We start from the raw sequence: 50,402 nt of genomic DNA on the forward strand, positions 1-50,402 counted from the left end.
TCTATAAATTCCTTGCAATTAACAAGTTTGCAGGGATTTTTTTGCGCCAAAAATATAAGAAATAATAAATTCTTTTTATTTCATTGACAATGTAATTATTTAATGATATTCTATGCAATATGATAATGACTATTATGAAATAATTGAAACGAGGGATATGTTTGAGCAATACGTTGTCTATTCCAGAGCTTTTTAAAAAATATAAAATAAAAGCGACTCCTCAGAGAATAGCTATCTATGAAATGTTGAGGGGCACGAAACAACATCCAAGCGCAGAAATGATCTATAAAACTCTGGAGAATGATTATCCTACCATGAGCCTGGCTACCGTTTATAAAACTATAGACATACTGAAAGACGCAGGTTTGATTCAGGAATTAAAAGATATGACGTCTACCGGCAGATATGATGCCAATACAACACCGCATCCGCATATAATATGTATAAAATGTAATAGAGTAGATGACCTTGATCTGGACATAGCATTTGACGATGAGTTGCTGAACAAAGTGAAAGAAGTAAGCGGCTATGATGTATTGTACAGTCAGGTATACTTTTATGGTTACTGCCCTGATTGTCGTATACAGGCATAGCACAGATATAGGATCTGTGCTATGCCTGCCGTTATTGTGCCATTTCCATGCTGTCATCGTCATCTTGGTTATCATCATCAAAATTAAGCTCCTGTGATCTGGACATCATTTCCGCAAGCATCATGAATTTATCCAGCGATTCTTGCTGTTTTTCATCCATAAGCGGTTTTATAACATTAATCACAGCCTGCATTTGTTGCTCTTTTGATTGGCTATCATCGCTTATGTTATCGATACTGTTTATAGCCTCGAAAAGTTTGAGCTTTTTTAAGAGATTGTTTATCTGATTTTGTTTATCCTCCGCCATTAACGGTTTCACAGCATCAACAGCACGCCAGATTTTATCTTTATAATCCGCGGTTTCGACAGCAGATGGTTGAAAAATATCATTTATCTGCTTTACAGCTTCATGGAGTTTAACTATGTCATCCAATATCTTTTTCCCATTGTCGTCGACATGCTTTTTAAATTCTTCCAATATGGCTCTTTGACGCTCATACAATGTCATAGAGGATGTGGATGGTTCTAAGGTAGAATCATCCGATTTGCCAATATTGGTAAAATTATCGATATCCTCTACAAACCTGGCTATACAGCAAAAACTGTCTATAGGTTTATGAACATCTTTAGGCATATAGGGTTTTATCCCGCTAAGCAATCCGGATAGATCGGTCATGTTTTTTTTAAGTACGGTTAAATCCAACGGTTTATTTCCTTCCCCATCTTCCGGAGGAGGAAGTTCAGGGATGTTGACATCATCATCCTGACCATCCTGTGGTGTCTCAATTTGTGTCCACTCGGTATATTCATCTGCAGGTTTTGTACTTTTAGTATGTACGGCTTTTAACAATAGCAGTAAAATTATAAAATACTGAAACATAAACAATCCCCCTCTGGTTTTTTATGTATAGGCAGGCCATAAATCGGCCTGCTTTTGAAATATGTCAGGCTGTCTTGCCAAAAGCGCCACCCTGGTATATCAGCACCAACAATAGGAAGAAGAAAAGTAAGCTCTCATCATCTCCAAATGCACCCGCCGCGGCTACATCATCCTTCTTGCCGAAGCCCCCGAGGAAGAAAAGCAGTATTATAATCCATAGCCACTTGCCTCCAAAAAATCCACTTTCACTCGGCATAGCGTTTACCCTCCTTTCCACTTTAAAGCATCGCCCTAATATAAGGCTTTGCTTATGTAATAATAAAGGGACGTCGATTTACAGCCTCTAAAACCAAGAAGAAAAACAACAGCTCATCATCGTCAAATCGCACATCGGCTATAACCGTCAGCAGTATGAAAAAGAATAATAAAGAGCTCCCGCTCATCGCCTTTATACCCTACTTTTCTATTTTTACATGCTGCAAACATACAGCTTGCAGCATGTATCATATAGGCCCTAGATCTTATTTGACCGTGCCGCAGCCGCACTGATAAAATAAAACCAATAACAGGAAGAAGAATAATAAGCTTTCATCGCCACTTCCGTATCCGGATGCACCCTCGACCTTCTTCCCAAAACCACCCGCTCCGAACAATATAACCAGCAGCAAGAAGAAGAACAGTAAGCTTTCGTCATCACCGAATATTCCGGCCATAAGAATACCTCCTAAAAAAATAATGTTGCAAGCTTGCGCTCTACTCTATATTACGCTGCAAATATAAAATGTGTTACTTATAACATTTAGCGTGCTTATGACATAAGATGAACTATAATGAAGGGAGGTACAATAATGAGCCTTTGGTCCAATATTCTGATACAGCGTAAGGTAGATCCTGATATTCTCATGCATATGATGCGGACAGATAGTATGGAGCAAACCGTATCGGTCATAATATTTGCAAAAGATTTAGCAGATAAAGTTACCGAAGAAGCTATATATAAAGCCAATGGCAGGATAAAATACAAGCTTCCACTGATAAAAGCCTATGCGGTGGAGCTTTCTTATAAGTATATAAAAGACCTAGCTTTATTGAAAGATGTCGTATATATCTCCAATGATGCAAACGTTAAGTGTTTTTTGGATATTGCACGGCCTGAGGTTAAAGCGCCCCAGTGTCATAGAGCAGGTTATACCGGCAGCGGTGTGACCATAGCCATACTGGATACCGGAATATATCCTCATCCTGATTTGATACAGCCCAAAAATAGAATAATAGGGTTTAAAGACCTGATAAACGGTATTAACAAGCCATATGATGATAACGGTCACGGTACTCATGTAGCCGGAGATGCTGCTTCCAACGGTATCTCTTCCAACGGCAAGTATAAAGGCATAGCTCCTGAGAGTAATCTGGTCGGCATAAAGGTACTAGATGAAAATGGCAGCGGAAATGTATCCGATATAGTGGCCGGTATGCAGTGGGCAACCGATAACAAGGATAAATACGGGATAAGGATAATGTCCATGTCTTTAGGCAGCAATAAGGTATTTACCGGCATAGATCCGATGATGCTGGCGGTCAAAGCCGTATGGGACAGCGGCATCGTAGTGGTAGCCGCGGCAGGCAACAGTGGCCCTAAAGATAATACCATAGCTTCACCCGGTATCAGTCCCGTTATAATAACTGTAGGGGCTGCCGACGACAAAGGCACCACGACAATCGATGACGACATCGTCGCCCCATTTTCCAGCCGCGGCACATCTCGAGGATGCCGCAGGGTCGATAAGCCGGATATAGTAGCGCCAGGGGTAAACATAACCTCTCTGGCGGCCGATGTCGATTACCATCCCGATAACATTGCGGGCAACAGCCATAGGCTGAGCGATGCTATCGCCGCCGGGACATACAAAAAGGGCACTGCTATAGACCCCGCCAAATATAAAACCATGTCCGGCACGTCTTTTGCCACCCCAATAGTATCCGGAGCCATAAGCCTGCTCCTGCAAAAAAATCCGTCGCTTACACCCGACGAGGTAAAAAAGATCATATTATCATCAGGAAATCCGCTTAAAGGTCAACCCAGGAATGCACAAGGCAATGGAATGATAGATATGGAAAAAATGCTGGCTCAAGCAGCGCCTTAAGCCAAGCATTCGGATAATAAATCATAGAGGTTTTTGTCAATTTTCTTTACGTTTACAGGTTTCATATTCTTGTTTACAAAGGCATGTACAGTATAGCCCTCGGCTATCAAAACCTGCTCTGGTTGCTTGAGAACCCGATAGCCGAAGGTTATCCTGACGCCTTTTATTTCTTTTACGTATGTACGTATTATAAGCCGATCCTCATAATAAGCCGGTTTTTTATAAACACAGTGACTTTCCAGCAACGGCATCAAAAGCCCGTCTTTCTCCATCTGCCCGTAGCTTCTGCCCAATGAAGCCAGAAAATCCGTCCGCCCCTCTTCGAACCATGGATAATAGTTCGAGTGATGCACTATGCCCATTTGATCGGTTTCCTTATAACGCACCTTTATATGCGTGTCATAAGAATTCAACGTTATGCCCCCAGTCTACATCGACAGGATCTGAGCCAATTGATACAGGTTCTGATTGAATGAACGTTTCATAGACAATGCTTCTTCTATTTCAAAGTCCACTATATGATTATCCCTTATCCCCACTACTCGATTGCCTATGCCTTGTTTTAACAATTCCACTGCTCTTGCCCCCATGCTGCTGGCCAGTATTCTATCAAAGGCCGTAGGGCTGCCGCCGCGCTGTATATGGCCTAATATAGTGACTTTAACCTCCAAACCGGTTTTAGCCTCTATTTCCTTACCTACCTCGATAGTACCGCTTATCTCTTTGTTTAATACCACTCCTTCGGCCAACACTATGATGTTGTGCTGCTTACCCCTGTTTCTACCTTGTATTATGCGCTTGCATATCTCATCCACATCAAATGGCAGCTCGGGAACTATAATGCTCTCCGCACCTCCGGCTATACCGGAATAAAGCGCTATATCGCCGGCATTGCGGCCCATCACCTCAACGATGCTTATGCGATCATGCGAGGAAGCGGTATCCCTTAATTTGTTTATGGCATCGATGACGGTATTAACAGCCGTGCTGAAGCCTATAGTATAGTCCGTACAAGCTATGTCATTGTCTATAGTACCCGGCAGCCCTACGGTAGGCACGCCCAACCTGGTCAAATCCCTGGCTCCTCTGAATGAGCCGTCGCCACCTATCACGACTATTCCCTCTATACCATGCTTTTTTATAACCCCAATAGCCTTTTGCATACCGGCTTCGGTTTTAAATTCCTCGCTGCGAGCAGTTCTTAAGATGGTGCCGCCCCTATGCAATATATCGCCTACGGCCGACATATCCAACTCTTGAATCTCATCGCGAATAAGGCCATGAAATCCTCTCATTATACCTAAAGTCCTTATATCGTTGTATGCGCCGGTGCGTACTACCGCCCTTATGGCCGCATTCATGCCCGGTGCATCTCCGCCGCTGGTTAAAACGCCTATCGTCTTCATATGTACCTCCACTTTATGATATTATGTTTAAGTTTATCTAAAATTTCTTATTACGTCAAGCATCAGTCACTGCTAAGCTCGCCCATCTTTGTAAGTATTGTGGCTTTACCTCTGATTTTTATGGCAGCAGTATTTTCGGTAAATTGGGCTATCATTACCTCTCCCTTGTCCAGTTTCTCGGTATGATGAAATTTCGTATCCCGTCCTCTGGTCAACCCTATAATGGTTACGCCGTCTTCCAATGCTTTAATGCATATATAATCTCCTAATATTTCATCCAATTTATCCTGTTCCATTTTTAAGTTCTCCTTAATTCTCAGTATGTCGTTGTTAAAACCCAGCAACATTATATCACTTTCACACACTCGCTGCCCAAAAGTTTTTCGAGCCTATTTAACAGTTCCGGCGTGAGTTCTATCCAAAGTTTCTTATCAGCCATGAAACGATGTTTAGATGCTTCATCATATAAATAAACGGGCACTTTGCCGCTGTAACATTCCAACAGAGGCTTTATATCCTCTGTGATGCTCACATTCTTTCCTTTACCTATAATAAGATATAGACGATGGGCTTTATTCGATTGCGGTAAAGGATTGACCTCATCGCATATAAGCTTCGGCTCTTCACCTTCGCGCGCGCTTATACGGCCGCGTATCAGTACGATGTTATCCGGTTTTAGCATGGACAAATAACGGTTGTATACCGTAGGGAATACCAATACTTCTATAGCTCCGTAAAGGTCTTCTAGCGTCATAAAAGCCATCAAGCTATCGTTTTTTGTAGTTTTTGTCTTTATAGCGGTTATTATACCGCCCATTACGACGTTATCGCCGTCTTTGACCGACATACCATCTTCTAAAATATCTTCGTCGTTCTCATCTATTTTCAATGCCTTTATATGCGCCGTGTTAGCGGTACAGCAGCTTTCGAGGATATCGCTGTGTTCTGCAAGTGGATGCCCGCTAACATATATGCCCAGCGTTTCTTTCTCCATTGTCAGTATATCTTTAACAGGATATTCGGGTATATCGGGTAATTCGTCGCTTTCACTTGAGACTTGCAGTGTTGCGGCCTTATCAAAAATCGATACCTGTCCATCCAGATTCTCTTTCTTGTTGCGCCACGTACTTTCCATAATACGCTCGTAAACCTTCAGCAGCGCCGAGCGCTTTATACCCAATGAATCAAATGCTCCGCATTTTATGAGGCTTTCCATCATCTTTTTATTTATAGCACGCATATCAACTTTGCGGCACATATCGGTGAAGCTGGTAAACATGCCTTCGCTTTCTCGGGCATTTATTATGGCATTTATGGCCTCTTTGCCTACGTTTTTTACGGCGGCCAGCCCAAATCTTATAGTATCGCTCTCAACGCTGAATTTAGCATTACTACGGTTTATATCCGGAGGTAATATTCTTATGCCTATGCGCTTGGCTGCCTGTATATAATAAGCTATTTTATCGGTGTTATCCATAAAGCTGTTCATCATAGCCGCCATAAATTCAATAGGGTAGTGGCACTTAAGCCATGCTGTCTGATACGCTATAACTGCATAGGCGGCAGCATGGCACTTGTTAAAGGCATAATTCGCAAATTCCTCCATCTCATCAAAAATCGCGCTGGCACTGGCTTCATCTATGCCATTGCGCACAGCACCGGGCACTACTATATTGCCTTCCCCATCCACTACGCCGTATATGAAGCTTTGGCGTTCTTTTTCCATTACGTCAGCTTTCTTTTTGGCCATGGCTCGGCGTACAAGATCAGCTCTGCCCATGGAATAACCGGCAATATCCCTGACTATCTGCATAACCTGCTCCTGATAAACCATACACCCGTAGGTCACCTCTAAAATAGGACGAAGGCACGGATGTGTATACGATATGTGCTGAGGATCTTTTTTGCCTGCCAAGTATCTCGGTATTTGTTCCATAGGACCTGGCCTGTATAACGATATACCCGCGATTATATCCTCAAGGCAAGATGGCTTTAACTCCTTCATAAACTGTTTCATTCCCGCACTTTCCAGCTGAAACACGCCATCGGTATCTCCCCGCCCTATCATATCATACACTGCGGCATCATCAAACGACAAGCTGTCCAAATCCACATCGATATGCCTGTTGGATCGCACCATATCCACAGCATCTCGTATAACCGTCAGCGTTCTCAAGCCCAGAAAGTCCATCTTAAGCAGGCCTAATTCTTCCAGCGTTCCCATGGTAAACTGTGTGGTTATCACATCGTCATTGCGTTGAAGTGGCACATATTCCGTTAACGGCTTTTCTGATATAACTACTCCCGCAGCATGCGTCGAAGCATGTCGCGGTAACCCTTCCAAGGCTTTAGCCGTATCTATCAGGCGCTTTATGCGCGCATCCTGATATGCCTCGCGCAATTCGCCGCTTATGCTTAAAGCTTTATCAATGGTCATGCCCAATTGAAACGGTATCATCTTGGCTACGGCATCCACTTCGGCATAACTCATATTAAGGGCGCGCCCAACATCGCGTATGGCCGCCCGAGCCGCCATGGTCCCGAATGTGATTATCTGCGCCACGCGGTCATAACCGTACTTATGAAATACATAATCTATAACCTCCTGGCGGCGCTCGAAACAGAAGTCGACATCTATATCCGGCATGCTAACCCGTTCAGGATTAAGCAAGCGCTCAAAAAGCAGACCGAACTGCAGCGGGTCGACATTTGTTATGTTCAATGCATATGCGACAAGGCTGCCTACGCCGCTGCCACGACCAGGACCCACCATTATACCGTTGTCTTTTGCATATTTAACAAAATCCCATACTATGAGAAAATAGTCAACATATCCCATCTGGCATATAACGCTCAATTCATACTCCAGCCTGTCCCTTACCTGCGGCGTTATATCGCTGTAACGCCGTTTAATGCCCTCCTCACACAATTGCCTGAGATACTGTTCTGATGTAAAGCCCGATGGTACATCGTACTTTGGCAAATAACGTTTGCTAAAGTCAAAGGTTACATTACAGCGATCAGCTATCGCAACACTGTTGCTTATAGCCTCCGGTATATAATCAAAGGATTCATACATCTCCAATGGCGACTTGAGATAAAATTGATCTGTTTGAAAACGCATTCTATCAGGGGTATCTATAGTCTTACCAGTTTGTATGCACAACAGGACATCATGAGCATCGGCATCGGCCTTGTCCACATAATGGACATCGTTGGTGGCTACCAGCGGGATGCCGGTACGCCGCGATATCCTTATCAGCTCCTGAATCACACGCTGTTCATCATCTATGCCGTGATCCTGCAGTTCGAGGTAAAAATTACCGTCGCCAAATATATCGTTAAACTTCAACGCCATCTGTTCGGCTTCTTCATAACGCTGCTCGAGTATGAGCACAGGTATGCTCCCCGCAAGGCAGCCGCTTAAAGCTATAAGACCTTCATGATATTGCTGCAGCAGCTGCATATCCACCCTCGGCTTGTAATAAAACCCATCTATAAATCCTGTCGATACCAGTTTTATAAGGTTCTTATAACCGCCATTATCCTTGGCCAATAACGTCAAATGCGCATACGAATCATCTATATGAGGCTCTTTATCGGACAAAGAGCGTGGAGCGACATATACTTCACAACCGATAATCGGCTTTATACCCGCTGCACTGGCCTCTTTATAAAAATGAACCACACCGTACATGTTGCCATGGTCGGTAATGGCTATGCTGCCCATACCCAATTCTTGGCACCGTTTTATCAGATCCTTTACACGTCCTGCACCGTCCAATAAGCTGTATTCTGTATGCACATGTAAATGACTAAATCTAGGCATATATCACTCACCCAGCGCCGTCTCTTCATTTGTATGTTTATCCTGCCCCTGATGAGGTTGCGGATGCTCTTCACGCCAACGTTTCATTTCTTCGGGATCATTATGATTAGGCATAGCTTCCAGCATCTTAGCATACGCCGATGCATCAAAAGGCTTACACAGAAAATCTGCCAAATACTTAAAAGCCTCTTGTTCATCATCGCCTGATACCGTAAGCTCCACTGTACTGCCATCATAAACGCCCATAGCCATCAAGCCCAGTATGCTTTTGCCATCTACCTTTTTGTTGCTGATCTCCAGCCATACATAGGCTCTAAATTTGTTGGCTATTTGGACAAAGGTGGCCGCAGCTCTGGATTGAAGACCGATCCCGTTGGTAACCTTAATCTTTTCTTGTATCATTCTGTATCGCTCCTTTCCGCTCTTTTAAATCTTCCGCCAGCTGCTCTATCTTCTTCAACCTATGATTCACGCCCGATTTGCTTAGCGGGGGATCCAACATTTCGCCCAGTTCTTTTAGGTTGGCTTCTTTATTCTCCATACGCAATTGCGCCAGTTGTCTTAATTGCCGCGGCAAAATATTTAATCCGACCGTATCCTTTATATATTGTATATCGCTAAGCTGCCGCCAAGCAGCGTCGACAGTTTTAGTCAAATTCGCCGTTTCACAATTTACCAGTCTGTTTATATTATTACGCATATCTTTATATACCTTTACATTTTCTATTTCCAGCAATGAATTTGTAGCCTGAATTATATTTAGAAAACGAATTATCTGCTCGCTTTCTTTTAAATATACCACATAACTGTTCTTGCGTTCAATATATTTGGCATTTATATCAAAATGATGTATCAGTTCGACCAAACTTCGGGCATAGGTTTCATCGCCGGCTACCAATTCTAGATGATAGTCTTTTTCAGGGTCTGTTATTGAACCTATGCCTAAAAATGCCGCACGTAAATATGATTTCTTACAACAACGTTTTTTTATCACATTTTGATCTATATTATAATTTAAAATATTATTCGCTTCCGCATCATCATACAGCACGCCGGTATCTCTCATAATATGAGCGGCATCCGCGCTATCGGTGACGGTCAAAGTATAACCGTGTGCTTTTTGAAAGCGTTCATTGCGGTATACGGTAAGCTCAGGCACTATATTATAAAGGCTTTTTATCAATTCATATATCCGACGCGCTATAGCTGCATTTTCAGTATGAAATTTAATGCTTATATTATTATTCCCTTTTATGTTTACAATTCCTATCGTTTGTAAAAAAGCCGCCACCTCAGCCCTTTGGCAGCAAGCGTTTTTTACCTTTCGTCGGCAAAGTTCGTCTTTAACGTTATGGGAAAAAGACAATGGCTCACCTTCTCTCGTTTATATCTCTATGATCTACCATTACTTTATATCCTTGAGCCATTAAATATTCCTTTATAACCTCCGCTATGGTCACCGAGCGGTGCATGCCTCCTGTACATCCTATGGCTATAACCAGCTCGTTTTTGCCTTCTTTTATATAACCAGGTATCAAGAAACTCAGCAAATCCTTCAACTTGGATATAAAAACAGGGGTCTCGGGCTGTTTGAGCACATATTCGCGCACGCTTTTCTCTAAACCTGTATGCTCTTTAAGACTGGGCACATAAAACGGATTTGGTAAAAATCTTACGTCAAATACGAGGTCGGCATCCAAAGGAAGCCCATACTTGTACCCGAAAGATATTATAGATATAGACATGCCTTCGTATCGCTCGTTCTCAACGAATAGATGATGTAATTGTTCTTTAAGCTGTTTGGGCAATAAATCGCTGGTATCTACTATATAAGTAGCCTTCTCTTTTATATATTGAAGGCGACTGCGCTCTTCGGCTATGGCGTAAGCTACCCTTCCCTCACTAGCTAATGGATGGCGGCGTCTGGTTTCTTTAAATCGTTTTATCAGTGCCTGATCCGAGGCTTCCAGAAATAATATTTCGTATGGGTAACCCTGTTGTTTCAGCACTGATAAACATTCGGCCATATCGTTGAAGAATTGGCCTCCACGTATATCGGTAACCACTGCTATTTTATCTATATTACCTCTGGATTGAAAACACAATTCTGCAAATTTCGGGATCAACGATGGCGGCAAATTATCCACGCAAAAAAAACCGAAATCCTCCATAAAATGAAGCGTTTGGCTTTTTCCTGCCCCCGATAAACCTGTAATTATCACAAATCTCATACCGTACATCCCTTCAAATGCATTTAATGTATCACGATCCGCCTCTCTGCTAGCCTATAGCCTAACTATTAATCATATTATAAGGCGGATATAAGATCCCTTTCTCTGTTATTATAGCTGAAATATAATCATGTGGGGTAACGTCAAACGCCGGATTGATAACCTTTACGTCATCCGGCATTATCTGCACGCCGTTGACATATATCATTTCCTTTGGGTCCCTTTGCTCTATAGGTATATGACTGCCATCAGGCAGGGTTTTGTCTATAGTAGATACGGGAGCAGCCACATAAAATGGTATCTGATGATGATGCGCCAGCACCGCCACGCTGTAAGTGCCTATTTTATTGGCAGTATCCCCATTGGCGGCTATCCTGTCAGCCCCTACTATTACTTTATCTATTTTACCGCTTCCCATAAGATATCCTGCCATATTATCGGCTATAACCGTCACATCTATGCCGTCTTTGGCTAATTCCCACGCCGTCAAGCGTGCTCCCTGTAAAAACGGCCTCGTTTCATCGGCATAAACCGATATCCTTTTGCCGTGGCCTACCGCCGCGCGTATGACCCCTAACGCCGTACCGTAACCCACCGTGGCAAGAGCACCGGCATTACAATGCGTAAGCACTCTATCGCCGTCATTTAACAAAACCTGTCCAAATTCTCCCATGGCTTTATTGGCCTCTATATCGTCTTTAGCCATTTGATCGGCTTCTAGCTGCATGGCTCTTTTTATGTCCTCAACAATGCCGGTTTTAGAGGTTTGCCGAGCCACTGTAAGCATCCTGTCCACAGCCCAAAACAGATTAACGGCCGTAGGTCTGGTAGCTTTTATGACGTCTGCTATATGATTTAGGCGTTGCATAAAAGCCTCGGCATCGGATGTTTCTATTCCCATAGCGCCCAACACCATGCCGTATGCCGCCGTAACGCCTATGGCCGGCGCCCCGCGGACCTTCATGGTTTTTATGGCATCGGCCACATCCTCATAACTGCGGCATTCTATTATTCTCTCTTTCAACGGCAACACGGTCTGGTCTATAAGCTTCAGGCTGTTGCCGGTCCATTCCAGCGTATTCGTCATTTATACACCGCCTTTGAGTATTTTCAAATAAAGGTTCATAAGCGCCGTTTGCTCTACCAGCTCGGTAAGGTTATAAGCGGCATATAGGTCTTGGCCCAAAGCCACTATACCATGGCGCGCCAATATAAGGGCATTGGCATTCACCGCCGCCTGCCCCGCCGCATCAGCCAGCTCAACGCTGCCAAACGGATAATAAGGCACCGTTACCATGTTGGAAAGATACTGCATGCTTTCCGGATTAATCGGTATTATCGGTTCCCCTGTATAGGCGAATGCGGTAGTAGCCGCAGGATGCGTATGCACTATACCGTTTATATCCTCCCTGACCTTGTATATCTCAAGGTGAAGATGCGTCTCAGACGATGGCTCATGCACGCCAAAAAGCACATTACCGTCCAGGTCTATAACCACAAGGTCATCCTCTCCCAATTCGGCCAATGCGAATTTCGTCGGGGTTATAATAACCTTGTTGCCAATACGCATGCTCACATTGCCACCGTATGCGGTGATCAGGTTACGTTGGTTCAACTTCTGACATATGTGTATAATAGTGCTGTTAGGAGCAGTTTTTTTCATAATATTAAATATAACATTCCCTTCTATTGCGCGGCATCATGGCAGCTGCAATGAGCGCTTACGTCCATGCGCTCTATCATATTATATATAAGTTGTTTTACCTTGTCATTGTTTTGATCAAACACGCGCAGAACCTCCTGTTCGGTCACCGGTTTTATATCGTCACGGCCTTCTAATCCGGCATCATAGTCGGTTATAAGCGATATGTTCACATAACATATGCCAAGCTCTCTGGCCAGCATGCATTCAGGATATTGAGTCATATTTATAACATGCCACCCCATCTTATGAAACCACTCGCTCTCCGCCCTTGTGGAAAAACGAGGGCCTTGTATTATAACTATAGTGCCGGTCTCATGTACCGTTATGCCCATATCCTTTGCCGCATCTATGGCCAATCGGCGCAATTGTGGGCAATATGGGTCGGCCGAACTTATATGTCGAGTTACCGGACCGTCATAATAGGTATCCTTCCTGCCCCATGTCCTGTCCACAAATTGATCGCATACCACAAAATCCCCCGGTTTTATATCGGGTTGCAGGCTGCCTGAAGCTGTGGGCGCTATAATCCGCTTAACACCCAACTGTTTCATGGCGTATAAGTTAGCTCTGTACGGTATCATATGCGGCGGATAACGATGGTCTTTGCCGTGTCGCGGCAAAAATGCCACCTTTTTGCCGTTCACCTCCGTTATAGCTATAGCATCGCTGGGACGCCCATAAGGCGTATCGGGCTCTACTTCCTCAACGTTATCTAAAAATGTATAGAAACCCGAACCGCCAAACACGCCTATATCAGCTTTAGGTTCCATATCGCAATCATATCCTTTCTAAATCTCCATAGATTCGTCTTATTCTATTATAGCAAAAACTGCAGCATATACAATAGCTCTCACATATGCCCCGAGCGCAATATATCGATCAGCAACCATATACCGGCTACACCGGCCGCTATAAATCCTACGGTGCCTATAGTGGATAAGGGAACATGGATACTACTGCCCTCCACTCCCACAATAACGGCTGAACCTATTATGACGGCGGAGATGATCAATGCGTTTATAAGCCTGTTTACCATACGGTTAAAGCGCGATACCGCCTTATCCAATCCTTCCAGTTGAAATTTTACTTCGGCTTCTCCTTTGGACAGCTTGTTCAATACATCCAAAGCTACGGGCGATATCTTGAATAAAGAATCCGCGCTATCGTATATTTCATCCAGACGCGCTTTAACAGCCTCCTTCGAAAAGTGCCTCTTGCGCATCATATTGGTTACAAAAGGCCGAGCCAATTCAAATACGTTCACTTCAGGGTATAATTGCTTTGCCACACCCTCTATGGTCATCAACGATTTATCCAATAAAGTAAATTGCGACGGCAGTCCTATGCCATATCGGAATGCCATGCTTACGGTTTCATTTACCAATTCGCCCATATTTATCTCAGCCAATGTTTTTTCGTAATATTTTTCCAGTAATTCCGTGACATCTATGTAAAATCCGCGTAAATCCACATCTTTGGATAATACTCCTATATTAAAAAAAGCTTTTATTATGTTATTTACGTCTCTATTGATTACCGCTGATATAAGATCCACCACATGGTCCTGATCCTCTTTTGTTAATCTCCCCATCATCCCAAAATCTATAAACGCTATACGTCCATCGCGCATTATGAATATATTGCCCGGATGAGGGTCGGCATGAAAAAAACCGTCTTCAAATATCTGTTTCATAATGGCTCTAGCACCATTTTCGGCTATAGTCTTGCGATCCAATCCCATAGCGTCTATCTTTTCTATTTCATTTACTTTCACGCCGTCTATATATTCCATCACGAGCATGTGTTTTGTAGTATATTCCCAAAATACTCTAGGCACATATATTTCGGTGTGCCCTTCAAAATTACGTCTGAAATGATCTATGCTCATACCTTCTCTTACAAAATCCAGTTCGCGGCGTATCGAACGCGATAATTCGTTCACTATGCCCATAGGCTGATAACGCCTGCTTTCAGGCATTCTAGCCTCCATTAAACCGGCTATTTCCTTCAATATAGCCAAATCATCCTCCACTATATCGTCTATTTCCGGGCGCTGTATCTTTATTATAGCCTCGCCGTCATTCTTAAGCACCGCTTTATGCACCTGCGCTATGGAGGCTGCCGCTATAGGCCGAGGATCTATATATGTAAAAACATCATCTATCGATGACCCGATTTCTCTTTCTATAGCTGCTTTTATCATATCAAACGGCAATTCCGGACCTGCATCCTGAAGTTTGCTTAACTCCCGTATATACTCTTGAGGTATAAGATCCGGCCTCACGCTCAGGATTTGTCCAAGCTTCATGAAAAGAGGACCCATTTCTTCCAACATAAGGCGGACTCTTTGCGGCCCGGACAAAGTGCTTACCTTAGCACCCTTAACGCGATTTTGTATATTGAACAATATATTGGTTATACCTATCCTATCGGCTATGAAACCAAAACCATACTTAAACAGCACATTGGCTATTTCCGCATAGCGGTGCCAACGTCTGTATTGCTTCCCCAGCGGATTTTTCATCTTAAAAAATACCCCTTATTTAATAAAGAAAAAAGGGGCGGTCGCAGCCCCATTTAATCTTTTTAATGACACTTATTGAGGATTATTGTTCAGTTTCTGCTCTATAGCGTCCAGCCTGGCCTTTATTTCCTCTAAATCCTTTTTCGTAGCAAGGTTCATCTTATCCAACATTTTGCTCAGTTCCTCTTTGGCCTTGCTGCTTATATCCTGCTGATTAGCCTTGACCTTCTCCTTGTACTGATCGAGTATCTTTTTGCCCTCTTCAGCAGTAACGTCTCCTTTAGCCACCAACTCATCCACCAATTCGTCTATTTTCTCTCCTGTCGCTGCCATGGCACCTATACCGATTAAAAATGCTTTTTTCAGTTTATCTTTCATAGCTATTGCGCCTCCCGTATTTTTTATTGTAACTAACGTTATTATACCATATCTTTTTGCGTTTGATTAGATTTTTATTTAAATTGGAGGGAAATATTATAGTCAGGAGGTGTTAGTATGTCTAAAAAAACCTATAAGATCAAAAAGGACGACTATTTAGAAGATGCTTTGCTAGACAAAAGCGCATACGGCGAATTTATACCTAATTTCAACCACTGGACCGGATTGGAGGGCAATAAAGAGCGCGCGCAATATCTATCTGAAGTAGCCGAAAAAACCGGCGGCAAGGATAAACAACAAGATAATATGCAAGATTATAAAAAAGAAGAGTAAAAGACGGAATAAAGGCGTCTGAAGATTAGGCGCCTTTATTCGCCTTCGTCCATGACAAAGTCTATATTGCGCGTTGAAAGATCCACCTTGGCCACTTTTACCTTGACTTTATCGCCTAAACGATATATCTTCCTGGTATGTTCTCCTATAAAACAGTAGTGTTTTTCATTATATACATAATAGTCGTCATCTAAGGCGCTTACATGTATAAGACCCTCTATGGTGTTTTCCAGCTGCACATACATACCGTAATGGGTGATACCGGATATAATCCCGTCGAAGCTTTGGCCTATCTTGTCCATCATATACTCGGCTTTCTTTAAATCCTCAGTATCCCACTCAACCTGCTGTGCCACTCTTTCCCTCTGTGATGATTGTTGGGCTATAGACGGTAATACTTGAGCAAGATGTTCCACACGTTTATGTGTAAGCCTGCCATGCAACATATCCTTTATTATACGATGGATCATCAGGTCCGGATACCGCCTTATGGGCGATGTAAAATGCGTATAGTAACGTGCGGCTAAACCAAAGTGACCTATATTTTCCGTATCATATCTGGCCCTTTGAAGTGAACGCAATAGCACGCTGTTCACCACCGCTTCCTCCTCGGTGCCCTCCACTTCATTTAAGAGGTCTTGGAGCGTTTTTGGATGTACTTTACCCCCTATGCCTTTTAAATGGTAACCTAAATTGTGTATAAAATCGTTAAACGCCAATATTTTTTCAGGATCGGGCTCTTCATGCACTCGGTATATAAAGGGTACCTGCATCCAAAACATATGCTCAGCCACCGTTTCATTGCACACCAGCATAAATTCTTCTATTATCTCATCGGCTATACCGCGCGAGTGCAGCAAAACATCAGTGGGTTTGCCGCTCAAATCCAGCTTTATCTGCGCCTCATCTATATCAAAATCTATGCTACCCCTTTCCCGACGTCTCCGCTTTAATATATCGTGCAGTTGCTTCATGAGTCTAAAATCGTCCACAAGATAACCATATCTATCGATTAACCCATTGTCCGGATCGGTGAGCAACTTTGTCACATCAGTATAGGTCATCCGCTCGCAGGTCTTGATAACGCTGGTCGTAAATCTATGCTCGACCACTTCACCATTGCTATCTATCTCCATAAACGCCGAAAGCGTCAGACGATCCACACGGGGATTAAGGCTGCATATGCCGTTAGACAGCGCCGGAGGAAGCATAGGTATAACGCGGTCCACTGGGTACACGCTGCATCCTCTGGATAATGCCTCTTTGTCGAGCGCACTGCCTTCCTTTACATAATGGCTGACATCCGCTATGTGAACGCCCAGCAAGAAGTGGCCATTAGGCAGCAGTGATATGGATACGGCATCATCCAGATCTTTTGCGTCTTCTCCGTCTATAGTGACTATATGAAGGCCTCGCAAATCCTCCCTGTCGCGTATATCCTCTTCGGAAACCGTCTGCGGTATGGAAGCGGCCTCCCTCATCACTTCCGGCGGAAATCCCTCCGGCAATTCATATTGGCGTATTATAGATAAGATATCTGTGCCTACGTCGTCTTTGTGACCAAGGACCTCTATAACCCGCCCCTCGGCTCCAACGCGCCCGTGCGGCCACCTTGTCACCTGTACCACCACTTTATAACCGTCATCCGCGCCATTCAACGCATCGTTCGGTATAAGAATGGTCGTATGCAATCTTGGCTCATCAGGGATCAAAACTGCAAAATGTTGGCTTCTTTCTATAGTACCTACTATCCTTTCGTTGGCTCTCTCAAGGATTTGTACTATTTGACCTTCGCGCGAACGGTCGCCATCGCTAAACAATATTTTGGCCATCACACAGTCGCCGTTCATGGCACCGTTTAGATCATCGGACGATACGTATACATCCTTTTGACTACCATCATCGGGTATTATGAAGCCAAAACCCTTGGCATTGGCCTGAAGCTTGCCGGTAACATATCCTAACCTTTTTGGCAGGCCATATTTTTTACTCTTGGTCTTTACTATAAGGCCTTCCCTTTCCATAGTGTCCAAAACAGACAAAAAACTTTTTTTATCGGTTCTGTCCATTTCCATTATATCCATTAATTGAGTTGCTGTCTTGGGCGCATATTCGGGTTGGTCCATAAGCCCCAATAATTTTTCCTTTATATTCATCGTTCACCTCTTATGCGTTAACTATAGCCATCTGCCGCATAGCATCCAGCGATATGTCAATAAATTCGTCCAAAGTGAGACCCAATTGATCGCAACTGTTTATCTGGTCCCTGCTGGCGCCTCTGGCAAATGCTTTATCCTTTAATTTTTTCTTTACCTGTTTTACGGTTACGTCAGCTACATTCTTGCTGGGCAATACCAAAGATACGGCCGTTATAAAGCCGGTCATAGGATCGGCCGCATACAATGCTTTATCCATTAGTGTTACCCTATCTATACCATGGTATTCATTATGGGCCCTAACAGCATGCACTATATCAGCCTCCATGCCCATGCCTTCCAAAAGGTCTGCACCTACCATGCCATGTCTGGCCGGATCCTGATCCACTTCTTCATAATCTATATCATGCAATAGGCCGACCAAGCCCCATTTTTCCTCATCCTGCCCCAGCTTTTTAGCCAATGCCTTCATTATAGCTTCGGTTGCCAACACATGTTTTAAAAGATTTTCTTCTTTAATGTGCTGTTGCACCAGTTCTAAAGCCTCTTGTCTCGTCAAATTTGACACACCCTTTCTGCTTATATATAAAATTAGCCCGGCACTGTTCTATTCGCCGGGCTCTCATATCTTAATCTTATAAATCACTATTGCAACAATACCAATACAAGCGACAGCACTATAAAAACTACAGCAGCATACTTCGTCAGGCTCTTTAGTTTCGCATCATAAGTACGCGCCTTGTTTTTGCCAAAGAACGTTTCCGCTCCGCCTGCGATACTGCCCGATAAACCAGCCGTCTTGCCCGACTGCAGCAGAACTACGACTATCAAAATAATGCTAGCAATTATATACAATGCCATAAGAATATTCCTCAATATATCCATCTAATCTATATCGTCCCTTCATTTCATATTTGTGTAGATGGCACTATTATGCGCCCATTTACCCCGTAAACTATCAACAATGATAATTATAACTCATCCGATCAATCAATGCAACTCGTTATTTCATCCAGCGTCGGAAGCGCGCTTATTGCGCCTTTCCTTGTAACACTTATAGACGCAGCCTTATTAGCAAAATCCAACACCTCATAAGCTGCATCCGGGGTTGTAAAGCATATACCCGCTGGATCCTGCGATATCTTATACAAAAACGCCCCCATAAAAGCATCCCCAGCACCGGTAGTATCGACAACCTCTACCTTTCTGGCAGGAACGGATACATTAATATCTCTTGTATAAAGCTCAGCGCCATGCGCGCCTTTGGTATACATTATAATCTTCACATCGCCTGTAAATAAAGATGCTATAGCCTTTGGCCCTTCGGGTATACCTGTTATAAATTCAAGTTCCTCGTCACTTATCTTTAAAATATCCGCATATGGTATAAAGTCGTTTATAGTTTTTCTGCACAGTTGTGCATCATCCCATAGGGCAAGTCTTACATTAGGGTCAAAGCTTACAAGGCCACCTTTTGATTTAATGCTATTTATAGCTTTTATATGAGCATATTTAACAGGAGCCTCTATAAGGTCAACAGAGCCAAAATGAAGTATATCTTTCCCCGAGAACCATTCGCTATCAATCTCATCTTCGGATAATAACATATCGGCACTTGGATTTCTATAAAACATAAATTCCCTGTCCCCATCGGCCTTGAGACTTACAAAAGCCAGTGCAGTATTGGCTTGATCCGTTCTGCTTACATAGTTTATATTAACGCCAGCATTAATAAGCGTATCCAGAAGAAAATCTCCGAAAGCATCAGCACCAAGCTTGCCTATAAAAGCGCTGGTGCCTCCAAGCCTGCTTACCGCACAAGCGACATTTGCGGGAGCTCCACCCGGCGCCTTCTGAAACGCATTAACCTGCTTAAGCGGCACACCTCTTTCATTCGGTATAAAATCTATAAGCATTTCACCTATTGTAAAAACCGTTGCCGCTTTGCTCACGATGCTTTTTGCCCCTCTACCACCTTGGTCCCTGCCCATACGTCACCGTAGCGCTTACCTTCTGGATCGTTCATAGCCTTAACAATCTCGACTATGTATATTATTGCTCCAATGACACCGCTTATGATCCATCCTATAACCAGTATGGTCATAAACAGACTGGGTATGGCAAATATTATATTTCTTTTGATAGAATCGCCATATGTGACAGCCCCGTGGTCGGTAACCACTCTGATGTCGAGCAGCTTTTTGCCAATGCTTTGCCCGTCTAGCAGACCGTCCCTCAGAAGCATGTAGAAGAAACCGATAACGCCACCTATAAACGGTATCGAGCCCATCAAATAGGTTAATGCGATATCGATTATAAAGGCAAAGGCCCTGCGCACATTATCCGCTTTTTTATACATAACTCATACCTCCCGATCACTATCTAAGATAATTATACCAGTTGCATGCAATAAGCACAAGCAAAAACGATGTTTTCTTTAAGTCATGCCACGCTTGTACCATGCATACTTATATTGTATAATAGGCATAGATTATTGACGCACAGCCGGACAATAATAGCAAATTTATCGAAGGAGAGGAAATAGAACTTTGAAACGTTCAACTATAACATGGATTGTCGTAATAGCTATAATACTGATATTGGCTATTGTATTGATAAGCAGTTACAATAATCTGGTCAATATGGAGGAGAGCGTAAATAGCAGCTGGAGTCAGGTCGATAATATGCTGCAGCGACGAGCTGATTTAATACCTAATCTCGTGGAAACAGTTAAAGGGTATGCTGCCCATGAACAAGCTGTATTTGACAGTGTAAATCAGGCCAGAGAAAGCCTCCTGGCCGCTCAAACCCCAGGTGAAGCGGCTCAAGCCGATGAGGCATTAAACAGCTCTTTAGGGCGATTGCTTGCCATAGCGGAAAACTATCCGGAGCTTAAAGCCAATCAAAATTTTATAGCGCTGCAAGATGAGTTGGCCGGCACAGAAAACCGAATAGCAGTATCGCGCCGCGATTATAACAACGCTGTCCAGCAATATAACGCTGCTATACGCCGTTTCCCTACCAATATAATAGCAAGCCTATTCGGCTTTGAACAGAAAGAATATTTCCAGGCCGAGGAGGGCGCTCAACAAGTTCCCCAAGTGGATTTTTCGGAATAAGAGGAAATGTTAAATGGTAACTTTTAAGCGCATATGGGCATGTTTTTTGGCTTTTATGCTGATATCTGTTGTAGTATCGGCAGCTCCTCCTATACCACCCAAGCCATCCGAATTCGCGTATGTATACGATTATGCCGCTCTTGTCGATGCCGAAGACGAGCAGCGCATCAATGAATCAGGCGCTGCCATAGACAATGCATCCAATGCGCAAATAGTAGTAGTAACCGTAGATAACACGGGAGATTATCCTATAGAAGATTACGCATTGGAGTTACTCCGTGACTGGGGTATAGGCGATAAAGAAAAAAATAACGGCGTTTTGCTGCTGGTAGACAAGCAGCGCCTCATGGACAATCATTCCGGAAAGGTACGCATAGAGGTAGGTTATGGCCTGGAAGGTGCCATACCGGACAGCGTAGCCGGCCGTATACTGGACGAGTATGTCCTCCCGCAATGGGATCAGAAGGCATATTCCGAAGGCATAACAGAAGGCTATATGGCTATAGCAACGCGTGTGGCCGAGGAATACAACATAGATTTGAGCGGCACTGACGGCTATACACCCATAAGCGTTGATACTGACCCCGAAGAGGGAGATTCAAGTGAAACCTCATGGGGCAGTGTAATATTTATATTGATTGTCATGGCGTTTATTTTCTTTAATATCAGAAGCGGCGGGGGCCGACGCGGCCGCTATAACCGTTGGGGTGGCCCGCCGTTCGGAGGCTTCGGCGGTAGCTTTGGTGGCTCATCCGGCGGTGGTGGCTTCGGCGGTGGTGGCTTCGGCGGTGGAGGCGGAGGCTTCGGTGGCGGCTCATCCGGAGGCGGAGGTGCGAGCAGGTAACACATGGAAGGCTTTACCGAATGGCTGAGAGACTGCCATCTATGCCCGCGGCAGTGCCATATAGACCGTTTAAATGGTCAACATGGCACATGTCGCGCCGGCTTATTGCCCAAAGTAGCATTGGCCTCACTGCACCAGTGGGAAGAGCCTTGTATAAGCGGCACCAGAGGGTCCGGTACGGTATTCTTTTCCTACTGCAATTTGAGCTGCCTTTTTTGCCAGAATTATGACATAAGTCAGTCTGATTTCGGCAAAGAGATGGGTATACCCGAGCTGGCTGAGCTGTTCATAAAGCAGCAACAGCGGGGTTCCCATAACATAAACCTGGTTTCGCCGACATCGTTTATGCCACAAATAACAGAGGCTTTAATAATAGCTAAAGAACATGGTTTAACAATACCGGTAATATATAATTCCAATGCTTATGAATCGGTAGATGCTTTGCGCTATATGGATGGCTTAATCGATGTATATCTGCCGGATTTGAAATACTTTAGCGACGAATATGCCGTAAAATATTCAAAAGCGCCGCATTATTTTGAACATGCGACGGCCGCTATAATGGAAATGTATCGACAAGTCGGCTCACCTCAATTTGATGATGATGGTGTAATAAAAAGCGGCCTCATAATAAGGCATCTTATGCTCCCTGGGTTAATCGAGGATTCCAAGCGGATATTGTTATGGATAAGAAACAATCTCCCCACAGAGGTTTATGTAAGCCTCATGGCGCAATACACACCTATGTATAAGGCCAAAGAGCATAAGGAACTAAACCGGCGTATAAGTCGACGTCAATACGAGGCTATCATAGACTATTTCTTTGATATAGGATTGGAAAACGGCTATATCCAAGAGCGTTCTTCGGCTAAGAGCATATATACGCCTGATTTTGATTTAAGCGGGCTATAGGTGGATATTATTAGGCGGGAACCATATATAGCAAAGGTTTTAAAATAAAAGAGCCACATTTCTGTGACTCTTTTGATTGAAAATGTATACCAATCATCTCTTCGAAAATTGGGGCGCGCGCCTGGCAGCCTTCAAACCATATTTTTTGCGCTCTTTCATTCTTGAATCCCGCGTAAGCATGCCTGCTTTCTTAAGCGGCTCGCGAAGCTCCGGATCTACTAATTGCAGCGCGCGAGCTATACCATGGCGCACCGCTCCCGCCTGGCCTGTAAAGCCACCGCCGTTTACTTTCACCACCACATCGAATTTGTCAGTCATATTGGTTAACTCAAGTGGTTGGCGAACCTGGATTCTTAAAGTTTCTACATTAAAATATTCGTCGACATTTTTGCCATTTACGGTGATATTTCCTTTACCACCCGGTATTAATCTCACTCTGGCTACTGAGGTTTTACGCCTTCCTGTAGCATAATAATGTACTGCCAAGAATTACCCTCCTCATATATTTAATTCCAAAACTTCAGGTTGCTGGGCCTCATGTTTATGCTCGGCGCCTTTATAAATCTTTAACTTCTTTATCATATGGCGGCCCAAGCTATTGTGCGGCAGCATACCCTCTACGGCCTCATAGATGGCTTTCTCCGGCCTTTGTGCCAAAAACTTGCGGTACGGCGTCTCTTTCATGCCGCCCGGATACAAACTGTGATGTCTATACATCTTCTGATCCAATTTTTTACCGGTCAATATTACATTCTGCGCATTTATTATAACTACATAATCCCCTGTATCCACATGAGGGGTGTATATAGGTTTATTTTTGCCGCGCAATATTTTAGCCACTTCGCTGGCCAAACGGCCTAACGGCTTGCCTGTAGCATCTATCACATACCATTTGCGCTCTATTTCATAGGGCTTTGCTACAAATGTATCCAATCCTTTCCCTCCTCATAAGATTGCGTTTTTGCTTTATTGAAAAATCACAATAATCGATATTGTTTTACGTCAATGTCCGGGACTTCCACAATATACTGTATTATTCTAACCCATCAATATTCGGCTGTCAATAGCCAAATGCAAATTCACAGTATCAGCATTGCGTCGCCGAAACTGAAAAAACGATAACGTTTTTCAACCGCTTCCTTATAAACGCGCAATATCTCTTCCCTGCCCGCAAAAGCGCTTATGAGCATGAGCAACGTGGATTTTGGTAAATGAAAGTTGGTTATCAATGCGTCTATAGCCTTAAACCGATAACCCGGATAAATGAATATATCGGTCCAACCATCGCCCGCATGGGTTATACCTTTTTCATCGGTTACGGTCTCCAACGTGCGCACGCAGGTGGTACCGACCGCAAATACCCTATGCCCGCCTTTATGCGTATCATTTATAACATCGGCCGCCTGCCGGCTTACCTGATAATACTCCGAGTGCATTTGATGCTTGGTTATATCATCTTCTTTAACAGGACGGAATGTACCCAATCCTACATGAAGGGTTATATGCACTATATTTACGCCTTTATCCTCTATGCGCTGCAGCAATTCATCGGTAAAATGCAGCCCGGCAGTAGGTGCGGCCGCTGAACCTTCATTCTTGGCATATACCGTCTGATAACGCTCTTTATCGTCCAGTTTTTCTTTTATATACGGCGGTAGAGGCATCTGACCCAATTTATCCAGTATTTCTTCGAATATGCCGTCATACATAAATTCCACTATACGCCCGCCCTGCGATGTTTTTTCCAATATGCGCGCCTTTAGCTCCCCATTCCCGAAAACAAACACAGTTCCTATCTTGGCCCGGTGGCCCGGACGCTCTATTATCTCCCATTTATCGGCCTCCAAGCGCCTGAGCAACAGAAACTCTATCTTGCCACCGGTATCTTCCCTATACCCTATCAGGCGCGCTGGTATGACTTTGGTATCGTTTATCACCAAAGTATCTCCTGCTTGCAAGTACTCCACTATATCTTTAAATATCCTATGATTTATAGATTTTGTCTTTCTATCATATACCAGCAACCTTGACATATCGCGCTGTTCTAAAGGTTTTTGAGCGATCAGCTCCTCTGGCAAATCATAATCGAAATCTTCTAAACGCCACATTATATACAGTATTATCTCCTCTATAAAGCTACTTAAATTTCCCAATTATATAAAAAAGCAGCGACAGCACCGCGCTTATGACCAAACATGTCACTATGGGAAAGTACAGTGTAAAATTGCCGCGCCTTATCACTATATCGCCGGGCAAACGGCGTATACCGGTTCTTCCGATAAGCCATATAAATCCGCCCACAATCAAAAACAGGAGGCCTACGGTTATTATAATCTTTCCCATCTGCTGCAGATTCATTTATAAAGTTCACCCTTTTTCTTGGGTATATACCGCTCCATTTCGCTGTATATACATCCACAATATTGCTGTCTGTACAGTCCCATGGCTTTGGATATCTCAACACCTTCTTTATAGCCTTCCCTGAAGTCCCGGTATAAAAAGGGCACGCCGTATTTCTCGCCGGCCTCGCGGCCTATCTCCTTCACCCATTCATGCTTTTGATGCGGACTGACCAACATAGTGGTGGTAAACGCATCGAAGCCTCCGTTTCTGGCCACGCTGGCCGCTCTTTCCAATCTGGTGGCATAGCACATCCGGCAGCGCATGCTTTCTCTAAATGCCGCATTGCGCAAAAATTCCACCAAGTTATACTCATCTATGGTTATAAGCTTAAGGCCTACGGCATCAGCGAATTGCTGAGCGGTTTCCATACGCTTTTTATATTCCGTATATGGTTGTATATTGGGGTTAAAAAATAACCCGTACAGTTCTATATTATCATCTTGCTGCAATATTTTCGTCGGATATGTGGCACACGGCCCGCAGCACATATGCATTAAAAGTTTCAAATCCTATATCACCTCATCTGTCTTCAAAGGGTATACCCATGTGTTCATAGGCCAAACGCGTAGCTACCCTGCCGCGCGGCGTGCGATCGATGAAACCCAGCTGCAACAGATATGGTTCATATACATCCTCTATTGTATCGGCCTGTTCGTTTACCGCCGCCGACAGCGTATCCAAACCAACCGGTCCGCCTCCGAATTTGTCTATCATTATGCTCAATAGCTTTCTGTCTACCTCGTCCAATCCTAAATCATCTACTTCTAAAAGGTCCAATCCCGCTTTTGCCACAGCATAGTCTATCATGCCGTCGGCCTTTATCTGAGCATAATCCCTGACGCGTTTGAGCAGCCTGTTAGCCACCCTGGGCGTGCCCCTGGCCCGTCTGGCTATCTCACCGGCACCTTGTTCATCTATACCCGTTTTTAAAAGATAAGCCGACCTCATAACTATCTCCTTGAGTTCGTCCACAGTATACATCTCAAGGCGGTTTATAACGCCGAAACGGTCGCGGAGCGGCGGTGTTAAAAGCCCCGCCCTTGTGGTAGCGCCTATAAGCGTAAAATGCGGCAGATCTATCCGCAGCGAACGCGCGCCCGGCCCCTTGCCTATGACTATATCCAACGCGTAATCCTCCATCGCGGGATACAGTATTTCCTCTACCGCCCTGTTGAGCCTATGTATCTCATCTATAAACAGCACATCGTACTCGGCCATATTTGTCAATATAGCCGCCAGATCGCCGGCGCGTTCTATAACAGGGCCCGATGTTATGCGTATGTTCACTCCCATCTCGTTGGCTATTATATTCGCCAATGTGGTCTTGCCCAGACCCGGCGGTCCGTACAGCAATACGTGATCCAATGCCTCATGGCGCTGCTTGGCAGCATCTATAAATATGCGCAGCTTTTCTTTGACGCTGTTCTGCCCTATATATTCGTTCAACGTCCTCGGCCTCAGGGCTGTCTCCAGCTCTATATCGTTTTGTCCAAGCTCCGCTGCTATTATCCTGTCTGGCATCATATCCTCCAATCAAAAACGCCTAAGCGCCTCTTTAATTACCTCCTCCAAGCTCCGGCCGTCAGTAGTCACGCCTTCCAAAGCCCCGGCAGCTTCAGTCGGCGCATAGCCTAATGATATAAGGGCCTCTATGGCTTGTCCGTACATGCTGTCGCTTATCCGTTCAGCCGTATCGCTTGATTTTATTTCCCTGGGCATATGCAGCTTATCCTTGAGCTCCATTATAATGCGCTGTGCCGTTTTAGAGCCTATGCCTTTGGCGCGGCTCAAGCTCTTGTCGTCGCTCTGAACTACGGCAAGCAGTATCTGCTCATAGGAAAGAGCATCCATTAATGCCAGGGCTCCTTTAGGGCCCACGCCCGATACCGATATGAGGTTCTCGAACAGGTCTACCTGTTGCTCCGAGGTAAATCCGAATAATGCCATATTGCCATCCCCTATATGCCAGTGAACATATAACCTCGTCCGGCTTTTGACATCAGGCATATCCGCCAATACTCTTGTGGTAGCATATACCTTAAATCCAATACCGTTTACATCTATTATAACATAATTCGGGCTTTTATGCTCGATAAAACCCTCCAGATATGCTAACATATATCCGCCGCTCCCATTGATTCAGAATAACAACAGCATATGGCCGCGGCTAAAGCATCGGCGGCATCATCCGGCTTTGGTATATCATCCATGCACAGCAACAATCTTACCATGCGCTGCACCTGCAGCTTTTGAGCCATTCCATACCCTGTTATACCCTGCTTTATCTGCAACGGCGTATATTCGTAAACCGGCACGGCATTGTTAGCCGCCGCCAATATAGCCACCCCCCTGGCATGTCCTATGATCAATGCCGTTTTGGTATTTTTATTGAAAAATAACTCTTCTACAGCACACGCACGCGGTCCATAGCGTTCTATCAGCGCCGATACATCATCGTATATGTTTTTGAGCCGCTGTGGCAACGGCATGCCCGCCGGCGTGGTCACAATCCCATAATCGATGAGCTTTAATCTGTTCTTCTCATAATCCACCGCTCCATAGCCCAATGTAGCCAAGCCCGGATCTATTCCTAATACAATCATCTGACATCCTTCTTTACTTATGCTCTGTTTTGGAGTATATTAATTCTGAAAACCTAACGTAGCAGTTGATGCTCTATGAACAATTATAGCAGAATAAAGGCAATTTGTACATTTAACATATTGCATAAATATGCAATATGTTGTATAATTATTGACAACAACGATATGGAGGTAGAGATATGAGCAAGGAAAAAGTCATACTGGCATACTCGGGAGGATTGGATACGTCCATAATAATCCCATGGTTAAAGGAAAACTATGATTACGATGTAATAGCGGTGGCCGTTGATGTAGGCCAGGGCGAGGAATTGGAACCTTTAAATGAAAAGGCTATAAAAACCGGAGCTAGCAAGATATACATAGAGGATCTGAAAAAAGAATTCGTGGAGGACTTCATATTCCCTACGCTGAAAGCCGGCGCAATATATGAGGGCAAATATCTGCTGGGCACATCCATGGCACGTCCTCTCATAGCCAAACGCTTGGTAGAAATAGCCGAGGCTGAGGGCGCTAAGGCCATAGCTCATGGCGCCACAGGTAAAGGCAACGATCAGGTGCGCTTTGAGCTGACCATAAAGGCTCTCAACCCGCACATAAAGATAATAGCGCCATGGCGCATATGGGATATAAAATCCCGTGATGAGGAGATCGAATACGCTCAAAAGCGCGGTATACCCGTACCGGTTACCAAGGAACATCCGTACAGCATGGACCGCAACCTCTGGCATCTCAGCCATGAAGGCGGCGATTTGGAAGACCCGTGGAATGAGCCTAAAGACGACGTATACCTTATAGTGACGCCGCCAAATAAAGCCCCCGACAAACCAACCTATGTGGAGATAGGCTTTGAACAGGGCATACCCAAAACAATAAACGGCCAAGCCTACGATTCGGTCGGACTGATAGAGGAATTAAACCGCTTAGGCGCTCAAAACGGCGTCGGCATAACCGATATGGTGGAAAACCGCTTGGTAGGTATGAAATCGCGCGGCATATATGAAACGCCTGGTGGAACCATACTCTACCTTGCCCACAAGGAATTGGAATCGCTTACCTTGGATCGTCAGACAGCTCATTACAAAGAGATGATAGCGGCAAAATTTGCGGAACTCGTCTATGACGGATGCTGGTATACGCCGCTTCGAGAGGCTTTGTCTGCTTTCGTCGATAGCACTCAGCAGACTGTTACAGGTACTGTGCGCATGAAGCTATACAAGGGCAACTGCTCTCCGGCCGGCGTAAAATCCGATTATTCTCTATACGATGTGGATCTGGCCACTTTTGGTGAGGAGGATGTGTATAATCAGAAGGACGCAGAGGGATTCATAAATTTATTCGGCCTACCGCTTAAGGTCAGGGCACTCATGATGGAAAGGAACAAGAAATCATGAAGCTATGGGGCGGCAGATTCGCCAAAGAAGCCGATCGAGCTATGGAGCGATTCAACGCTTCCATAGCTTTCGACAAACGCCTTTACAGGCAGGATATAGAGGGCAGCATAGCGCATGCCGCTATGCTGGCCAAATGCGGCATAATAAGCGAGCAGGACGGACAAGCCATAATAGAAGGGCTTGAAAGCATATTAAATGATATAGAAAGCGGGCAATTAAAGATATCCGAAGATATCGAGGATATCCATACATTCATAGAGCAACAGCTCACCGATCGCATAGGCGATGCAGGCCGGCGCCTGCACACTGCCCGCAGCCGCAATGATCAGATAGCGCTGGATATGCGCATGTATATGAAAGAAGCTATACGCGAAATACAGCATTCGCTATTATCGCTCATGCAGGTCATAACAGATAAGGCACAGCATCATATCGATGCCATAATGCCAGGCTATACGCATATGCAGAGAGCTCAACCGGTAACGCTCGGGCACCACATGATGGCATACTTTCAAATGTTTAAGCGCGATTATGAGCGTCTGGACGATTGTTATAAGAGGACTGATATAATGCCTCTAGGTTCCGGTGCGCTGGCTACCAGCACCTATCCTGTTGACAGGGAATATGTGGCCCGGCAGCTCGGCTTCGAAGCCATATCGGAGAATAGCATGGATGCCGTATCGGACAGGGACTTTGCCATAGAATTTTGCTGCTGCGCGGCCATGATAGGTATGCACTTGAGCCGCTTTTGCGAAGAACTTGTATTATGGTCATCAGCCGAATTCAACTTCATAGAGATGGACGATGCGTTCAGCACGGGCAGCAGCATTATGCCCCAGAAAAAAAATCCCGACGTAGCCGAACTGATACGCGGCAAAACCGGTCGCTTATACGGAGATTTAACGTCGCTGCTCACCGTCATGAAAGGACTGCCTCTGGCCTATAATAAGGATATGCAAGAGGATAAAGAAGCCGTATTCGACACTGTGGACACATTGACAATATCCATTCCGATATTCAGCGCCATGCTGGATACCGTTTCATTTCACGAAGATGTTATGTTGAAGGCCGCACAAGGCGGATTTACCAATGCCACCGACGCCGCCGACTATCTCGTCAAAAAAGGTATGCCCTTCCGCCAGGCTCATGAAGTGATAGGCCACCTTGTGGTCTATTGCCTGGATAACGGCAAGGACTTATCCAATTTGTCGTTGGAAGAATACAGACGTTTCTCAGACCTTTTTGATGAAGATGTCTTGCAAGCCATAGATTTGAATACCTGCGTGCAAAGCAGAAATGTCTATGGCGGGCCGGCACATCAGAGCCTGACCGCGGCCATAGACCATGCCAAAACATTTATACGCCAACATCAAAATAGCGATAATTGAGCGGTTTCGGGCAATCCTTTAAGGCAGCCGTGACTTTTCATTATATCCACCGCTGTGCGGCTGACCTTAGCCCTTTCTTTTAAATCCTGTATAGATGTGAATTGCGCCTGCTGTCTGGCCGCAACTATATTACGGGCGGCATTCAATCCCACCCCTTGCAGAGCGGTGAAGGGCGGCAGTATACCGTTGTCGGTCACGACGAATTTATCGGCTTGAGATTTCGTTATATCGACTGGCAGCATGCGTATGCCGCGCGCATACATCTCCCGCGCCACTTCCAATATGGTTAACAGATTCTTCTCCTTAGCAGTGGCATTATTGCCCTTACGCTCTATCTCATACAAACTGTCCTGCACAGCATGCGGGCCTTTGGACACGATATCGGCATCAAATTCATCGGCCCTTACTGTAAAATACGCGGCATAAAAGGCCTCCGGATAATACACCTTAAAATACGATATGCGAAAGGCCATTATAACGTAAGCGACGGCATGTGCCTTTGGGAACATATATCTTATCTTTTTACAGGAATCTATAAACCATTGCGGTACACCTGCATCATGCATAAGCTGCTCATCTTCAAGCTTCAAGCCATGACCCTTGCGCACGCTTTCCATGATCCTGAATGCCTGTCCCGGCTCCACTCCCATATGAATGAGAGAAAGCATTATATCATCGCGCGTCGCTATAACCTCCGACAATTTGGCTACACCCTGTTTTATAAGATCTTGAGCGTTATTTAACCACACATCGGTACCATGCGACAGGCCGCTTATTCTTATAAGCTCGGCAAACGTGGTCGGGCGGGTATCCACCAGCATTTGTCGTACAAATCTGGTGCCGAATTCCGGTATCCCTATAGTGCCCACCTCGCTGCCTATCTGTTCCGGCTTAACGCCAAGGGGTTCAGTGGAAGAAAATATCTTCATAATGGTTTTCTCCCCTATCGGTATACCCTTGGCATCTATCCCTGTTATATCCTCCAACATGCGTATAACCGTGGGATCGTCGTGTCCCAGTATATCCAGCTTGACTAATCGGCTACTTATGGAATGATAGTCGAAGTGCGTGGTTATGACGCCGGAATCTTTCTCATCAGCCGGATACTGTATCGGCGTAAAATCCAATATATCCTTGTCTTTAGGTACTACCATGACCCCGCCCGGATGCTGGCCGGTAGTGCGTTTGATACCGGTACAACTTTTTACCAGCCGGTTCACCTCGGCATTGTGAACCACAAGTCCTTTTTCTTCCAAATAATTTTTAACAAAACCATAAGCCGTTTTATCGGCTATAGTAGCTATAGTACCGGCGCGGAATACATGGCCTTCTCCGAAAAGCTCTTCGGTATACTTGTGCGCTTTCGGCTGATATTCTCCCGAAAAGTTAAGGTCTATATCAGGGACCTTGTCCCCGTTAAATCCTAAAAAAACCTCAAACGGCGTATCATAGCCATCCTTTTTAAGCGGTTCGCCGCAAACCGGGCAGTCCTTATCCGGCAGATCCGCCCCACAAGCATACTCATCCACATCTATATCAAAATCGCTGTAATGGCAGCGAGGGCATACATAATGCGGTGGCAGAGGATTAACCTCAGTTATACCGCACATCGTAGCTACAAACGACGAACCCACCGAGCCTCTTGAGCCTACCAGATAACCGTCCTCCAACGATTTTTTAACCAATTTTTGAGCTATAAGGTATAATACCGAAAACCCATTCGTTATGATAGCATTTAACTCCTTATCCAGCCTTTGCTTGACGATAGGCGGCAGAGGATCGCCGTATATAGCCGCAGCATTGCTTAGGGCCATATCCTGTATCTCCTCCTCCGCCCTATCTATATGGGGCGGATAAAATTCATCGGGTATGGGTTTTACGAATTCTATCATCGATGCTATTGCATCGGGATTGTTTATAACCACTTCGCGGCATGCATCATCGCCAAGGTACTTAAACTCTTCAAGCATCTCATCGGTGGTCTTGAAGTACAACGGTGGCTGGTTATCGGCGTCGGAAAATCCCTGACCATGCATGAGTATGCGCCGGAAATACTCATCATGCGGATCCAGAAAATGCACGTCGCCCGTAGCAACGACCGGCTTATCGAATAATTTACCCAGCTCGTATATGCGCTTATTTATATCCATAAGCTGTTGCCTGTCAGCCACCTTGCCTTCTTTTATCAGATGAGCGGCATTATCCAGCGGTTGTATTTCCAGATAGTCATAAAACGCTACTATATCTTTTATAGCCGAATCGGCAGCCGACTTAATGAGCGCCTGATACAATTCCCCCGCATCGCACCCCGAGCCTATAATAAGATTGTCCCTGTATTGTGCCAGAACGCTCTTGGGTATACGCGGTTTTCTGTAAAAGTAATCTATATGCGATACCGATATGAGTTTATATAAATTCTTTAAACCATCTTGATTTTTTACCAGTATAACGGCATGATACAACTCGGAATTATTGGATATGCTGTTGCCAAATACCCTATTCAGGTCGCTTAAGGATCGGCAACCCATTTCAGTCAGCTTATCCATGCATCTGAATAATATCTCCGCTGCCGTACGGGCATCATCCACCGCACGGTGATGATTATTCATATCTATATGCAGATAATGAGCCAACGTATCCAGCTTGTAATGCTTGAGCCCTTTAAATAATTGCCTGGACAATGTTAATGTATCCAAAACCGGATTAGCAAATTTTAAATTATACTTCTGACCATGCTGCCGTATAAAGCCCATATCGAACTGGGCGTTATGCGCTACCAACACGGCCCCCCCTGCGAATTCCATGAAACGTTGCAAAACGTCGGCTTCATCAGGGGCATTGGCCACCATATCATCAGTGATGCCGGTTAGATTGACTATGTTCAGCGGTATGGGCACGTGAGGGTTTATGAAACTGCTAAATTCATCTACATACTTGCCGTCTTTTATTTTGACAGCCCCTATTTCTATTATTTTATCGACACCGGCATTTAACCCAGTGGTCTCTATATCCAGCACCACCATATCGCTGTTTATAGGTCTATCGTCGGCATCCGTAACCATAGCGACGCAGTCGTCGACCACATAGGCTTCCACGCCGTATATGATATTTACGCCGTACTCGCGGCCCGCCTCATAAGCCTCAGGAAAGGCTTGTACTACACCATGATCGGTTATGGCTACAGCTTTATGCTGCCAATAAGCCGCTCTCTTCACCATGTCCGCCGCCTTGCTTACCGCATCCATAGCGCTCATCTGCGTGTGCAGATGCAGTTCCACCCGTTTGTCCGGACATGTATCCCGACGTATCGGCGCAGGTACCTGGATTATATCTATAGCCATCACTACTAAATCCCGCTGATATTTATCGTATTGGCAGTCGCCGCGCACTTTCACGTATAAGCCGGTCTTTAATGCATCCAATAAAGCCATCGCCTTTTGTGTATCGGCAAACAATTTTACAGTAATAGAACCTGTATGATCGGTGATATCGAAGGTTATTATCTTTTTGCCGTTCTTGGTATCCCTTACGCTTATATCTATAACCTCACCCTCTATGGTAACACGTCCGGAGTCTTCGGCCACAGAGCTTATAGGCTGGCTGTCTTTCGAAATAGGCGAGCCGTACAATATACAAGGTTTTTTATTGTTATCTTCCAATAAAGTAGATTTTTCTCTGTCATTGGAGTTCTTTACCATTTCAAGCAGAATTTCATCTTCGAGCTGATCCCTCTCCTGTTCGACCTGAGCGCGCCACGCCGCGGCTTCCATAGCATTATCGTTTATTTCGACGCGCACCTTATTGCCTGTGCGTTGCTCGAATAATTCACTCAACGCCCTATCTATGCCCTTCTTATATAACACAGGCACTATATGCTCATCACCTATATTCAAAGTAAAAACACCCGCTGTCTCATCCAAGTTATATGAGGCAGTCGTAAGCCAGCCCTTGCATAGAGGTTCTATATCTATCATCAGCCGCTGCATCTCATCCCAAATATCGTCTATCGACACTTTCTCGGTAAAAGCCTGCGGTATAATCTTTATATTGACAGTTGTAAGCGACGGCACAACAGACAGCATGGCATTTTCCACATCGCTTATATAAGCTTCAGCTATGCTGTCTTTTGAGAATACCTCTATAGTCCACTGGGATTTCTTTCGATTGACCATTATTTTATTCAGTGTAACACGAGAAAAAAAATCATTCAGTTTTTGTGCTGTATCTTTATCTGGAAACTTATCTAACGGTAATGGCTGTATCATAGGTTCGTCCTCTCCAAGTTAAAGCAAATCTTTTATAGCCTCCATAAGAGCGTCCACCAGTTTATCCTGCGGTACTTTTTCAACTATATTGCCGTTCTTAAATAGCAGGCCCTCGCCTTTACCACCGGCTATGCCCACGTCGGCTGCAGATGCCTCACCCGGGCCATTCACGGCACACCCCATAACGGCTATCTTCAACGGTTTCTTTATATGCTGGGTGCGCCGTTCGACTTCATTGGCTATCTCGATGAGGTCTATATTGCATCGGGCACATGTGGGGCATGATATTATCTCGACACCTTCTTTGCGGAAGCCCAAAGCCTTGAGCATAGCTATACCGACACGCACCTCTTCCACAGGGTCGCCGGTCAACGACACGCGCAGCGTATCGCCTATACCCTCAGCCAGCAGCGTGCCTATTCCCACGCACGACTTTATGGTACCCGACCATACGGTGCCGGCCTCGGTAACGCCGACATGCAAGGGATAGTCCACCTGCCGGCTTATCAGACGATATGCTTCTATAGTGTCCATTACATCGGAAGATTTTATGGATATAACCATGTCATAAAAGCCCATATCCTCGAGCAATTTGACATTATTTAAAGCGCTTTCGACCAGCGCCTCCGGCGTGCGCCCTTGGTACTTTGCCAATATATGCTTCTCCAAAGAGCCGGAATTAACGCCTATACGTATGGGCACATTGTGCTCTTTAGCAGCGTCCACCACCGCTTTTACCCTTTCAATGCCTCCTATATTACCCGGATTTATGCGCAATTTATCGGCACCGTTGTCTATAGCCGCTATGGCAAGGCGATAATCAAAATGTATATCGGCCACCAATGGTATGTGTATGCGCTGCTTAATGGCCTTCAAAGCGCGGGCTGACGGCATGTCAGGCACCGATACGCGGATTATATCGCATCCGGCCTTCTCCAGCATCAGTATCTGGCGTACGGTAGCATCGACATCCGATGTGTCTGTATTGGTCATCGACTGGACCGCTATCGGATAATCTGTACCTATATACCTATCGCCTATCCTTATCGGCTTTGTCTTGTTTCGTTTCAAATACATCCCTCTATCTCATTATATCGTGGAAGGTAACTGCTATCATAAACAGCATCAAAATGACAAGACCCGCAAAGTGTATCATACCTTCCTTTTCTCTGTCTATAGGCTTGCCGCGTATGCCCTCTATAGCAAGGAAAACTATGCGGCTGCCATCCAAAGCCGGAAACGGGACCAGATTTATCAGGCCAACATTCAGGCTTATAATAGCCACCAACCATAAGAGATCCACGACGCCTTGGCTCGCGGCCTGACCGACTATTTCCACAATACCGTACGGCCCCATAACCTGATCGAAACCGTGGCCTATTAATAGCTGGCCTATACCTACTATCATCATCTTGGTCATATCATAAACCTGCACAAAGCTGTAACCTACAGCCCTGAAAAACGATACCTTTTGCATTTGGCCCTTAAAGGTTATGCCTATCTGAGCTGTTTGCGTTTCAGCATTGTACTCCGGAGTCACTTCAATCTCCAAGCGCTTGCCATCGCGTTCTATAACGGCATCCAAAGCCTTACCGGGATTAGCTGACACTATAGCTCTGGCGTCATCGGCGCTTTCCACTGCCTTACCTTCTATGGATATAAATCGATCCCCGGGCTGTAAACCGGCTTGCTGAGCCGGCGTGTCAGGTACTACCGTATCCACCACCGGCAAATAAACCGCTATACCCACCATAAAAGTAATGACAATAAGAAGCAGTATGGTCAATACAAAATTCATGGCAGGACCTGCTGCAATAACAGCTATACGCTTTAACACAGACTGATTATTAAAAGCGCGCTCGTCGTCCGACTGTTCATCCTCTCCCAGCATCCTTACAAACCCGCCTATAGGCAAAACCCGTATGGCATAATCGGTCTCTCCCCTGTGAAACTTATATAAAGCAGGCCCCATGCCTATGGCGAATTCCTCCACCTTTATACCCACGGCTTTGGCCACTATAAAATGGCCGAATTCATGAAATATAATAAGTACGCCAAAGGCTATTATGGCAATTATTATGGTGGTAGGTGTCAATATACATCATCCTTTTGCTAAATTATTTACAAACCTTCTGGTTTGCTCATCAACGCTATATATCTCATCCAAAGATGGATTGGGCAACGGTACATGGGCTTGCATAGCCTTCTCTATTATATCGGCTATATCAGTAAAGCCTATACACCCCTTAAGGAATAGCTCTACGGCCATTTCATCGGCGGCATTGAGCACCGTCGGCATGCTGCCGCCTGTGTTCAATGCATTTTTAGCCAATTTAAGGCATTTGAACGCATCTATATCCGGATATTCGAAAGTCAGTTTACCTATGGCGCTCAAGTCAAGATCCTCTACCCCGGTGGGCAATCGCTCCGGATACGAGAAAGCATATCCTATGGCCAGGCGCATATCCGGTACACCCATTTGAGCTATTATGCTATTATCCACAAATTCAACCATCGAATGCACTATGCTTTGAGGGTGCACCAATACATCGATTTGATGGGGCTGCACACCGAACAACCACCGGGCTTCTATTATTTCAAAACCTTTATTCATCATGGTAGCCGAATCGATCGTTATCCTCTTACCCATATTCCAGTTGGGATGCTTTAGAGCCTGTTGTGGCGTAACCTGTTTTAAATCCTGTGCAGGCCAACCCTTGAATGGCCCGCCTGAAGCCGTAAGCAGTATCTTCTTAATTTCGCGATCCGGATTATATGACGCTTTAAGGCACTGGAATATGGCCGAATGTTCGCTGTCTACCGGTATAATGCAGCCGCTGCCGCGTTTCAGCTCCGATTCAATGAGATGCCCTCCGGTCACCATAGCCTCTTTTGTCGCCAATGCTACGATTTTATTGTTTTTTATAGCGGCTAATGTCGGCTCCAATCCGGCAATGCCCACTACTGACACAAGTACTATATCAGCGTCATCGAGCACAGCCAAACTGTTCACACCCTCCCGACCTGCGCGTATATCCTTGTCGGGCATACGCTGCCTCAATAAAGATGCCTTTTGCGCATCCGACACCGCTATGCAAAGCGGGTCAAACTCCTTTATTTGCAGCTCGAGAAGGTCTATATTGCCATAAGCGCTTAAGCCTGCAACCTCATAGCGGTCGCTGTGCATTCTTATGATTTCTAATGCCTGCCGGCCTATAGAACCTGTAGAGCCCAGTATTACAATACGTTTCTTTTTTGGCATATATCATGCTTCTCCGAAGGAAAATAGGTCATTTCTTATAGCCTGAATTATTATAAGGGCTATAAGCGGCCCTACTATAACGCCTATAATGCCGAATATCTGCATGCCGACATAAAGCGCTATCAGCGATACCAACGGATGCAGGCCCACATTATCGCTTACAAGCCTTGCCTGCAATACCTGACGCGATATACTCATCACGGCATACAATATAGCCAAGCCTATACCCAGCCATATATCGCCTGCAAAAAAGCAGTATATTATCCAAGGTATAAACAGTATGGTAGGGCCTACTATAGGTAGTATATCGAGCAGGCCACTGATTATTCCCAGTATCACGGCATAGTCGACACCAAGTATGAAAAAACCCGTGACGGTAATAGCGGTGCTTATGAGCACTAATAAAGCCTGCGTCCACAATAGCCGCCACGCCGAACCGAGCACATCAGACTGCATCCTATAAGCTTGCTTGCGCCATTTTTCCGGAATAGCATAAGAAAGCGTCCGGCCTATAACATGTTTATCCTTGCTTATAATATATGTGGCCAACACAGTAAAAACTACAAAAAGCGTAGTGCCAGGCACAGCATTGAACATCTGTATTATCCAGTTCATAAAGATCTGCAATACCCGCTCCAGCCACTGGTATAATTGGCTTAAGGCCTGGTTTATTACGTTCACCGTTGCCGGCGACAACCCGCCATACCATTGGCGTATATTGTCCGCAACATCAGTAAACCATATCTGTATATCCGAATAATAAGAAGGCAATACATTTATAAGATTGCTTACCTCGGAAATGATAGCGGTTATACCCAGCGACAGTATGAGAGCGATTATTACCAATACAAGCACCAGCGCTATAAGCGAGGATACCGCTCGTGGTATTTTAAATTTCTCAACCATAACATTTACCAGCGGATCCATCAACAAAGCCGCTACAAATGCCACTACAAAAGGTCCTGCGTATTCAAACGCCAGCACTAACAAGAAATAGCCGCCCACAATAGCGGCGACAAACAGCCCTATCCTAATCGCAAAAGTCTTGGTATCTTTATCCATTTTACCTCCCGAGTAATATTGCGGTATAAACATATACCAACGGCATAACATACACTATGCTGTCAAATCGGTCCAGCACCCCGCCGTGGCCAGGCATGAACTTGCCAAAATCCTTTATACCGTAATAACGCTTGACAGCCGATGCTGCGAGGTCACCTAACTGGGATATAATCCCTGATAATAATGCTATTATGATATAATTATACCATGAAACATCGGCATATACCATGTTTTGAATGAATAAACCATATACCAAGCCTAAAACAGCGCTTACAACAATGCCTCCTATAGAACCTTCAACGGTCTTTTTAGGGCTTATGCGCGGGCATAAAGGATGGCGCCCAAATAAATAACCGGCGAAATAAGCTCCACTGTCGCATCCCCACGCAAAAAGCATGCCGCCTATTATCATTATAAAGCCTATATCAGACGGTATATGATTCAAAGCTATAATGGATACGAAGCCCGCCGACGGATAGATCAGGCTAAATATCGTTGACTGCACGTCCAAAGCGCTGTACCGTTCGGAAAAAACCGGCAGCAGCATAGTCAGCATAGCAGCGAAAGCCAGCACAAAGAACAGATATTGCATATCAAAAAATACAACCGTCAATGCCAGAGCCACAAGAGAAAGTATACTTATGGCGAGCACAAGATAAGTGCCTTTTAAAGCAAACGCTTTATGCAATTCAAATATCCCCGCCGCACCCAGGATCAGCATAGCCATATCCAGCAAAAACCCACGAAAGTACAATATAACGAGCAGTGCCGCTACACCTATAGCGGCACTGATAATCCTTTGTTTCAAAATACTTACCCCCATATCATATAGCGCCGTATCTTCTATGGCGGTTCTGATAATCTATTATCGCTTTCAAGTATTCGGCATCATCGAAATCCGGCCAATATAAATCGGAAAAATACATTTCGGTATACGCTATCTGATACAACAAAAAATTGCTTACACGTCGTTCCCCGCTGGTTCTTATGAGCAAATCGGGATCGGGCATGGAAGCCGTATAAAGATAGCCGCTGAAGGTATCTTGATCTATACCGGCATCGACGGGCAGTTTGCCGGCTTTTATGTCGCTGACAACAGCATTTATGGCATCCAATATTTCGGTACGCCCACCGTAGTTCAATGCAAGATTCAGCGTTAAACCAGTATTGCCGGCAGTATAATTCATAGCCCTCACAAGCTGCTCGTATGCCACTTGCGGCAACTCTTTTATGCGCCCTATAGATGTTATCCTGACATTATTCGCGTTTAATTCTTCCACTTCTCTATTGAGGTATTCTACCAGCAATCTCATTAGGAAATTTACTTCTTCACTAGGCCGTTTCCAATTCTCAGTAGAAAAGGCATATAACGTCAAAAATTTTATGCCCAGCCTGGAGCTCATCTTAACTACGCTCCTTATAACCTCCATACCAGCCTTATGGCCCATAATCCGGGGTAATCCACGTCGCTTGGCCCATCTGCCATTGCCATCCATGATTATGGCAACATGCACAGGCAATTTATCTTTATCCACCGCCTGAAAAAGATCATCGCTCGAGGCCATGCTTATATCAGCTGCCTTCCCATAATCATACTGTCATTATATCCTTTTCTTTCTGTTCGATGATGCTGTCGATTTCATTTATTTTATTGTCGGTAAGTTTCTGTATATCGTCCTGTTGACGCTTCTCCTCATCCTCGCTTATATCGCCATCCTTTTTTTGCTTTTTTAATTGATCTATAGACTCCCTGCGTATATTCCTTACAGCTACCTTTGCTTCTTCCCCCATCTTTCTGGCTATTTTGACCAATTCTTTGCGCCTCTCTTCGGTTAATTCCGGAATTAGAAGCCTTATTACCTTACCGTCGTTGGATGGATTTATACCGAGATCGGACTTCTGGATAGCCTTCTCCATATCCTTGATAATTTTCGGATCCCATGGGGCTATCACCAACAGGCGAGGCTCCGGCGATGTTATGTTACCAAGTTGAGTTATAGGGGTAGGTACGCCATAATAATCCACCATTATATTGTCTAAAATCTGGGGATTAGCCCTGCCAGTTCTCAACGTAGAAAGCTCTTTCTTTAAAGCATCTATAACCTTATTCATTCTTTGTTCGGTCATTTTATGCAATTCACTTGCAGCCAATGTTATCCCTCCTCATCATCATTTTATTACGGTGCCTATTTGCTCTCCTTCTACCACCTTTTTAATGTTATGCGATTTATCCAATCCGAACACTATTATAGGTATCTTATTATCCATACACAGGGATATGGCGGTAGCATCCATAACACCCAGACCTCTGTCCAATACCTCTATGTAATTGAGGCTGTCGAGCTTGCATGCATCTTTGTCCTTTTTAGGATCGGCATCATATACGCCATCTACGTTTTTGGCCAGCAAAATAACCTCCGCATCGATTTCCGCCGCTCGCAAAGCCGCCGTGGTATCTGTGGAGAAGTACGGATTGCCGGTACCGCATGCAAATATGACCACGCGCCCTTTTTCAAGATGCCTCACCGCCCTGCGGCGTATATACGGCTCCGCTATCTGCCGCATTTCTATAGCTGTCTGAACCCTGGTCTGCTCGCCTTTGCGCTCCAGTATATCCTGAAGAGCCAGAGCATTTATTACAGTGGCCAGCATTCCCATATAATCTGCGGTGGTTCTGTCCATCTCTTGGTCATTTCTTCCTCGCCATATATTACCTCCTCCTACTACTATGGCTATTTCCACACCCATATTTTTTACTTCCATTATCTGATCGGCCACAATATTCAGCATGGTTTCATCTATTCCATAGCCTTTGTCACCGGCTAATGCTTCCCCGCTCAGTTTTAGCATGATACGCTTATATTTTGGAGATGGCAAATCGAACTTCCTCCTTAATTTTTATGTAACTATTTTACCTATAATCGCGCCGCTCTTAAAAAAAGGAACACATCTATTGTGTTCCTTTTTGTTTCGCATCTTTTAAAATTGACAGCTGGCTACTTTTTCTAAGCCCTCGCCCATTTCATACCGGGTAAAACGGCGTATGTTTATATTTTCGCCAAATTTGGTTATCTGTGCCGTAACAATGTCCTTTACTGCACGATCGGTATCACGTATAAACGGTTGCTCCAGTAAGCATACCTCTTTATAGAATTTGTCTATGCGGCCATCTATGATTTTATCTAAAATATTTTCGGGCTTACCCTCATTAATGGCTTGCTGCCTTAATATTTCTTTTTCCTTTTCCAGGACATCGGCCGGCACATCCTCTTTAGCTACATAACGCGGATTAGCTGCTGCTATTTGCATAGCAATATCATGTACAAAAGAACGAAATTCTGCGGTATTAGCCACAAAATCGGTTTCGCAATTAACCTCTACCAGCACGCCTATCCTGCCGCCGCCGTGAATATAAGCATCTACTATGCCCTGAGACGCCACACGACCGGCCTTTTTCGCCGCTGCTGCCAATCCTTTTTCTCTCAATATCTCAACAGCACGGTCCATATCGCCATCGGCTTCTATCAATGCACTTTTACAGTCCATCATACCGACGCCTGTCATTTCTCTTAACTCTTTTACCTGTGAAGCTGTTATAGCCATTTTATCCTCCTCATACGTTTATAGGGTTTCCGGCACATCTATCTCATTTTCTGCAATGACATCTTCTGCCGGTTGACCGGCACTATAGTCATCCGCAACATCCGGCTCGGGTGCTTCCTGGGAAGACGTCTCCTCATCACCCAATTGCTCGCCTTGCTTAGCCTCCAATACAGCATCGGCTACCAGCTGGCTTATAAGCTTTATAGCACGTATAGCATCATCATTGCCGGGTATTACATAATCCACTTCATCGGGATCGCAATTGGTATCTACGATAGCCACTATCGGTATGCCCAATATGCGAGCTTCGCTGACCGCTATATGCTCTTTACGTGGATCAACAACGTACATAGCCCCTGGAAGCGATCTCATATTTTTTATACCGTTCAGATTTTTTTCCAGTTTTTCCTTCTCCAGCCTTAGCTTTATAACCTCTTTTTTAGGGAGCATATCGAACGTGCCGTCCTGTTCCATGTTTTCCAGCTCGGTCAGACGCTGAACCCTCTGGCGGATGGTCTTAAAGTTGGTAAGCATGCCACCTAACCAGCGTTGATTTACATAATGCATTCCGCAGCGCTTGGCTTCTTCTTCTATAGCATCCTGCGCCTGCTTTTTGGTGCCGACAAACAGCACATCCTGGCCGCTCTCGGCTACCTCTTTTATAAATTTATAGGCTATGTCCAAATTCTTTACCGTTTTCTGAAGATCGATAATATATATACCGTTTCTCTCGGTAAAGATATAAGGCGCCATTTTTGGATTCCACCGGCGTGTCTGATGACCGAAGTGCACTCCGGCTTCCAAAAGCTGTTTCATTGATACTACTGACATTATATACCTCCTGAATTTAGTTATGCCTCCATCCGGTCACTTTCTGCGACAACTTTATCAAAGCACTTATCGCCGAATCGCGGATGTGCGTATTTCACGACTAGTAGTATAACATAAAGTACTCGCTCTTTGCAACTACATATTTTTCAAGACAAAACTCAACATGCGAACCTTATGTCTACACTACTCAGCAATACAGTTAAGCAATCTGCTGACTGACAGGCCTTATGCGCTCACGATACCTTTCCACAGCATGATCTGTAACGAATATGGACATTCCAAGCAAGCAATCGCCTTTCTCTGCGCGCTTTTGTTTACACTGGCGCCGCAATGACTTTGCTTTAGAATGCACCTCCGACCCTCCTCTTTTCAATTTATGTATTCATAAAATTATTATACCTTTATTTTTAACGGATGGGAATGGTTAGTTAACATCATTTTTTTATGCACTTGTATCAAAAAAAGCGCCCGAAGGCGCTTTTTTTGATACATCAAATTATTCACATTATGCGTGATGGAAGTATAAGATCCATTAAACCTATTATCAAAGCCGCTATGATGGCGGCAAACAATGTTATACTCATGCCTGGTACCAAAAATTGTGTAAGATATATAATAACTGTCGCTGTTATAAACCCTATTATCCCTCTACCAAAAGGTGAGGCATCGAGCTTGAATATCTTCTCAATCAAAAAATCCATGATGGCTATAACGACAGCGGCTATCAAAGAGGTACCCGCTCCCATATTTTTAAAGCCGGGCACCAACCACGATGTAATCATCAGTACCACCGTCGCTACCACAAACCTTATTATCAAGCCCCACCAATTAATACCTTCATCTTTAGGTTGTTCGGAATTATCGTTCATTTCGTCAGCCAACAAAAATCACCTCCGGATATAGGATATCCGTGTTGGCAATTATTATTCAAAACTTTTCAAAAAGTTAATATAGAATTTACATTAACTTAACATATAACAGTTATAAGCATGCTATACTTATAACTGTGAGAACACCACAGCCAATACTTTGATATTGGTTATGTCTACAGAAACGCCTGTGATGCATTGTCAGGGAGCCCGTGGCCTTAGAAAAATGGGTAAATGGGAAAAAAGAACACTCCTAAAAAAGACTCTTCCAAAACTGATAGTTCCTAGCGTATTCGAGTCAATTTCCCTGCATCCATTTCACAAACAGTATCGCACAGAATGTCGATATCTTCACTGTAATGTGATGACAGAATAATTGTAGTTCCTTCTTTTTTCAGCTCCTTAAAAAGATCTCTGATTTCAAGCACTCCTTGCTTGTCAAGGCCGTTCATCGGCTCATCAAGCACTAATAATTTTGGGCTTTCCATTATTGCCTGTGCTATACCCAACCTGTGCCTCATACCTAAAGAGTATTTACGAACATGTTTTTTCATTTGAGGATCAAGCCCTACCTTTATCATAGTTTCTTTAATCTTGTCATCGCTTATTTTTTTATGTATACTCGCCAGAAGTTTTAAATTCTTAAATCCGCTCAAGGAACCAACAAACCCTGGTTCTTCTATAATAATCCCTATATCTTGCGCAACAGATGGTTTTACTTTTTCACCATTTATAATAATCTCACCGGAGGAGAGGGTCATAAATCCGCATATACACTTAAACAAAACAGTTTTTCCGGATCCGTTCCGCCCAATGATGCCGTGTATGCGTTCTCTCTCGAAATTAACACTGACATGATTTAATGCTTGTGTCTCTTTAAACGCTTTACAGACGTCTCTAACTTCTACTATGTAATCCATCTTTGTCCATCTCTTTCTTATCAAATCTCTATGTCAATCATTCTACACCTTCAGCTATATTTATATCTTTTCGGGAAAATGAAATTACTGAAAGGATGCTTAGTGACAATGATGTTCCTAAAAGAAAAATAACAGCATATTGAAGTGACGGCGAATCACCCGACCCGTACCAATCAATGTATTGTAAGCTGATCCAACTGATGGGCGAAAAATAATATACCTTAAGCCCTATTGTCAAACGGCCTACATATATAGAGAAATAGGAAATAAAAACCAATATTCCCGCTGTTATAATACCGCACATTTTCCCGATAATCAGATTTAAACTGAAAATGACGATCCCTATAAACAATGTAACCAGAAAAAATAATCCCAAACTTATCAGTGTGGCTTCAATCGCTGTAAAAGATGTAACAATACTGTCGTTTATCAGAACAGTAAGTTTAATGCCCTTTTCATATGCGCTTCCGGGATTTCTTGCTAATGTCATAATAACCCTTCCCCAATCGCTTGTGAAATCAATGTAAGGTATAAAAGAGATTACTGTTATAATATAGTTAATGATCGTATAGAGAAAACTGGTAAAAAGAATGTAGAGCAATTGTCCCAGTATCCATGAATTTCTGCCCGTTCGTATCACTATAAAAGGCATGTGCCTGTCTATAAAAGGAGCATCAGAAAAGAGCAATATGGCAAAACAACCGTAAATAGGCGTTACAACAGGAGTAATAAACAAATGCGGAAAAATCCACGGGCTGACATTGGAATCTACAATCCTTGCATACTCATAAATTCCGGAAAATTGCCATAATACAAAGACAATAATGAGCGTAAAAAGTGTATATATTTTAATGTCTACGACCCATTTTTTATAGTTAACAACTGAACAAAAAAATGCATTTTTAATATTCATGATGTTTCCACCTTTTTGTTGATTTGTTTGATAGTAACAAATAATAAAATACCAAGTATACCTGCGACGGGTATCAATTTATACAAGAACGCCGCTATTGGACTTACATCCGGATAAATACTTTGAACCAGGAGATCCGCTTTTAAAAAATTCGGTATAGATGCATACGTGGTTAATCGCATAAGAACAAAGTATATCACTATCGGAGCAGATAAAACTGTAAATTTATTAGGTATAAATGAAGATACTGCTATGGCTGTGCCTGCAAATAGTGCAGCCGATAGTGAATAGTGAACAGCGATAAGTAAAATATACAGTCCTGTTTTGTTATTTCGCAATAACGATGCATATGAATCACCGGTATTAACACTAATAAATAATGGAAAAAACAAGGACATAATCAGTATAAAAACAAAAATTCCGATACCGACTGTCAAAAAACCACCGATGACTGAAACAACAAATTTACTGGCTGCATATTTTTTGACACCCGTACGTATTATCCAAAAGGTCATAACTTTATCCTCCATATCCGACGCAAAAGACATTCCATAGGGAAGTATTGGTGCAATGCACAAAATAAACATGGTAGATCCGCTGCCTGATAAAGCATGACCAAGTAAATACACAACATCTGATGTCCCGGTAATAAATCCCGAACAACTAATGAACATAACAAGCATTATAAACAACGTTGACAGCACAAAGTTGAGTGAAAGCAACGCCCTGTTCAAATCTGCTTTTAACAACGAGATAAATATTTTCATTGTTACCACCTATCAGGATATAGTTGCCCTGTTACGGCGTTGATAGCATCATATTTATAGCGATTATACATGCTGCCGTTTAATTCCGTAGCTTTAACGCTACCAAATATCCATCCGGGAACCAGTTCAACCATATTATCTTTAGGTATACTCAGATAACATAATTCTGCTGATATAATACGGGTATCCTCTTCAAGTATCATACGTGAATAATCCTCTATTAATATATTTAACGCTTCATAGACGTTAATCAAACTATTGTTTTCTATTTCATCAGTAACACTCAAAATATTGTATGCTGCTATTCGGCTTATACCTGTTTTATCATAGACCAAATTGATTTCTGTTGAAGGCATCGGATTGCCCCATACCGATCCCTTTGCACCGTCCGGCATTTGCCATCCCTTATTGACAACAGGTATATTATCAATAAGCTGACGCAAAGAGAAGATATAGCATTCATCATCTTTCGTCCAGTTTATATTTTTCTTGTCATCTTCAACGGATTCGCTGTGAAGGTATAATTTATAGTGGGATAAAATTGTTTCCAAATCGAGAGAATGGGTTTCATAAATATCAAACGGAGGAATTCCTGCTATATCGAATATTTTCTTTATGTTAACGATTGCTTTTTCAAAAGGTAAGAAATCCAGATCACTATAACTTGCATAATCGTTATTGAGGTTGTAGCCATATTTTTGTTCAATAAAACTGGGATCAGTAAATGATATGTTTGCTATAGTATCTAATTTCTCCCAATATATCCCATCATTAACTCTTATATAGGTAAATCCTCCTTTCATACTGTTTTCAGTGCCAAAACTTTTACCGCCGTCATATATAGATAGTATCTCATTTATTTTTCCATCGGATGCAATGATCTGAGGACCTTCCGCCAATATCTTTTCTTCCGTAATACTATTTTTAACAAAAGCCTTAATGAGTTCTTGCTTGTTAAAATTAATGTAATCTGCTTTGAATGTTTTAGCTTCATCAATATTTCTTATTTCATCCAGATTTATGTCTATTGATAAACGTTCAGGTAAAGTCACATACTCAAAAAAAGATTTACTGTCCATATTGCGGAAACTACTATCTTTTTCGGACGTATCACATGATAACAGTATTCCTGGTATGATTATAAGCAATAAGAGTATAACAGTTTTTCTCATTTTCTTTCCCTCGTATAGTATTTGTAGAGGCAAATCAACAAAATTTCCAGTGGTATTGCACTCTGCAAGCCTGCTTCCGAAGGCTGCAGAGCCCGTCATTCAACGTTTAATGCTTGCTGCTACGCAGCAAGCGGCCGCTCACATCCTTACTAATAATGATTCGGTAAACCGGTACTGGCCATTTCGTATACGGCCATTAGAGACTCTAAAGACCAGCTTAAATCCTTTGATAAGACTATTGAGAAACAGCTGGAAGCCAATACACTCCGGCAATCGGTACTTAAAGTACTATCTCATGGAAGCCGCTAACTTGGCGAGGATGCACGATCCCGAGTTTAAGCGCTACTATTAGCTGAAGTACAAAGAAACGCCAAAGACGCCGCACAAAAGGGGACTTGCATTGACTATCAGAAAATTAATCCGGCTGGTTTACGCCCTGCTACGTGACAACCGGCTATATATTCCGCCAAAGGAATAGATCCTGGCTTATCCACAACATGCCATATTTTACAATTGGCTGTGACAGGTCTAAGTGGGTTTGCCCTTTTGTGCTCAAAAACAGCTGTAAATATTGATTTTTTTCAAGGTTCAATTTCCAACTGGATCTTGACATTTAACCGCTGAACTCACAGATTATGTCTTAGATAATTATTGTTATCGAGAAAAAGGAGTTTAACTACTGGATTAACCGGTGGTTAAACTAAACATTAAAAAACTCGAATAAAGGGCTCTATTTCTTACATTCATAACCTATTTTAAGGTTTCCATCCACCAGCAGCATAATATTCCTGAAAATCAGAGTTTGAAGGATAGCCGGTCAATTTATAATATTGACCTAAACCGCCAAACCCAGAATTGTATGTGAAATACGTTTTAGCAGAAGTTACATTTGGGGCAAAACTACTAACCGTATCGATACTCCCTGGAGAGGGCAGTGTCAGGACATATGTAGTTGCATTTGTTGTTCCAGAGGGGTCAACATAGGGAGTAAAAGTACCATCCGCCATAGCTGATGGAGAATGTTGTACCGAACCTACAAATGGAGGTTCAAAATGAAAACTATAAGTTACTGCAAAAGCACTTACTGATCCTACCATCAATAAGCACACCACCAATAACATTACTTTTACTTTTCGCTTAAACATATTAATTAACTCCTTTCCAAAATATAACTGTTGTTTATTGTCGTTAAATGATAGTCGTTCTAAACCCTCATTAGACATCCCTCCTTGTAAGTTCTTGGAGTACTTTCGGAAACTCCGAAAGCGCCTAAAATCTATGTTAAAGGCTCGACTGTTTATGTCTTACCTCTAACATTCACCACATATATCCATTTTTGTTTCCAGTTAATTATTCCCTGCCGCCGATTTCTATATCTTGTCTGTATGCTATATTATCCCATTTATGGCGCACCTCCTATTATGTCGTATTATGCTATACTTCCTTCTGTTAGGCTCTATTACGAAAGCTGTATGGACTATGTCGGAAATCTATTGAACTCCCCAGTCAGTCTTCGAGAGCCTTTATATGCTTTATACAACCTAAATCGTTTTATATATTATATATTCGCCATTTACTTTATAATTCCTTCTTTTTTTAAAAATTTTCCTTGCACTTTACCTAATATATCCCATTTATGGATGCATTCTATCTTGACTTTTCCAAAATCGCCCTATAATCGAAATTGATGGTATTATTTACCATTACTTCGATTCCGGGAGGTTTTATTATGTTGCGTGACTGGCAGTCTCATATGGATTACCAACAGTATATTTTGTCAACTTTACCTGACTTCTTTAATGTTGAGGGAGACAGGGTGCTTAGGTTAGAAGGTTCAATCTCTAAATTATACCTTCTTAACTTGGATAGTGTGCACCCCGTCATAGAGAAACTTTATTC

At 43.7% G+C, this 50,402-nt stretch carries 55 protein-coding genes; 8 read left to right on the forward strand and 47 right to left on the reverse strand.

Annotation, left to right across the window (positions count from 1 at the left end; genetic code table 11):
• Positions 1-161: 161 nt before the first annotated feature.
• Positions 162-593 (forward strand): transcriptional repressor, encoded by a 432-nt coding sequence (locus JG770_RS02855; protein ID WP_291954944.1) that lies wholly within the window; start codon positions 162-164, stop codon positions 591-593.
• A gap of 31 nt (positions 594-624) precedes the next feature.
• On the opposite strand, the gene JG770_RS02860 is transcribed toward JG770_RS02855, so the two are convergent.
• The 4 genes from JG770_RS02860 to JG770_RS02875 form a co-directional block, all read right to left on the reverse strand.
• Complete coding sequence (locus JG770_RS02860; RefSeq protein WP_291954947.1) at positions 625-1,473, reverse strand: hypothetical protein; 849 nt, start codon at positions 1,471-1,473, stop codon at positions 625-627.
• A 64-nt stretch (positions 1,474-1,537) separates the two neighbouring features.
• Positions 1,538-1,729 (reverse strand): hypothetical protein, encoded by a 192-nt coding sequence (locus JG770_RS02865; RefSeq protein ID WP_291954950.1) that lies wholly within the window; start codon positions 1,727-1,729, stop codon positions 1,538-1,540.
• A 52-nt stretch (positions 1,730-1,781) separates the two neighbouring features.
• Positions 1,782-1,916 (reverse strand): hypothetical protein, encoded by a 135-nt coding sequence (locus JG770_RS02870; protein ID WP_291954951.1) that lies wholly within the window; start codon positions 1,914-1,916, stop codon positions 1,782-1,784.
• Positions 1,917-1,994: 78 nt separating this feature from the next.
• Entirely contained in the window at positions 1,995-2,186 is a 192-nt protein-coding gene (locus tag JG770_RS02875; RefSeq protein ID WP_291954952.1) for a hypothetical protein, read from the reverse strand.
• A gap of 135 nt (positions 2,187-2,321) precedes the next feature.
• Here JG770_RS02875 and JG770_RS02880 point away from each other — a divergent pair, with 135 nt between their 5' ends.
• On the forward strand, positions 2,322-3,617 hold the full coding sequence (locus tag JG770_RS02880) for a S8 family peptidase (protein WP_291954953.1): 1,296 nt from the start codon (positions 2,322-2,324) through the stop codon (positions 3,615-3,617).
• Here the strand turns inward: JG770_RS02880 and JG770_RS02885 are convergent.
• The 12 genes from JG770_RS02885 to JG770_RS02940 all read right to left on the reverse strand — a co-directional run bounded on the left by JG770_RS02885 (position 3,614) and on the right by JG770_RS02940 (position 15,690).
• Entirely contained in the window at positions 3,614-4,030 is a 417-nt protein-coding gene (locus tag JG770_RS02885; RefSeq protein WP_291954955.1) for a thioesterase family protein, read from the reverse strand. The two genes, JG770_RS02880 and JG770_RS02885, sit on opposite strands and share 4 nt — an antisense overlap.
• A gap of 15 nt (positions 4,031-4,045) precedes the next feature.
• Positions 4,046-5,023 (reverse strand): 6-phosphofructokinase, encoded by a 978-nt coding sequence (gene pfkA, locus JG770_RS02890; RefSeq protein ID WP_291954957.1) that lies wholly within the window; start codon positions 5,021-5,023, stop codon positions 4,046-4,048.
• 62 nt (positions 5,024-5,085) lie between these two features.
• The gene (mtrB, locus tag JG770_RS02895) at positions 5,086-5,319 is read right to left on the reverse strand and encodes a trp RNA-binding attenuation protein MtrB (protein WP_291954959.1); all 234 of its coding nucleotides are present in this window, start codon (positions 5,317-5,319) and stop codon (positions 5,086-5,088) included.
• A 50-nt stretch (positions 5,320-5,369) separates the two neighbouring features.
• Positions 5,370-8,852, reverse strand: a complete 3,483-nt coding sequence (locus JG770_RS02900) for a DNA polymerase III subunit alpha (RefSeq protein ID WP_291954961.1) — start codon at positions 8,850-8,852, stop codon at positions 5,370-5,372.
• Positions 8,853-8,855: 3 nt separating this feature from the next.
• The gene (locus JG770_RS02905) at positions 8,856-9,254 is read right to left on the reverse strand and encodes an HPr family phosphocarrier protein (protein ID WP_291954963.1); all 399 of its coding nucleotides are present in this window, start codon (positions 9,252-9,254) and stop codon (positions 8,856-8,858) included.
• Entirely contained in the window at positions 9,235-10,218 is a 984-nt protein-coding gene (whiA, locus tag JG770_RS02910) for a DNA-binding protein WhiA (protein WP_291954965.1), read from the reverse strand. Before whiA ends, JG770_RS02905 begins: the two co-directional genes overlap by 20 nt.
• Before the next feature lie 4 nt (positions 10,219-10,222).
• Positions 10,223-11,083 carry an RNase adapter RapZ gene (rapZ, locus tag JG770_RS02915; RefSeq protein ID WP_291954967.1) on the reverse strand — a complete coding sequence of 287 codons (861 nt, stop codon included), beginning with the start codon at positions 11,081-11,083 and terminating at the stop codon, positions 10,223-10,225.
• Between the two features lie 61 nt (positions 11,084-11,144).
• The gene (gene mtnA / locus JG770_RS02920; RefSeq protein WP_291954970.1) at positions 11,145-12,170 is read right to left on the reverse strand and encodes an S-methyl-5-thioribose-1-phosphate isomerase; all 1,026 of its coding nucleotides are present in this window, start codon (positions 12,168-12,170) and stop codon (positions 11,145-11,147) included.
• On the reverse strand, positions 12,171-12,746 hold the full coding sequence (locus JG770_RS02925; protein ID WP_291954973.1) for a class II aldolase/adducin family protein: 576 nt from the start codon (positions 12,744-12,746) through the stop codon (positions 12,171-12,173).
• Between the two features lie 23 nt (positions 12,747-12,769).
• The gene (locus JG770_RS02930) at positions 12,770-13,558 is read right to left on the reverse strand and encodes an S-methyl-5'-thioadenosine phosphorylase (RefSeq protein WP_291954976.1); all 789 of its coding nucleotides are present in this window, start codon (positions 13,556-13,558) and stop codon (positions 12,770-12,772) included.
• 80 nt (positions 13,559-13,638) lie between these two features.
• Positions 13,639-15,312, reverse strand: coding sequence for a lipopolysaccharide core heptose(II) kinase RfaY (locus tag JG770_RS02935; protein ID WP_291954979.1), 1,674 nt, complete (start codon positions 15,310-15,312; stop codon positions 13,639-13,641).
• Between the two features lie 72 nt (positions 15,313-15,384).
• A complete protein-coding gene (locus tag JG770_RS02940) occupies positions 15,385-15,690 on the reverse strand; it encodes a hypothetical protein (RefSeq protein WP_291954981.1) in 306 nt (101 codons plus the stop codon).
• Between the two features lie 117 nt (positions 15,691-15,807).
• Here JG770_RS02940 and JG770_RS02945 point away from each other — a divergent pair, with 117 nt between their 5' ends.
• Positions 15,808-16,023 carry a hypothetical protein gene (locus JG770_RS02945; protein ID WP_291954983.1) on the forward strand — a complete coding sequence of 72 codons (216 nt, stop codon included), beginning with the start codon at positions 15,808-15,810 and terminating at the stop codon, positions 16,021-16,023.
• Between the two features lie 35 nt (positions 16,024-16,058).
• Here the strand turns inward: JG770_RS02945 and rnr are convergent, their stop codons facing one another.
• The 5 genes from rnr to JG770_RS02970 form a co-directional block, all read right to left on the reverse strand.
• Positions 16,059-18,179 carry a ribonuclease R gene (rnr, locus tag JG770_RS02950; protein ID WP_291954986.1) on the reverse strand — a complete coding sequence of 707 codons (2,121 nt, stop codon included), beginning with the start codon at positions 18,177-18,179 and terminating at the stop codon, positions 16,059-16,061.
• A gap of 10 nt (positions 18,180-18,189) precedes the next feature.
• On the reverse strand, positions 18,190-18,738 hold the full coding sequence (locus tag JG770_RS02955) for an HDIG domain-containing metalloprotein (RefSeq protein WP_291954988.1): 549 nt from the start codon (positions 18,736-18,738) through the stop codon (positions 18,190-18,192).
• Between the two features lie 86 nt (positions 18,739-18,824).
• Positions 18,825-19,064, reverse strand: a complete 240-nt coding sequence (gene secG / locus JG770_RS02960; protein ID WP_363320894.1) for a preprotein translocase subunit SecG — start codon at positions 19,062-19,064, stop codon at positions 18,825-18,827.
• A gap of 101 nt (positions 19,065-19,165) precedes the next feature.
• Complete coding sequence (locus JG770_RS02965; protein ID WP_291954990.1) at positions 19,166-20,131, reverse strand: PfkB family carbohydrate kinase; 966 nt, start codon at positions 20,129-20,131, stop codon at positions 19,166-19,168.
• Entirely contained in the window at positions 20,128-20,538 is a 411-nt protein-coding gene (locus tag JG770_RS02970; RefSeq protein WP_291954993.1) for an RDD family protein, read from the reverse strand. The genes JG770_RS02965 and JG770_RS02970 overlap by 4 nt, the downstream gene beginning before the upstream one ends.
• Before the next feature lie 190 nt (positions 20,539-20,728).
• Between JG770_RS02970 and JG770_RS02975 the strand changes: the two genes are divergently transcribed.
• Genes JG770_RS02975 through JG770_RS02985 form a run of 3 tightly spaced genes read left to right on the forward strand, consistent with a single transcriptional unit; the run spans position 20,729 to position 23,054 of the window.
• Positions 20,729-21,298 (forward strand): LemA family protein, encoded by a 570-nt coding sequence (locus JG770_RS02975; protein WP_291954995.1) that lies wholly within the window; start codon positions 20,729-20,731, stop codon positions 21,296-21,298.
• 13 nt (positions 21,299-21,311) lie between these two features.
• Positions 21,312-22,142, forward strand: coding sequence for a TPM domain-containing protein (locus JG770_RS02980; RefSeq protein ID WP_291954998.1), 831 nt, complete (start codon positions 21,312-21,314; stop codon positions 22,140-22,142).
• A gap of 3 nt (positions 22,143-22,145) precedes the next feature.
• Entirely contained in the window at positions 22,146-23,054 is a 909-nt protein-coding gene (locus JG770_RS02985) for a radical SAM protein (RefSeq protein WP_291955003.1), read from the forward strand.
• Between the two features lie 93 nt (positions 23,055-23,147).
• On the opposite strand, the gene rpsI is transcribed toward JG770_RS02985, so the two are convergent.
• From rpsI to ruvC, 8 genes are all read right to left on the reverse strand, one after another.
• Complete coding sequence (gene rpsI, locus JG770_RS02990) at positions 23,148-23,540, reverse strand: 30S ribosomal protein S9 (RefSeq protein ID WP_291955006.1); 393 nt, start codon at positions 23,538-23,540, stop codon at positions 23,148-23,150.
• A gap of 12 nt (positions 23,541-23,552) precedes the next feature.
• Positions 23,553-23,987, reverse strand: coding sequence for a 50S ribosomal protein L13 (rplM, locus tag JG770_RS02995; protein ID WP_291955009.1), 435 nt, complete (start codon positions 23,985-23,987; stop codon positions 23,553-23,555).
• Between the two features lie 146 nt (positions 23,988-24,133).
• The gene (gene queA, locus JG770_RS03000; protein WP_291955012.1) at positions 24,134-25,162 is read right to left on the reverse strand and encodes a tRNA preQ1(34) S-adenosylmethionine ribosyltransferase-isomerase QueA; all 1,029 of its coding nucleotides are present in this window, start codon (positions 25,160-25,162) and stop codon (positions 24,134-24,136) included.
• Positions 25,163-25,190: 28 nt separating this feature from the next.
• Complete coding sequence (locus tag JG770_RS03005; protein ID WP_291955014.1) at positions 25,191-25,412, reverse strand: DUF2905 domain-containing protein; 222 nt, start codon at positions 25,410-25,412, stop codon at positions 25,191-25,193.
• The gene (locus tag JG770_RS03010) at positions 25,409-25,963 is read right to left on the reverse strand and encodes an epoxyqueuosine reductase QueH (protein ID WP_291955017.1); all 555 of its coding nucleotides are present in this window, start codon (positions 25,961-25,963) and stop codon (positions 25,409-25,411) included. Before JG770_RS03010 ends, JG770_RS03005 begins: the two co-directional genes overlap by 4 nt.
• Positions 25,964-25,976: 13 nt before the next feature.
• Complete coding sequence (gene ruvB / locus JG770_RS03015) at positions 25,977-26,978, reverse strand: Holliday junction branch migration DNA helicase RuvB (RefSeq protein ID WP_291955079.1); 1,002 nt, start codon at positions 26,976-26,978, stop codon at positions 25,977-25,979.
• Positions 26,979-26,990: 12 nt separating this feature from the next.
• A complete protein-coding gene (ruvA, locus tag JG770_RS03020) occupies positions 26,991-27,575 on the reverse strand; it encodes a Holliday junction branch migration protein RuvA (RefSeq protein WP_291955020.1) in 585 nt (194 codons plus the stop codon).
• Positions 27,569-28,060, reverse strand: a complete 492-nt coding sequence (gene ruvC, locus JG770_RS03025; RefSeq protein ID WP_291955023.1) for a crossover junction endodeoxyribonuclease RuvC — start codon at positions 28,058-28,060, stop codon at positions 27,569-27,571. The genes ruvA and ruvC overlap by 7 nt, the downstream gene beginning before the upstream one ends.
• 179 nt (positions 28,061-28,239) lie before the next feature.
• Between ruvC and JG770_RS03030 the strand changes: the two genes are divergently transcribed.
• On the forward strand, positions 28,240-29,451 hold the full coding sequence (locus JG770_RS03030) for an argininosuccinate synthase (RefSeq protein ID WP_291955026.1): 1,212 nt from the start codon (positions 28,240-28,242) through the stop codon (positions 29,449-29,451).
• On the forward strand, positions 29,448-30,839 hold the full coding sequence (argH, locus tag JG770_RS03035; protein ID WP_291955029.1) for an argininosuccinate lyase: 1,392 nt from the start codon (positions 29,448-29,450) through the stop codon (positions 30,837-30,839). The genes JG770_RS03030 and argH overlap by 4 nt, the downstream gene beginning before the upstream one ends.
• Here the strand turns inward: argH and JG770_RS03040 are convergent.
• The 18 genes from JG770_RS03040 to JG770_RS03125 form a co-directional block, all read right to left on the reverse strand.
• Positions 30,821-35,104: a PolC-type DNA polymerase III gene (locus JG770_RS03040; protein ID WP_291955031.1), complete on the reverse strand. Its 4,284-nt coding sequence runs from the start codon at positions 35,102-35,104 to the stop codon at positions 30,821-30,823. The two genes, argH and JG770_RS03040, sit on opposite strands and share 19 nt — an antisense overlap.
• 18 nt (positions 35,105-35,122) lie before the next feature.
• Complete coding sequence (ispG, locus tag JG770_RS03045) at positions 35,123-36,181, reverse strand: flavodoxin-dependent (E)-4-hydroxy-3-methylbut-2-enyl-diphosphate synthase (RefSeq protein ID WP_291955033.1); 1,059 nt, start codon at positions 36,179-36,181, stop codon at positions 35,123-35,125.
• 4 nt (positions 36,182-36,185) lie between these two features.
• Complete coding sequence (gene rseP / locus JG770_RS03050; RefSeq protein ID WP_291955036.1) at positions 36,186-37,199, reverse strand: RIP metalloprotease RseP; 1,014 nt, start codon at positions 37,197-37,199, stop codon at positions 36,186-36,188.
• A 6-nt stretch (positions 37,200-37,205) separates the two neighbouring features.
• Complete coding sequence (locus JG770_RS03055; RefSeq protein WP_291955039.1) at positions 37,206-38,366, reverse strand: 1-deoxy-D-xylulose-5-phosphate reductoisomerase; 1,161 nt, start codon at positions 38,364-38,366, stop codon at positions 37,206-37,208.
• A 3-nt stretch (positions 38,367-38,369) separates the two neighbouring features.
• Positions 38,370-39,428 carry a sporulation integral membrane protein YtvI gene (ytvI, locus tag JG770_RS03060; RefSeq protein ID WP_291955042.1) on the reverse strand — a complete coding sequence of 353 codons (1,059 nt, stop codon included), beginning with the start codon at positions 39,426-39,428 and terminating at the stop codon, positions 38,370-38,372.
• A 1-nt stretch (position 39,429) separates the two neighbouring features.
• A complete protein-coding gene (locus JG770_RS03065; protein ID WP_291955045.1) occupies positions 39,430-40,236 on the reverse strand; it encodes a CDP-archaeol synthase in 807 nt (268 codons plus the stop codon).
• 16 nt (positions 40,237-40,252) lie between these two features.
• A complete protein-coding gene (locus JG770_RS03070; RefSeq protein WP_363320895.1) occupies positions 40,253-40,993 on the reverse strand; it encodes an isoprenyl transferase in 741 nt (246 codons plus the stop codon).
• 25 nt (positions 40,994-41,018) lie between these two features.
• Positions 41,019-41,555 carry a ribosome recycling factor gene (gene frr / locus JG770_RS03075; RefSeq protein ID WP_291955084.1) on the reverse strand — a complete coding sequence of 179 codons (537 nt, stop codon included), beginning with the start codon at positions 41,553-41,555 and terminating at the stop codon, positions 41,019-41,021.
• A 42-nt stretch (positions 41,556-41,597) separates the two neighbouring features.
• Positions 41,598-42,305, reverse strand: a complete 708-nt coding sequence (pyrH, locus tag JG770_RS03080; RefSeq protein ID WP_291955048.1) for a UMP kinase — start codon at positions 42,303-42,305, stop codon at positions 41,598-41,600.
• A gap of 102 nt (positions 42,306-42,407) precedes the next feature.
• Positions 42,408-43,031: a translation elongation factor Ts gene (gene tsf / locus JG770_RS03085; protein ID WP_291955051.1), complete on the reverse strand. Its 624-nt coding sequence runs from the start codon at positions 43,029-43,031 to the stop codon at positions 42,408-42,410.
• Between the two features lie 18 nt (positions 43,032-43,049).
• Complete coding sequence (gene rpsB, locus JG770_RS03090; protein WP_291955054.1) at positions 43,050-43,862, reverse strand: 30S ribosomal protein S2; 813 nt, start codon at positions 43,860-43,862, stop codon at positions 43,050-43,052.
• A gap of 199 nt (positions 43,863-44,061) precedes the next feature.
• Positions 44,062-44,214, reverse strand: coding sequence for a hypothetical protein (locus tag JG770_RS03095; RefSeq protein WP_291955057.1), 153 nt, complete (start codon positions 44,212-44,214; stop codon positions 44,062-44,064).
• A 148-nt stretch (positions 44,215-44,362) separates the two neighbouring features.
• Positions 44,363-44,743, reverse strand: coding sequence for a phage holin family protein (locus JG770_RS03100; protein ID WP_291955060.1), 381 nt, complete (start codon positions 44,741-44,743; stop codon positions 44,363-44,365).
• A gap of 272 nt (positions 44,744-45,015) precedes the next feature.
• Positions 45,016-45,651, reverse strand: a complete 636-nt coding sequence (locus JG770_RS03105; protein WP_291955063.1) for an ABC transporter ATP-binding protein — start codon at positions 45,649-45,651, stop codon at positions 45,016-45,018.
• A 37-nt stretch (positions 45,652-45,688) separates the two neighbouring features.
• Entirely contained in the window at positions 45,689-46,564 is an 876-nt protein-coding gene (locus JG770_RS03110; protein WP_291955066.1) for a hypothetical protein, read from the reverse strand.
• Complete coding sequence (locus tag JG770_RS03115) at positions 46,561-47,331, reverse strand: hypothetical protein (protein ID WP_291955068.1); 771 nt, start codon at positions 47,329-47,331, stop codon at positions 46,561-46,563. Before JG770_RS03115 ends, JG770_RS03110 begins: the two co-directional genes overlap by 4 nt.
• Before the next feature lie 2 nt (positions 47,332-47,333).
• The gene (locus tag JG770_RS03120; protein WP_291955071.1) at positions 47,334-48,503 is read right to left on the reverse strand and encodes a hypothetical protein; all 1,170 of its coding nucleotides are present in this window, start codon (positions 48,501-48,503) and stop codon (positions 47,334-47,336) included.
• A gap of 755 nt (positions 48,504-49,258) precedes the next feature.
• Entirely contained in the window at positions 49,259-49,726 is a 468-nt protein-coding gene (locus tag JG770_RS03125; RefSeq protein ID WP_291955074.1) for a hypothetical protein, read from the reverse strand.
• Between the last annotated feature and the right edge of the window lie 676 nt (positions 49,727-50,402).

Origin of the sequence: Mahella sp., from assembly GCF_020054945.1 — a bacterium.
Classification (GTDB): domain Bacteria; phylum Bacillota; class Clostridia; order Mahellales; family Mahellaceae; genus Mahella.

Bases quoted from the DNA above. Each gene is read 5' to 3' on its own strand.
- queA (WP_291955012.1), bottom strand. From the start codon at position 25,162: ATGTGGCGTTTAGAAGATTTCGATTATGATTTGCCAGAGGAGCTGATC.
- JG770_RS02980 (WP_291954998.1), top strand. From the start codon at position 21,312: ATGGTAACTTTTAAGCGCATATGGGCATGTTTTTTGGCTTTTATGCTG.
- JG770_RS02930 (WP_291954976.1), bottom strand. From the start codon at position 13,558: ATGGAACCTAAAGCTGATATAGGCGTGTTTGGCGGTTCGGGTTTCTAT.
- JG770_RS02860 (WP_291954947.1), bottom strand. From the start codon at position 1,473: ATGTTTCAGTATTTTATAATTTTACTGCTATTGTTAAAAGCCGTACAT.
- frr (WP_291955084.1), bottom strand. From the start codon at position 41,555: ATGACCGAACAAAGAATGAATAAGGTTATAGATGCTTTAAAGAAAGAG.
- JG770_RS02900 (WP_291954961.1), bottom strand. From the start codon at position 8,852: ATGCCTAGATTTAGTCATTTACATGTGCATACAGAATACAGCTTATTG.
- argH (WP_291955029.1), top strand. From the start codon at position 29,448: ATGAAGCTATGGGGCGGCAGATTCGCCAAAGAAGCCGATCGAGCTATG.
- JG770_RS03005 (WP_291955014.1), bottom strand. From the start codon at position 25,412: ATGAATCTGCAGCAGATGGGAAAGATTATAATAACCGTAGGCCTCCTG.
- ytvI (WP_291955042.1), bottom strand. From the start codon at position 39,428: ATGGATAAAGATACCAAGACTTTTGCGATTAGGATAGGGCTGTTTGTC.
- ruvB (WP_291955079.1), bottom strand. From the start codon at position 26,978: ATGCCAGACAGGATAATAGCAGCGGAGCTTGGACAAAACGATATAGAG.
- ruvA (WP_291955020.1), bottom strand. From the start codon at position 27,575: ATGTTAGCATATCTGGAGGGTTTTATCGAGCATAAAAGCCCGAATTAT.
- JG770_RS02935 (WP_291954979.1), bottom strand. From the start codon at position 15,312: ATGAAAAATCCGCTGGGGAAGCAATACAGACGTTGGCACCGCTATGCG.
- JG770_RS03070 (WP_363320895.1), bottom strand. From the start codon at position 40,993: ATGGCCTCGAGCGATGATCTTTTTCAGGCGGTGGATAAAGATAAATTG.
- JG770_RS02865 (WP_291954950.1), bottom strand. From the start codon at position 1,729: ATGCCGAGTGAAAGTGGATTTTTTGGAGGCAAGTGGCTATGGATTATA.
- JG770_RS03055 (WP_291955039.1), bottom strand. From the start codon at position 38,366: ATGCCAAAAAAGAAACGTATTGTAATACTGGGCTCTACAGGTTCTATA.
- JG770_RS02940 (WP_291954981.1), bottom strand. From the start codon at position 15,690: ATGAAAGATAAACTGAAAAAAGCATTTTTAATCGGTATAGGTGCCATG.
- mtrB (WP_291954959.1), bottom strand. From the start codon at position 5,319: ATGGAACAGGATAAATTGGATGAAATATTAGGAGATTATATATGCATT.
- tsf (WP_291955051.1), bottom strand. From the start codon at position 43,031: ATGGCTATAACAGCTTCACAGGTAAAAGAGTTAAGAGAAATGACAGGC.
- ispG (WP_291955033.1), bottom strand. From the start codon at position 36,181: ATGTATTTGAAACGAAACAAGACAAAGCCGATAAGGATAGGCGATAGG.
- rpsB (WP_291955054.1), bottom strand. From the start codon at position 43,862: ATGTCAGTAGTATCAATGAAACAGCTTTTGGAAGCCGGAGTGCACTTC.
- JG770_RS02870 (WP_291954951.1), bottom strand. From the start codon at position 1,916: ATGAGCGGGAGCTCTTTATTATTCTTTTTCATACTGCTGACGGTTATA.
- rnr (WP_291954986.1), bottom strand. From the start codon at position 18,179: ATGAATATAAAGGAAAAATTATTGGGGCTTATGGACCAACCCGAATAT.
- JG770_RS02905 (WP_291954963.1), bottom strand. From the start codon at position 9,254: ATGATACAAGAAAAGATTAAGGTTACCAACGGGATCGGTCTTCAATCC.
- JG770_RS02970 (WP_291954993.1), bottom strand. From the start codon at position 20,538: ATGTATAAAAAAGCGGATAATGTGCGCAGGGCCTTTGCCTTTATAATC.
- JG770_RS02875 (WP_291954952.1), bottom strand. From the start codon at position 2,186: ATGGCCGGAATATTCGGTGATGACGAAAGCTTACTGTTCTTCTTCTTG.
- JG770_RS02985 (WP_291955003.1), top strand. From the start codon at position 22,146: ATGGAAGGCTTTACCGAATGGCTGAGAGACTGCCATCTATGCCCGCGG.
- JG770_RS02945 (WP_291954983.1), top strand. From the start codon at position 15,808: ATGTCTAAAAAAACCTATAAGATCAAAAAGGACGACTATTTAGAAGAT.
- JG770_RS02880 (WP_291954953.1), top strand. From the start codon at position 2,322: ATGAGCCTTTGGTCCAATATTCTGATACAGCGTAAGGTAGATCCTGAT.
- mtnA (WP_291954970.1), bottom strand. From the start codon at position 12,170: ATGACGAATACGCTGGAATGGACCGGCAACAGCCTGAAGCTTATAGAC.
- rapZ (WP_291954967.1), bottom strand. From the start codon at position 11,083: ATGAGATTTGTGATAATTACAGGTTTATCGGGGGCAGGAAAAAGCCAA.
- JG770_RS03120 (WP_291955071.1), bottom strand. From the start codon at position 48,503: ATGAGAAAAACTGTTATACTCTTATTGCTTATAATCATACCAGGAATA.
- pfkA (WP_291954957.1), bottom strand. From the start codon at position 5,023: ATGAAGACGATAGGCGTTTTAACCAGCGGCGGAGATGCACCGGGCATG.
- JG770_RS03110 (WP_291955066.1), bottom strand. From the start codon at position 46,564: ATGAATATTAAAAATGCATTTTTTTGTTCAGTTGTTAACTATAAAAAA.
- JG770_RS03115 (WP_291955068.1), bottom strand. From the start codon at position 47,331: ATGAAAATATTTATCTCGTTGTTAAAAGCAGATTTGAACAGGGCGTTG.
- JG770_RS03125 (WP_291955074.1), bottom strand. From the start codon at position 49,726: ATGTCTAATGAGGGTTTAGAACGACTATCATTTAACGACAATAAACAA.
- JG770_RS02925 (WP_291954973.1), bottom strand. From the start codon at position 12,746: ATGAAAAAAACTGCTCCTAACAGCACTATTATACACATATGTCAGAAG.
- ruvC (WP_291955023.1), bottom strand. From the start codon at position 28,060: ATGATTGTATTAGGAATAGATCCGGGCTTGGCTACATTGGGCTATGGA.
- JG770_RS03040 (WP_291955031.1), bottom strand. From the start codon at position 35,104: ATGATACAGCCATTACCGTTAGATAAGTTTCCAGATAAAGATACAGCA.
- secG (WP_363320894.1), bottom strand. From the start codon at position 19,064: ATGGATATATTGAGGAATATTCTTATGGCATTGTATATAATTGCTAGC.
- JG770_RS03105 (WP_291955063.1), bottom strand. From the start codon at position 45,651: ATGGATTACATAGTAGAAGTTAGAGACGTCTGTAAAGCGTTTAAAGAG.
- JG770_RS03030 (WP_291955026.1), top strand. From the start codon at position 28,240: ATGAGCAAGGAAAAAGTCATACTGGCATACTCGGGAGGATTGGATACG.